The organism is Azospirillum humicireducens (assembly GCF_001639105.2).
In the GTDB taxonomy this organism is placed as follows: Bacteria; Pseudomonadota; Alphaproteobacteria; order Azospirillales; family Azospirillaceae; genus Azospirillum; species Azospirillum humicireducens.
This window is the reverse complement of sequence record NZ_CP028907.1, coordinates 233,354-291,024: the sequence shown is the minus strand read 5'-3', so window position 1 is coordinate 291,024 and position 57,671 is coordinate 233,354. Positions and strand designations below refer to the sequence as shown.

Here is a 57,671-nt window from a genome sequence, read left to right as displayed (position 1 = left end):
CTGCTGCCGGGCTCCGGGATCAGCGGGGTCGGACCGCTGCCGGCGGTGATCGCGCTGACCCTCTATTCCCTGCTGCCCATCGTCCGCAACACCGCGGTCGGGCTGGACGGCGTGCCCGCCCCGGTGCGGGAGGCCGCAAGGGGCATGGGGCTGACGCCGCGCCAGATCTTCCTGCGCGTCGACCTGCCGCTGGCCCTGCCGGTCTTCCTGTCGGGCCTGCGCATCACCGTGGTGCAGGCGGTCGGGCTGGCCGCGGTGGCGGCGCTGATCGGCGCCGGGGGCTTGGGTGCCATCATGTTCCAGGGGCTTTTCGCCAACGCGCTGGACCTTGTGCTGCTGGGGGCCGTTCCCGTCATCCTGCTGGCGGTGGCGGCCGACGCCCTGCTGTCGATCGGCATCGCCGCCGCCACCAGCCACAACGGTCTTCCGCCGGGAAGGAGTGCGCCATGATCGATTTCGAGCGCGTGAGCAAGCGCTTCGGCTCCTGGACGGCGGTGGATACCGTGTCCTTCACCGTGGCGGAGGGCGAGTTCCGCGTGCTGATCGGCCCGTCCGGCTCCGGCAAATCGACGGTGCTGCGCATGATCAACCGCCTGATCCCGGCGGACGAGGGCGCCATCCGCATCGACGGCGAGGACATCGCCTCCCTGAAGCCGGAGGAACTGCGCCGGCGCATGGGCTATGTCATCCAGTCGGTCGGCCTGTTCCCGCACTGGACGGTGGAGCGCAACATCGCCACCGTGCCGGCCTTGCTGGGCTGGCCGAAGGCGCGCATCCGCGACCGGGTGACGGAACTGCTGGAACTGCTGAACCTCGACCCGCGCCGCTACCGCTCCGCCTATCCGCACCAGCTGTCCGGCGGGCAGCAGCAGCGCGTCGGCGTCGCCCGCGCGCTGGCGGCGGAACCGCGCATCCTGCTGATGGACGAGCCGTTCAGCGCGCTGGACCCGATCACCCGCGCCAGCCTGCAAACGGAACTGTCGGCCATCCACCGCCGCACCGGCACCACCGTGGTCTTCGTCACCCACGACATGGACGAGGCGTTGCGGCTGGGCGACAGCATCGCGGTGATGGACCATGGCCGGCTGATCCAGTGCGCCCCCCCGCTGGAGATCCTGACCCGCCCGGCCAGCCCGCTGGTGCGCGACCTCGTGGGGCGGGAGGAATGGGGGTTGAAGCGGCTGGCGGTGGAGACGGCCGGCGACCGCGCCCGGCCGCAGGAACGCGTGGGCGGCGAACCGCTGCCGTCCGAAACCCCGCTTCACCGCGCCCTGTCGGAAATGGTTTCCCGCGGCGCCGAGCGGCTGCCGGTGGTGGATGGCGACGGCAGGCCGGCCGGGGTGCTGCACCTGTCCGACCTCGTCCGTCCTGCGCCGGACCGGGCGGCATGACCGTCGCCGGCATGGCCCCGCGGGAGTTCCTGACCGACCGGCTGATGCTGGGGCTGGTGGCGCTGATTGCGCTGGTGCTTGGCATGCCGTCGCTGAAGCCGCTGTTCGCCACGCTCTATCCCGCCCTCGACCGCCCGCTCTACGAAGCGGAGAGTTTCGTCCGCCTGACGCTCGACCATATGGCGCTGGTCGGCCTCTCCAGCCTTGCCGCCATCCTGCTGGGCGGCGGGGCCGGCATCGCCGTCACGCGCCCCTGGGGGCGGGAATTCCGCGGCCTGCTGGAAACAATCGCCACCATGGGCCAGACCTTCCCGCCGGTGGCGGTGCTGGCGCTGGCCGTTCCGGTGATGGGCTTCGGCCCTGAGCCGGCGCTGATCGCGCTGACTCTCTACGCCCTGCTGCCGGTGGTGGAGAACACGGTGGCCGGGCTGGACGGCGTATCGCCCGCGGTGCTGGATTCCGCCCGCGGCCTCGGCATGGGACCGGCGGAGGTGCTGTTCAAGGTGGAGCTGCCGCTGGCCGCCCCGGTGATCCTGGCCGGCGTGCGCACCGCCGTCATCATCAATGTCGGCACCGCCGCCATCGCCTCCACCGTCGGGGCCAAGACCCTCGGCCTTCCCATCATCGTCGGGCTGAACGGTTCCAATCAGGCCTATGTCATCCAGGGCGCTTTGATCGTTGCCGCACTTGCCGTGGTGATCGACGCCGGGTTCGACCGGCTGGCCGGATGGCTGACACGCTGGTCGCGGCGCTGAAGAAATCGATATGATTCAGATAATTATATCGGCCGCGACACTTAATAAACATTTAGCATTCCGATAAGAAACAGTTAGTACCGGAAGTTCGATTAGCATGCCTATGGTCGCTTCCGAACACGGACCGTTCGGAATGCAACATCGCCGCTGGCCCCGCCGCTTCGCTGAAGAGGGGCATTAAGGCGCCGCAAAATAGAATTCCCGCATCCGAACGGTCTCCGAATTCAGGGAGACCACCATGAGCATTCATCCACTGGACCCCGTCCAGGCCCTGGAACGCATGATGCTGATCCGGGCCTATGAAGAGACGCTGATCGACCTGCATGGCCGCGGACGCGCCGCCGGAACCTGCACCTCCGTGGGGCAGGAGGCAGCAGCCGTCGGCGTCGTGTCGGCATTGACCGCCGACGACCTGATCCTCACCAACCACCGCAGCGCCGGCCATCTGCTGGCCCGCGGCGCCGATCCCGGCCGCATGCTGGCGGAGGTGATGGGCAAGCGCGACGGCTATTGCGGCGGCAAGAGCGGGTCGCTGCACATCTCCGCCAAGGATCTCGGCGTCGTGCTGACCTCCACCATCGTCGGCGGCGAGCTGGCGCTAGCGACCGGGGTCGGGCTGTCGCGCAGGATGCTGGGCAAGCCGGGCATCGTCGCCTGCTTCTTCGGCGACGGCGCCGCCACCGAAGGGCGTTTCCAGGAATCGCTGAACCTCGCCGCGGTGTGGACGCTGCCGATCCTCTATGTCTGCGAGAACAACCAGTGGCAGGCCTTCGTCCACCGCAAGGAAACCATGCTGGCGGACGGGATCGCCGGCCATGCCGCGGCGCTGGGGGTGGAGAGTGCAGTCGTCGACGGCAACGACCCGCTTGCCATGTTCGACGCCGCCAGCGCCGCCATCGACAGCATCCGCCGCACCGGCAAGCCTTTCCTGCTTGAGGCGATGACCTACCGCCTGCGCGGCCATTTCGAGCCCGACGACCAGGCCTATGTCGACCGCACCGAACTGTCCCACTGGCGCGACCGCGACCCCATCCTGTGCCTGCGCACAAGGCTGGAGCGTGAAGGCCGCCTCGACGCAGAAGGCATTGCCGCCATCGAATCCCGCGTCCGCGCGACGATGGAGGCCGCGACCGCCTTCGCCGATGCCAGCCCCTATCCGGGCCTCGATGCCCTGACCACCGACGTCTACGCCTGAGCGGAAGGATCGCCATCATGACCACCATGACCGTCAACGACGCGATCTCCGCCGCGCTGGCCGAGGAAATGCAGCGGGACCCCACCGTGATGATCTTCGGCGAAGGTGTCGCCACCAAGCGCCGCGACCTGCTGGAGCGCTTCGGTGCCACCCGCGTCCGCAACACCCCGCTGGCGGAGGGCATCATCGCCGGCACCGCCGCCGGGGCCGCCGCCACCGGCCTGCGCCCGGTGGTGGATCTGCTGTTCGCCCCCTTCCTCTGCTATGCCATGGACGAGATCGTCAACAGCGCCGGCAAGCTGCGCTACATCTCCGGCGGCCAGTTCAGCTTCCCGATGGTGGTGCTGGCGATGACAGGCGCCGGCTGGGGCGTCGGCGCCCAGCACAACCACAATGTGGAGAGCTGGTTCGTCCACAGTCCCGGCCTGAAGATCGTCATGCCCTCCACCCCCGCCGACTTCAAGGGGCTGATGAAATCGGCGATCCGCGACGACAACCCGGTGCTGGTCTTCGCCGACATCGCGCTCGGCTACAGCGCCGGCGAAGTGCCGGAGGAGGCCGACGCCATCCCGCTGGGCAAGGCGGCGGTGCGGCGCGAGGGCCGCGACGTGACCCTGGTGTCCTATGCCAAGACGGTCGGCACCTGCATGGCCGCCGCCGACACGCTGGCAGGGGCCGGCATCGACGCCGAGGTGATCGACCTGCGCAGCCTGAAGCCGCTGGACGAGGATGCCATCCTGCGATCCGTCGCCAAGACCGGGCGTCTGGTGGTCGTGCACGAGGCGAGCCGCCTGTGCGGCGTCGGCGCGGAGATCGCCGCCCTCGTGGCGGAGAAAGCCTTCGCCAGCCTGCGCGCGCCGGTTCTGCGCCTGACCGGCCCCGACGCCCCGGCCCCGGCGAGCTTCCCGCTGGAGCAGGCCTTCGTCCCGCAGGCCGACGCCATCGTCGCGGCCGTCCGCTCGCAGATGGGCGGCTGACGCAGCGCCCGATACCCCGCCATGTCCATTTCCCCGGAGCACACCCCGATGATCCGCCACACCCTGTCCGCCCTGCTTTTTTCCGCAACCCTCGCCGGTCCCGCCCTGGCCGACGACGCGGCCGCCCGCGGCAAATATCTCGTCACCGTGATCAGCTGCGGCGATTGCCACACGCCGGGCCATCTGCTGGGCAAACCCGACCTCGCCCGCGCGCTCAGCGGCTCGGATGTCGGGTTCGAGATCCCCGGCCTCGGCGTCTTCCACGGCTCCAACCTGACGCCGGACAAGGAGACCGGGATCGGCAACTGGACGGAGGAGCAGATCGTCACCGCCATCCGCACCGGCAAGCGGCCGGACGGGCGCATGCTGGCGCCGGTCATGCCCTGGATGTCCTTCGCCGCGCTCAGCGACGAGGACGCCCGCGCCATCGCCGTCTATCTGAAAAGCCTGCCGCCGGTCGCCAACAAGGTCGCCGGCCCTTTCGGTGCGACCGACAAACCGACAGGCTTCGTCATGCGGATCTCGGCCCCGCAGTGAGAGTATATTTCGTATAGTAAAACTATATTCCGAAAACTTGATTCCGGCGGATCGTCTGCTAGACTGGCCGTCTGCGGGCCGATGTGCCCCGATTCAAGGCTTTTCGGAGAGCGCCGATGCCGTCGCCTGCCCAGACTGAAGCGGTTCCGTCCAATCCTGTCCAGTACGCGCGCCAGGGGCGCGTCGGCGTCATCACCGTCGATTATCCGCCGGTGAACGCCGTCGGCCATGGCGTGCGCAGCGGGCTGGTGGCGGGGCTGGAGGCGGGGCTTGCCGATGCCGAGGCAGCGGCGCTGCTGCTGGTCTGTGCCGGCCGCACCTTCATGGCCGGGGCGGACATCCGGGAGTTCGGCAAGCCGTCGGCCCCGCCGACCCTGCCGGAGGTGGTGGCGCGCCTCGACGCCTCGGCCAAGCCGGTGATCGCCGCCATCCACGGCACGGCGCTCGGCGGCGGGCTGGAGGTCGCGCTGGCCTGCCATCTCCGCATCGCGCTGAAATCGGCCAAGCTCGGCCTGCCGGAGGTGAAGCTGGGCCTGCTGCCCGGCGCCGGCGGCACCCAGCGGCTGCCGCGGCTGGTCGGCGCCGCCAAGGCGCTCGACATGATCCTGTCCGGCGACCCGGTGAGCGCGGAGGAGGCCCTGGCGATCGGCCTCGTCGATGCGGTGGAGGACGATGTTTCGCCGCTCGCCGCCGGCCTGCGCGCCGCCGACCGGCTGCTGGCGGAGGGGGGGATTCCCCAGCCGGTCAGCGCCCGCACCGACCGCATCGCCGGGACCGACCCCGCCCTGTTCACGGCGAAGCGGGCGGAATTGGCGAAGCGTCAGCCGCACCTGTTCTCCCCCAACCGGATCGTCGATGCGGTGGAGGCCGCCGTCACCCTTCCCTTCGCCGAGGGCACGTCGCGCGAGCGGGAGCTGTTCCTGGCCTGCATGGACTCGCCCCAGCGCGCCGGACTGATCCACTCCTTCTTCGCGGAGCGCGAGGTGGCGAAGGTCCCCGGCCTGCCCGCCGGCACGCCGACGCGCGCGATCCGCAAGGTCGGCGTGATCGGCGCCGGCACCATGGGCGGCGGCATCGCCATGTGCTTCGCCAATGCCGGCATCCCCGTGGTTCTGGTCGACAGCGCGCAGGAGGCGCTGGACCGCGGCACCGCCGCCATCCGCCGCAACTATGAGGCCACCGCCCGCAAGGGCCGGCTGACCGCCGCGCAGGTGGAGGAGCGGATGGGGCTGATCCATCCCAGCCTGTCCTATGGCGACCTCGGCGACGCCGATCTTGTGGTTGAAGCGGCCTTCGAGAGCATGGAGGTCAAGCGGACCATCTTCCGGACGCTGGATGAGACCTGCAAACCGGGTGCGATCCTCGCCACCAACACCTCGACGCTGGATGTCGATGCCATCGCCGCAGCGACCGGCCGGCCGCAGGATGTGCTGGGCATGCATTTCTTCAGCCCGGCCAACGTCATGCGCCTGCTGGAGGTGGTGCGCGGCGCCCGGACCTCCGATAACGTCCTGGCAACCGTGATGGGGCTGGCGCGGCGGATCGGCAAGGTGGGCGTGGCGGTCGGCGTCTGCTACGGCTTCGTCGGCAACCGCATCCTGCACCAGCGCGGGCGCGAGTCCATGGCACTGGTCGAGGAGGGCGCCAGCCCCGAGCAGGTCGACCGCGTGCTGACGGACTTCGGCTTCCCGCTCGGCCATTTCTCGATGACCGACCTTGCCGGCATCGATGTCGGCTGGCGCATCCGCGAGGAGCGCCGCAAGGCCGGCGATCCGGAGGCGCAGGCGCCCAACTGGCTGGACGTGCTGGCGGAACGCGGGCGCTACGGCCAGAAGACCTCGGCCGGCGTCTACCGCTACGAGCCCGGCAGCCGCACCCCGATCCCCGACCCGGAGGTCGCGGCGGTGATCGAGGAGGACCGCCGACGGCGCGGCATCGCCCCGCGCATCGTCAGCGACGAGGAGGTTCGCGAACGCTGCCTCTACGTCATGGTCAATGAGGCCGCCAAGATCCTGGAGGAAGGCATCGCCGCAAGGCCGGTCGACATCGACGCCATCTGGCTGCACGGCTACGGCTTTCCGTCCTGGCGCGGCGGCCTGCTGTTCTGGGCTGACCGCGAGGGGCTGGGCAAAATCGCAGCATCCGTGCAGCGTTACCATCGCGACATCGGCGGACCGCAATGGCGACCATCCGCTTTGCTTCTGCAACGGGCGGCCGACGGACAGCCGATCGGATGCTGAATCCGGAATGTGGATTACAGTCCCGAAACTAGTTTGCGTTACCGATTGTCAGGATTCTTCCATATACTCTTCCCCTAGGACCGCTCCACCGGCCCCCTCCCGTCCCCCAGGCGGCGGAACCGGCGGAGCGGTTCTGAAAGCGGCCCGGACCTGACCGAAGGGGAAGAGCATGAAGGACATGACCGTCGCAGCCACCGACTGGGGTCTCCACGCCGTCGCCTGCACCGGCCTTCCTCTTGTCTCCCCGTCCGCCTGGCTCGGGACGCTGCGCAACGCGCTGTCCAGCGGCGGCACGGGCTCCCGCCTGTTCCTGGATTTGCGGGAGGTCGGCAATTCCCCCCTGCCGCCGTCCCATCTGGGAGCTTTGGCGTCGGTCCTGGCCCAGGCCGGGTTCAGCGCGGTTCTGGTGCCGGACCTCGGGCTTGGCCACGCGCTGTGCGATGCGGTCCGCCGCAACGGCGGCATGGGCGCCGGCGAGACGGCCACCGGCCTGCGAATCCTCCCGACGGAGGGCCGCGACAGGGTCGCCATCGCCGCCGCCTATCAGTGGCTGCTGAACGGGCGGGAGCCTGCGGATGCCCTGCGGGTGTCCGACGGCCGCCCGTCGGTTCTGGCCTTCCCCGTCACCGCCGCGCACCGGCCCCCGACCTCCCCCGGACCGGCCGACCTGCGCCGCGCCGGCTGACGGGTTTCCCCGCAACGGCTGCCTTGCAACCGTTCATCCCTGCGGTCATCGTCGTCTCACCTGCCTTTTTCGCCCCGGCCGGATCCGTCCCGCCGGGGCTTTTTATGCGCACCGCATCCTGTCCGAAAAAAGAAATCCCCTCTCCACGCGGGGGCGGAGAGGGGCAAGGCTTCGGGAGGACGCCCGAGAGGAAAGGATCAGGAGAGAGCGGGATCAGGCGTGTGCGCCGGCACCCTGCACCGCCGGCTTCGGCGCAGCGGCTGCGGCCACCGGCTTCTTCAGCACGCGCAGCGCCACCGCCGTCACGACCGTGCCGACCACCAGGGCGACGACATAGCCCAGCAGATGGGTGACGGCGTTCGGGATCGGCAGCACGAAGATGCCGCCATGGGGAACCTTCAGCTCGGCCCCGATCGCCATGGAGATTGCGCCGGTCAGCGAGGCGCCGATCATCAGCGCCGGAATGACGCGCAGCGGGTCGCGGGCGGCGAAGGGGATGGCGCCCTCGGTGATGAAGGCGATGCCCAGAACGGCGGCGGCGTTGCCGGCCTCGCGCTCTTCCGGCGTGAAGCGGTCGGCGAACAGCTTGGTGGCCAGCGCCAGACCCAGCGGCGGGACCATGCCGGCGGCCATGGCGGCGGCCATCGGGGTGTAGACCTGGGAGGCGATCAGGCCGGTGGAGAAGGCGTAGGCCGCCTTGTTGACCGGACCGCCCATGTCGAAGGCCATCATCGCACCGATCAGCAGGCCCAGCAGGATGGCGCTGCTCCCCTGCATTCCCTTCAGCCAGGCGCTCATCCAGGCCAGGGCTTCGGCGACGGGGGTGCCGACGACATAGATCATCAGCAGACCGGTCAGCAGCGAGCCCAGCAGCGGCAGGATCAGAACCGGCTTCAGCCCTTCCAGATTGCGGTGCAGCTTGATGTGCCGGTTGAGGAAGGCGGTGCCGTAACCGGCGATGAAGCCGGCGACGATGCCGCCCAGGAAGCCGGCGCCGATGCTGCCGGCGAGCATGCCGCCCACCATGCCGGGGGCGATGCCGGGGCGGTCGGCGATGGAATAGGCGATGTAGCCGCCCAGCGCCGGCACCATCAGGGCGAAGGCACCCTTGGCGCCGATCTGGAACAGGGCATAGCCCAGGGTTCCGGCGTTGGATTCCTCATAGACGTAGATGCCGCCCAGCGCGAAGGCCAGCGCGATCAGCAGGCCGCCCGTCACCACGAAGGGCAGCATGAAGGACACGCCGGTCATCAGATGCTTGTAGGGGCCGGTGCGCTGGGCCGACCGCTCCGCCTTGCCGGCGGCGACCGCATCGGCCAGCGGAACGGCGCCGCCGGAAGCTCCGCCGGCAGCGCCATGCTGCTTCGCTTCCGCCAGCGCGCGGGTGACCAGCGCCTTGCCGTCGTTGATGGCGGGCTTGGTGCCGCTCAGGAACACGCGCTTGCCGGCGAAGCGGGACAGGTCGATCTGGGTGTCGGCGGCGATCAGGACGATGTCGGCCTCGCGGATCTCCTCGTCGGTCAGCGTGTCGCGCGCACCGACGGAGCCCTGCGTCTCCACCCGGACCTTGTGGCCCAGCGCGGTGGCCGCCTGCTGGATGCCTTCGGCCGCCATGAAGGTGTGGGCGATGCCGGTCGGGCAGGAGGTGATGGCGACGATCCGGCGCGGGGCCGGGGCGGCGGCGGGAGCGGCGCCCAACGCCCGTTCCAGAACCGCTGCCGGGCCGGCCAGCACCTCGTCGAGCGAGGCGGTGCTGCGCTTCAGCGCGGCGAAGCGCCCTTCGTCGAGGTCGCCGCTGCCGACCAGAAGGACGCCCTCGGCCTTGGACAGCGCCGCGGCGTCGAGCGGGGACTGGATGCCGAGGCTGGTGCGGATCTCCACCTGGATGCCATGGCCCAGCGAGGCCGCAGCCTTGCGCAGAGCTTCAGCCGCCAGAACGGCCTGGGTGGATAGATCGCCCGCCGCGATCACGGCCAACAGGTTTGCCATTGTTTCCTCCTGGCGGGTTCGGTCCCGCCCCTGCCACTGTGTTGAGTCCACTGTGTTGAAATTCGTCCAATGCCATCGGCAAAGCAAAGTCGGCACGGACGGATCGACCGCGCCCCGATCAGTCGGCCCCGATCAATCGAGCGCGGTCAGCGCCACCTGTGCGGCCAGCGACCGCACCGTCGCCCGATCGGGCAGGTTCGGGCCGAAGCAGCCGAGCTTTGCCGCGGCGAAGGCCACCGACAGGCGCGCCACATCCTCCAGCCCGCCATTGATCTGGAAGGCGGCGATCAGCCCGGCCACCATCGCGTCGCCCGCCCCGACGGTGCTCAGCGCCGTCACCGGCGGCAGCCGTCCGTGCAGCGCACGCTCGCCGCTGACGAACAGCGCGCCGTCCGCCCCCAACGAAACCACCACCACCGCCACGCCGCGCCGCTGCAGGCCGCGCGCCGCGTCCAGAAGATCCGCGTCGGTCGGCAACGGCCGGCCGGCCCAATCCTCCAGCTCGTGGCGGTTCGGCTTGATGCAGTGGGGCAGCGCGCCGGTGGAGGCCAGCGCCGCCGCCAGCGGGGCTCCGCTGCTGTCCAGCACCACCCGCGCGCCGGCCGCCGAGAAATCGGCGGTCAGCCCGGCATAGGCGTCGGCCGGCAGTCCGTCGGGCAGGCTGCCGGCCAGCAGGACCGGCGTTCCCGGCTCCAGCAGCCCCAGCACGGTCTCGCGCACCCGGTCAAGAGCGCCGGCATCGGCGCTCAGACCCGGCAGGTTGATGTCGGTGGTGTCGTTGGCGGCGAGATCGGCGATCTTGATGTTGACCCGCGTCTCCCCCGGCAGCCGCAGGAAGGCGTCGGCGATGCCCTTGGCCTGGAACAGCGCCTCGAACGGCGCCGCGTTGCCGCTGCCGAGCAGGCCGGTGGCGGCCACCGGCGTTCCCCAATCGGCAAGGCAGCTGGCGACGTTGACGCCCTTGCCGCCGGCATTGTGGCGCACCGCCTTGGCGCGGTGGACGCTGCCGGGCTTCAGCGCCTCCACCGTGATGGTCTGGTCGATGGCCGGGTTCAGCGTGACGGTGACGACCGGTTTCGTCATGACGCACCCCCGTCCAGCGCCCGCACCTCGTCGGAGGATTCGCAGTCCAGCGCGCGCCGGGCGAGATCCCGCAGCCCGGCGAGGTCGCTGTCGCGCAGCCGATCCTTGACGCCGGGGATGTCGCGCGGGGTCATCGACAGCTCGCGCACGCCCAAGCCCGCCAGCAGGGCGGCGCCGAACGGGTCGCCGGCGATGCCGCCGCAGACGCCGACCCAGCGGCCATGCTTCTCGGCACCGTCCACCGTCATGCGGATCAGGCGCAGCACCGACGGGTGCAGGCTGTCGGCCTCGGCCGCCAGTTCGGGATGCTGGCGGTCGATGGCCAGCGCGTATTGCGTCAGGTCGTTGGTGCCGATGGAGAAGAAATCGACATGGCGGGCCAGGACGTCGGCCTGGATGGCGGCGGCCGGCACCTCCACCATGATGCCCAGCGGCACCTCCGGCGCATCCAGCTCCGCCCGGATACGGTCGCAGACGTCGCGCAGCGTCTCGATCTCGCGCAGGGTGGTGATCATCGGGAACATGATCAGCAGCGCACCCGGCTTCGCCCCCTTGGCGGCACGGTAGAGGGCGCGCAGCTGCGGCTCCAGCAGTTCCGGATGGCGCAGCAGCAGCCGGGCGCCGCGCACGCCGAGGAAGGGGTTCTCCTCATGCGGCAGATGCAGGTGCGGCACCTGCTTGTCGCCGCCGATGTCGAGCGCGCGGACGATCAGCGGACGGCCGTCCAGCGCCTCCAGCATCGCGCGGTAGGTCTCGTACTGCTCCTCCTCGCCGGGGGCGTCGCCGCGCTCCAGGAACAGGAACTCGGTGCGCATCAGGCCGACGCCTTCGGCACCCTGGGACAGGGCCATGGCCACCTGATCGGGCCGGTTGACGTTGGCGCCGATCTCCACCGTGTGGCCGTCGCGGGTGCGGGCCGGCAGTCCGCGCCGCTCCTCCTGCTGGGCCTTCTTGACGCGCTGCTCCTCGATCCAGCCATGGGCGGCGGCGAGGTCGGCGTCCGACGGGTCCAGGTACAGGCGGCCGGACTGGCCGTCGAGGATGGCGGTGGTGCCGTTGGCAAGCCCGGTCAGCGCGCCACCGCCCGCCACCATCGCCGGCAGCCCCAGCGTGCGCGCCAGGATCGCGGTGTGGGAGGTCGGGCCGCCCTGCGCCGTCGCCAGCCCGATGACGCGCCCCATGTCGAGCGCCGCCGTGTCGGACGGCGACAGGTCGTCGGCGACCAGGATGCAGGGGCTGTCCGGCAGGTCGCGGATCGAGCCGCCGCGCAGGTCGGGGTCGATGCGGGTCAGCACCCGGCGCCCGACGTCGCGCAGATCGGCGGCGCGGGCGGCCAGCACCGGGTTGGGGTTGGCGGCCAGCGTCGCAGCGCTGCGTTCCACCGCCTCGTTCCACGACCAGCCGGGGCCATGTCCCTCCACCATCAGCTGGCAGGCCAGCGTGATCAGGTCGGTGTCGTTCAACAACTCGGCCTGAGCCGCGAAGATGCCGGCCTCCGCCGGACCCAGGCGGCGGGCGGTGTCGTCGGCCAGCGCCTTCAGCTGCTGGCGGGTCAGGTTCAGCGCCTCGTGCAGGCGGTTGCCGCCCTCCAGCAGCGGGGCCGGGCGGTCGGGAACGGTCAGGTCTGCCTTCGGCATCACATGGACCGGACCGATGGCGAGGCCGGGGCTGGCGCCGATGCCGGCGACCACGGGCATATCGCGGCCGCCATTCGTGCCACCGGCCGCGGCCGGAGGCGTCCAGCCCTGCACCACCGCCTTGGCCTTGCGCGCCGCGGCGGCGGCATCCGCCTTCTCCCGTGCGCTCAAGCCGGTGATCGTCGCGCGCAGGCGGTTCAGCACGGCGCGCGCATCCGCACCGTCGGCGGACACGGTGATGCGGTCGCCGGGCCGCAGGCCGAGCTGCAGCAGGGCCACCAGCGTCTTGCCGTCGGCCACCTCCCCGCCATGGCGGATGCGGACGCGGCCGGCGGCGGCGCGGGCGGCCTCCACCCAGGCGGCGGCGGGGCGGGCATGCAGGCCGGTCGGGTAATCGACCACCCATTCGAAACTCTCGGCGAGATCGCCCGCCTCGGAGACCGGCGCCACCGGCATCGCGGATTCGTCCGACAATGCTGCGACCAGATCGGCCGGATCGCTGGTGGTGAACAGCGCGCCCAGCCGCTGCTCGTCCTGCATCAGACGGGTCAGACGGCGCAGGATGGCGATGTGGGCATCGGACTGCGCGGCGATCGCCACGACCAGCCTTGCGGTCTGCCCCTCGTTCCAGACCACGCCGCCCGGCACCTGCAGGATGGCGATGCCGTTGCGGCGGACCAGATTGCGGTCGTCCACCATGCCGTGCGGGATGGCGACGCCATGGCCGAGGAAGGTGTTCGCCACCGATTCCCGCCGGATCATGCTGTCGGCATAGGCGGGATCGATGCAGCCCGCGGCGATCAGAAGCTGAGCCGCCTCGCGGATCGCCGCGTCCTTCCCGGCCGGGGCGGCGCCCAGGCGGATCAGATCCGGGGGAAGGCTAAGGGGGTGCGTGTCGGTGGCCATGGCGACCGTCTCCTCCGCATGTTCTTGTGTGAACTCTTGAGACTGAGTGAAAACGATTACAGTTCCGCTGTCAACGCTTGTTGCATTGCAGCATATGGACTTTTATGGATGAACGGCTTGTCATTCGCAGGAAAATGGCGGATGTTCAGACGAAGTCACTGGAAACGTTTTCAGAAGGCTTTTCAAAATCCGCGGCGCCCTGGTCATCCCCGGCCGGCACCGCTAAGGTTGCCCCCCGCAATCGGGGCACCCTCCACATGATCGGTCTGGACATGAGCGTCTCGGGAAAAGCCGCCGGCATCAAGGATGTGGCCCTGGCCGCCGGCGTATCGGTCGCCACCGTGTCGCGTGTGCTCGGCAACGGCCCTGTCAGCGAAGCGCTGCGCAAGCGGGTCGAGGACGCGGTGCGCGCCACCGGCTATCGCCCCAACCTGTCGGCGCGGCGCCTGCGCTCCCAGCATTCGCAGACCATCGGTCTGGTGGTGTCGGACATCCGCAATCCCTTCTTCACCGCCGTCAGCCGCGCGGTGGAGGATGCGGCCTACCGCGCCGGCATGCGCGTCATCCTGTGCAACAGCGACGAGAATCCGGAACGGGAGGAACTGTATCTCCGCCTGATGCAGGAGGAGCGGATCACCGGCCTGATCTTCGCTCCCACCCGCAGCACGCTGGACCGGCTGGATGGGCTGGAGCTGGATTTCCCCATCGTGCTGATCGACCGCAACGCACCGACCGGGCGACATGATGCGGTCGTGCTCGACAACCCGCGCGCCGCGGCGATGCTGGTCGAGCATCTTCATGCCCAGGGCTACCGCCGCATCGCCGGCCTGTTCGGCAACACCAGCACCACCGGCCAGGAACGTCACGACGGCTACCGCGCCGCCATGACTGCCCGCGGCCTGACGCCCGCCGCCCGTTTCCTCGCCCCCTATGCCGACGCGGCGGAGGAGGCGGTGGTGGAGTGGATGGCCGAACCCGAGCGGCCGGAGGCCTTCATCGTCAGCAACAGCCTGTTCCTGATGGGCGTGGTGAAGGCGGGCCGCCGGCTTGGCCTGTCGATCCCGGACGGGCTGGCGGTCGCCGGATTCGACAATGAACCCTGGACCGAGCTGGTCGGCCCCGGCCTGACCGTGATCGAACAGCCGGTGCAGGACATCGGCCGGTCCGCCATGGCCCTGCTGTTCGAACGGCTGGAGGAACCCGACCGCCCCAGCCGCCGACTCGTCCTCGGCGGCACCTGCATCCTGCGCGGCTCCACCGCCGCCCGGACGACCATCCGTTCGACCGACGCGGACTGACCGTCCGCCCGGCGCTCCCTGCCGGCGCTTGGGACATGGATCGAAGGTTCCATTTCACCGCCTCCCACCTCTGGGGGCGGAGCGCAGGGGCGCGCTTGCTTCACCGGCCGTGTGCTGCCGGTCCATGTCCGGGGTAATACCACCGCTGTGAAATTGGCATCCCCGCCAATCGATATCCGAAAGATTCGTCGGGACTCCATTTATTCGCCAACGAACGCTCAACAAAAAATACCCTTGCGGTGTGTGGGAAGAACAGTTCCAAAAGCGGCGTTGACCATCACCGCGGTCTCCTACTACCGTTCGATGTGCAAATGCGAAAGAACAAGCCCGCTCAAGACTGAATAACGCTGTCCGAGAGAGTTTGTTTCTTCACGGGAAAGCAATCGAGATCAGTCGGAATTTTGTTGGCTGCGCCAGCAATTTTCACGCGGACGCCGGCGTAATCGGTTCCGCGACTGAACATCCGGGCCACTGAAAGGGATCGACCGTCCACCGCACATGCCCATCGCCGCAGCCTCGGGGGAGGGGCCGGCGCCGAATCCCGGACAAGAGCCGCGACGCCGCCGGGATGACGCGGGACCGACGCTTCAGGGGACACCAACGGGGGTGAGAGCGTAATGCAACATGGTTCCTCCGGTCAGGCTGCGGCGGCAGCGCCGGCCCGGCGCAGCTTCGCGCGGGACGGTGTCGCCACCATTCTCGTCACTGCCGCCACCATGGGGCTGGGCCTGCTGACCGGCATCCTGGTCGCCCGTACCCTGGGGCCGGACGGCCGGGGGGCGCTGACCGCGGTGCTCACCACGGCGCAGCTGCTGGGCTGGCTGTTCGGCATGGGCTGCGGCAAGGCCGTCACTTATGCGCTGTCCCGCGACCCGAGGGCCGGCGGGCGGCTGCTGACCACCTGGACGCTGATGCTGCTGCCGGTCGCGGCGGCGGCGGTGCTGGCGGGCCACCTGCTTCTGCCGACCCTGCTGGCGGCCCAGCCGACGGAGACGCTGGAGCTGGCCCGCCTCTATCTGCCGATGATCGCGCTGGCGCTCCTGTCGGAGCTGATGCTGGGGCTGGTCCTCGGCGACCAGGATTTCCGCAGCTTCAACGCGCTGAACTTCCTCCAGCCGGCCGGGGTCGCCGTCTCCTATGCCCTGCTGTGGGCCGTCGGGCTGTTCACGGTCGAGACCGCGGTGATCGCCCAGGCGGCGATGAGCACGCTGGTGCTGGTCGCGGCCCTGCTGATTCTGCTGCGGCGCCACGGCATCGGCCGGCCCGACCTCGCGCTCGGCCGCAGCACCGCCTGGTATGCGCTGCGCACCCACGGCGACGTGGTGGGAGGCGTCATCACCCAGCGGTTGGACCTGCTGATCATCCCGGCCTTCCTGCCGGCGGCGCAGGTCGGGCTCTATGCGCTGGCGACCAGCCTGTCCTGGCTGATCGTCAACCTGTCGAGCGCGCTCGCCACCGTGGTGATGCCGGCGGCCACCCGGCGCGGGCGGTCGGGACGCGATCTGGTGATGAACAGCCTGCAGGCGACCTTCGCCGTCGGCGGGGTGCTGGGGGGCGGGCTGTTCCTGTTCGCCGACATCGCCATCGGGCTGGTCTACGGCCCCTCCTTCGCCGACAGCGCGCTGCCGCTGCGGCTGCTGCTGCCGGGAGCGGTGCTCTATGCCGCGGCGTCGATCCTGCTGAACGGCCTCTATGCCGAGAACCGGCCCTTCACCGCCACCCTCGCCAATCTGCTGGGCATGGCGGTCACGCTGGGCGGCCTGCTGCTGTTCCTGCGCAGCGGCGGGATCCTGGCGGCGTCGGTGGTGTCCACCGTCGCCTATGCGCTGGTGTTCGTCGCCGCCGCGGCGCTCTACCGGCGGGCAACCGGGCTGCCCTGGCGGGCCTTCCTGCCGGACCCGGCGCTGCTCGCCAGCCTGCCGCGCCACCTGCTCAACAAGCCGCCGCCGGCCGCCGCCACCGCGGCCGGACGCACCGGCGAATAGCCTGACATCGGAAATCGAGGAAACCCACAATGCGACTGTCGCTCTTGACGCCCGAATATCCGCCCGGCGAAAAGCTCGGCGGAATCGCCACCCACACCCACACGATGGCGCGCGCACTGACCAGACTGGGCCATGCGGTGCAGGTGGTGACGCCATGGAAGGCCGGCGGGCCGGCCGCGGGCATCGCGATCGAGGACGGGGTGACGGTGCAGCGCGTCGATCCCGGCCCGCGGATCCAGCCGATGCTGGACCGCTTCCGCACCAACCGCCGCTTGGCCGACGCCGTGCGCTCCTTCAATCCCGACGTGGTCCATGCGGCGGAGTTCGATGCCGACGCCTGGTGGCTCACCCGCTTCAGCACCATCCCGGTGGTGACGCGGCTCGCCACCCCGACCGGCATGGTGGTGGACACCAACACCGGCAGCTGGGGTCCGCACACCCACCTGCTGAACGCGCTGGAACGCGACCAGACCAGGCGCAGCGCCGCGATCTACGCCTCCACCCGCGCCATCGCCCGCCGGGTCGCCGACTACTGGCACATCGCGCCGGAGCTGATCCAGGTCATCCCCAACAGCATCGACCTCGCCGCGGTGAAGGCCGCCGGGGCTGGTCAACCGCCCATTCCCCTGCCTGGGCGTTTCATCGCCTTCTTCGGCCGCCTGGAAGGCCGCAAGGGCATCGCCGCCCTCGGCCGTGCCATCCCCGCCGTGCTGGCCGCCAACCCCGACCTGCATCTGGTGATGGTCGGCGGCGAGGACCCGGCGAGCGCCGCCGTCATCGACCAGTTCCGCCGCGACGTGGCCCCGGTCGCCGACCGCGTGCACTTCACCGGCGCCCTGCCGCGCGAAGACGCGCTGGCGGTGGTGGCGCGGGCGGAACTGGCCGTCGTGCCGTCGCTGTGGGAGAGCTTCGGCTTCGTCGTGGTGGAGGCGATGGCGCTGGGCGTGCCGGTGGTCGCCAGCGACTGCGGCGGCTTCCCCGAGATCGTCGAGAACGGCCGCTCCGGCTGGCTGGTCCCGCCGGGCGAGGCGGCGCCGCTGCGCGACGTGCTGATCGCCCGGCTGGCCGACCCCGCCGGCCTGAAGGCGGCGGCCGATGCCGGGCTGGAGCGCGCCAAGACCTTCGACGTCGAGACGGTGGCCGCACAGGTCGCCAGCCTGCTGGAGCATGCCAAGGCGGAGCGCACGCAGGCCGCCAGCTCCGGCATCTACAACAACGGCTACCGCCGCCATTTCCGCCCCGACCACCCGACCACCCCCTTCTACCGCATCTATGACGAGAAGCGGCGCGCGGTGGCGGCGGAGCTGGAGCGGGCGCCGCGGATGCGCATCCTCGACGTCGGCGGTGGCTATGGCCGCATCACCGGCCCCTTCGCCGAGCGCCACGACGTGACCCTGGTCGACATCTCGCACGAGATGCTGGCCGAGGCGAAGGAGCGCTTCCCCGCCCTGGCGGTGCAGCAGGCCGACGCCCGCAAGCTGCCCTTCCCCGACGACAGCTTCGACCTCGTCATCGCCATGGATCTGCTCTGCCACCTGCCCGACCTGGAGGCCGGCGTGCGCGAGCTGCAGCGGGTGGTCAAGCCCGGTGGGAGGATCGCCTGCGACACCACGAATGCGAACCCGCTGTGGGTGATCGCCTATCCCGGCTACTACCGCTGGCGGCCGGACCGGCTGCTGGCGACAATGCGCTGCCACGGCGTCCTGCCGGAATGGAAGGCGCTGGTCCGCCACCACTGGGCGCCGGAGATGCGCAAGGCCATCGCCGCGACCGGCCTGACCCTGCAGAAGACCGACCATTTCGGACCGCCGGGGGTGGCGAAATGGCACCTGTGGTGGTGCAAGCGCGGCATTCAGGCGGGCAGCACCCTGAGCAATGGGCCGGAGGGGCGCGCATCGTGACGAAACCGCCCCTGCTCCTCTTCCTCGCCCATGGCGGCGACCCGCACCGCGTCGCCATGGCGCCGGTGCTGGCCGCCGCGGCGGACCGCGCCGGCTGGGCCTTCGACCTCTACTATGACGGTCGCCGCAGCGGCCGCCATTTCGGAGGCTGGGAGGACGGCAACCGCACCGAGGCGACCGGCACCGGCAGCCTGATGGCCGGCGGCAGGCATCTGGATCATGCGCTGTGGCTGACCACCCGCTACCGCGTCGTGGCGTTGGGCGACCCCGCCTCGCCGCTGTGGCCGGTGGTGGAGGCTGGCGGCGAGTGCGCCCTGCGCAGCAGCGACCCCGCCGCCCTCTATGAGGCCGCCTTCCGCCTGCTGGGGCAGCCGCTGCCGGCCGAGGTCGCGGTGCTGGACATGGCGCCGCAGACCCCGCTCGGCATCGTCGCCGCCCCCTTCCTCTACCCGCGCCTGCTGGCCGAACCACGCCTGGGCATCGACGCCAGCGCCGACGCGGGCCTGCGCGGGCGGCTGGAAGCCTTGGGCGCCCGTCGTTTCGTCGGCCTCTATGTCGATCCGGTGCGCGCCCGCCATTTCCCCGGCGGCCTCGACGCCGTGGAGGGCAAGGTCGCCGGCGAAAGCTATGCCAGCTTCAGCGCCGGCCTTGCCCATCGCCATGCGGAGTGGGGCCGCGGCACCCTGCTGGGCGACCCCGACCTGATCGCGGCGCAGCTGCCGATGGCGGCGGCCAAGCGGCTGCTGCCGCTCTACGGCCGGCCGCAGACCGACGTGATCGACCGTGCCGCCGACCTGATCCGCGCCGGTGCCGACCCGGTCTACGGCCGGCAGTTCGACGACCACGACTTCTTCGCGCTGGGCCGGCTCGGCCGCGGGCTGCAGATCGTCGATCCCGACCCGCCCTTCGCCAGCGCCGCCGCGGTGCCGCTGCGCATCCCGGAACCGCCGCAGCCCTTCACCGAGTACGAGCCCGACGACGCCACGCTGCGCCGCTGGGCGGATGAGGGGCGGGTGCTGACCACGCTGGTGCTGTGGTCGGGCATGATCCGCGAGTTGCACTGCATCCCGCGAATCCTCGATCTGGTGGCGGCAACCGGCCTGCGCTGCGGTCTGGTGGTCACGGTCGACAGCCTGACCCAGGCCAGCCCCGCCGACCTCGCCCTGCTGGCGGTGCCGGAGGAGCGCGGCGGCGTGCTGGGCCGGGTGGAGCTTCTGCTGGGCAGCACCGGCCGCGGCGTCTGCGCCGAGGGCGAGATGCAGGCGGAGGAACTGGCCCGCCTGCTGGCCGACGCGCGGGCGGAGGTGGCGACCATGCTGCCGCCCGGCCTGATGCCGCGGGGCTGGTGGCCGCTGGTCGACTCACCCCTGGTGCCCGGCCGCACGCCGCGCCTGCATTGGGAGGAGGGCCGCCCGGTCCTGCGCATCTCCCCCCGCCCCCGCCCGTCGGAAACGCCGGCCGCCAGCGCCGAAGCTGCCGAGAGCGGAGCCGCGGCGTCGCGCATCGCGCCGCCCACTCCCCGGACCGCCGCCCCGGCGATGGATGCCCGGCGCATGATCGGCAACGCGCTGCGCCGCTACCGGCTCGACCGCTTCTACGAGGCGTGGCGGCCCTACGACGACGCCCGCCCCGGCCCGGTCCGGCCCGACATTGCCGCCGCCGTGCGTTCCGCAGGCTTCGACTACATGTGGACCAAGGCCGGTTTCGGCAGCGCCGCGCCGGCCCTGGTGGACGGCGATTTCGTCGCCCTACCCTTCACCGCCGGCGACTGGGACGGCTGGTCGCCCTTCTACACCATCCGCAACACCGCACAGGTCCGCTCGGCCGAACTCCGGCTGACCCGCGGCGGCAAGCCGGGATGGCTGGCGTCCAACATCGACACCATCCTGTGGCTGCTGCCCGGCGAGGTTCTGGAGAAGGGCCGCGCGCTGTTCCAGGTCGCCCAACTCGTCGCCGGGGGCGGCGGAACCGGCAAGCTGGTCAACGTCACCCCCAACACCGTCGCCCGCTACGCCCGCATCCTGGCGGAAGCAAGGACGGGACAGCGCCCATGGTCGGAGCAGCCGTCCGGCACGGCCGGAGCCGCGTACGAGATCGCCGCATCCAACGCCGCATCCGCCGAAGCAGCCCCGACCAAAGCCGCAAAAGACCCGGCCGAGGTCGGCTGAGCCGCCGCCCGTTCCACCCATCGGACTTTCCCGCGCACAGTCAGTCGAGAGAGAGGAGTTCAGCCCATGGAAGCACCGGAACACCGCCTGCCATCCGGCGCGGCCGGTTTCGCCTCCGGTCTGGTCGCACCGCCGGTCGGTTCGGGCGCCGACAAGGTCGACGTCAAGCGGCTGGCTCAGACGCTTTGGCGCCAGAAATGGCTGATCCTGGGCATCACCGCGGTCCTGTGGCTGCCGGCGGTGCTGCTGGTCAATTCCATGACGCCGCTCTATAGCGCCTCATCCGTGGTGGTGATCGACCCGCATCCGAACCGGGTCATCAACATCCCCTCGGTGTCGGAGCCGATGGGCATCTATCAGGACACCGTCAACACCGAGGTCGAGATCCTGCGATCCCGCGATCTCGCCCGCCGGGTGGTGGAGGCGCTGAAGCTGGGACAGGAGCCGGAATATGCGACGACCGCCGCCAAGCCCGGCCCGCTGACCCCGCTGCTGGAGGACGGCCGCGCCCTGCTGGCCGACGTGGCCGGCGCCCTGCCGGAACCGCTGTCCGCCATGCTGACGCCGCCGCCGCGCCCCGCCGCCCCCACCGGCGACGCCGCCGAGCTGGAAAGTGCCCGCCTGATCGACGCCTTCCAGAAAAATCTGCGGGTCAGCCCCGGCGTGCAGTCGCGCGCGATCCGCATCACGGTGGAGGCCAAGGATCCGCAGCTGGCCGCCCGCGCGGCCAACGCCGTCGCCGACGCCTACATCGCCCTCCAGGTGGAGGCGAAGCGCAACGCCACCCAGCGCGCCAGCGAATGGCTGCAGAGCCGGCTGGACGAACTGCGCCAGGACATGACGACCACCGGCCGCGCCGCGATCGAAGCGATGCGCTCTGAAACCGGCATGGTGAAGGGCCGCGACGCCCCACTGGTGAACGAGGAGATGTCGGCCCTCAACGCCCAGCTGGCGGAGGCCCGCACCGCCCACGCCAACGCCCAGGCCCGTCTGCGCCAGCTGCAGGCGGTTCGTCCCGGCAATCCGGAATCGCTGGCCGGCGCCGACATCGGCGGCGATCCGCTGATCACCGGCCTGCGCCAGCGCCAGGCGGCGCTCAGCGCCCAGCTGGCCGAACTGCGCGCCCAATATGGCGACCGCCACCCGGCGCTGACCCGTCCGGCCGCCGAACTGCGCGACCTCAATGCGTCGCTCGCCACCGAGGTCGACCGCGTCGTCCGCGGCCTGCGCGGCGAGGTGGAACAGCAGGTCGCCAAGATCCAGGACCTGAGCCGCCGGATGGAAGGGCTGCGCACCGAATCCTTCGACACCCTTCAGGCCGATGTCCGCCTGCGCGAACTGCAGCGGCAGGCCGACGCCTCCGACGACAATTACCGCCGCGCCGTCACCCGCCTGAAGGAAACCCAGGTGCTCCAGGCGCTGGAGATGACGCCGGACGTGCGGATCGTGTCCTCCGCCTCGGTGCCGACGGGTCCGGTCGGGCCGGGCAAGACGGTGCTGGCCGGGTTGGCCGCGGTCGTCTGCGGCGCCATCGCCACCGGAATCGCTCTCGTGCGCAGCATGGGCCAGCGCGGCGTCTACAGCTCCCATCAGGTGGAGGCCCTGCTGGGCCTGCCGGCGGTCGGCATCGTGCCGCTGCTGGGCCGGACCAAGCGGGGACGCAGTGGCGAGGCCGCCCGCGATCCCTATGCGGAGACCGGCGGCAGCGACTTCGCCGAAGCGGTCTGGCGGCTCTGCGCCCGGCTGCGGCTGGTCCGCACCGGTGCCGAGACGGCAACCGCCAAGGGCGGCGAGGTCATCATGCTGACCTCGTCGGTCGCCGGCGAGGGCAAGACGACGCTGGCGGTGGCGCTGTCCGCCTTCCTGGCCGATGCCGGCCGCCGCGTGGTGGTGGTCGATTGCGACACCCGCCGGCCCGCCGTCCACCGCCTGCTGGGCAACGGCCGGCCGCCCAGGGGCCTGACCGACCTCCTGGGCGGCGACGCCACGCTGGATCAGGTGCTGCATCTGGACGAGCGCCGCCGGGTGGCGGTGATCGCCGCCGGCCGGCTCGTGGACCGGCCGCAGACCCTCCTCGGCTCCCAGGCGATGCTGTCGCTGCTGGTCGAACTGTCCGAACGCTACGACGTGATCGTGCTCGACACGCCGCCGGTGCTGTCGGTGTCCGACGCGCTGATCCTGGCGCCGCTGGCCGACCGCATCCTCTATGTCGTGCGCTGGGCGCGCACCGCCTCCAGCCTCGCCGGGGCCGGTATCAGGCAGGTGCGGCAGGTCGGCGGACGGGTCGGCGGGGCGGTGCTGTCGATGGTCAACGCCCGCGAACACGCGAACCTCGAATATGGCGCCCGCCCGCCCGGCGGCCGCTCCTACCGCCTGCGCCGCATCGCCTGACCGGCCGTTTCGCAGCCTTTCGCGAAGGCCAGCCCCTTGCCGGAGAACCCACCATGAAAGTCGCGATCGTCCATTACTGGCTCGTCGGGATGCGCGGGGGTGAGAAGGTTATCGAAGCCCTGTGCGAGCTGTATCCGGAGGCCGACGTCTTCACCCACGTCTATCGGCCGGAGCGCATCTCCCCGGTCATCCGCAGCCACCGGGTCACCACCACCTTCATCGACCGGCTGCCGATGGCGCACCGGATGTACCAGAAATACCTGCCGCTGATGCCGCTGGCTCTGGAACAGCTCGACCTCAGCGCCTACGATCTGGTGATCAGCAGCGAATCAGGCCCGGCCAAGGGCGTGCTGACCCGGCCCGACGCGCTGCATGTCTGCTACTGCCACACGCCGATGCGCTATGTGTGGAGCGGCTATCACGACTACCTGTCGTCTGCCGGCCCGGTCATCCGGCCGCTGATGCCCTACGCCATCCACCGGCTGCGGCAGTGGGATCTGGCGACCGCCGCACGGGTCGACCGCTTCATTGCGAACTCCGAGACGGTGGCCCAGCGCATCTGGCGGGTCTACCGCCGCGACTCCACCGTCATCAACCCGCCGGTGGAAACCCGCCGCTTCGCCACTGCCGAGGCGCCCGGCGACCATTACCTGTTCGTCAGCCAACTGGTGTCCTACAAGCGCGCCGACGTGGCGATCGAGGCCTTCAACCGCATGGGCCGCAAGCTGGTCGTCGTCGGCGAGGGCGAGGAGTTCCGCCGGCTGAAGCAGATGGCCGGGCCGACGGTGGAACTGCTCGGCCACTGTTCCGCCGCCGAGCTGGACCGGCAGTATGCCGCCTGCCGCGCCCTGGTCTTCACCGCCAACGAGGATTTCGGCATCGTGCCGGTGGAGGCGATGGCCGCCGGCCGGCCGGTGATCGCGCTGAACCGCGGCGGCGCCACCGAAACAGTGAAGGACGGCCTGTCCGGCCTGTTCTTCGACCAGCAGACGCCCGAAGCGCTGATCGAGGCGGTGGAGCGGTTCGAGGCGCAGGAACGCCGCTTCGACCCCGCAGCCATCCAGTCCTATGCCGCCCGCTTCGACGGTGCCGTGTTCAGGACGCGGCTGCGCGAGACCATCGACAGCTGGATGAACGGCGAGGAGCCGTCCCTGGCCCCGGCACGGGCCGCTGTCCACAGCGCCCGCGGGCGGGAGCTGGCCCCGGCATGAATGCGACCATGAACACCAAAAGCCTGCCCCGCGCCATCCCGCTGGTCCCCGTGGATCCCGATACGGCCGAGCGCCTCGGCGTCACCGTGATCGTTCCGACCTATCGCCGGCCGGACCAGCTGGCCGGCTGCCTCGACGGGCTGGTGCGCCAGACCATGGCGCCCGCCCAGGTGATCGTCACCGTACGCGACACCGACCCCGCGTCCGCCGAGGTCGCCCGCCGCTACGAAGGCGCGCTGCCGATGCAGGTCGTCGGGATCGAGGTGCCGGGACAGGTCGCCGCCATCAACCGCGGCATGGACCATGCCCGCGCCGACATCGTCGCCATCACCGACGACGACGCCGTTCCCCATCCCGACTGGGTGGAGCGGATCGAGGCCTGGTATCGCACCGATCCCAGGATCGGCGGCGTCGGCGGACGCGACCATGTCTATCACGACGGTGTGCCGGAAACCGGCGAGAGGCAGGTCGTCGGCCGTCTGCAATGGTTCGGCCGCGTCATCGGCAACCACCATCTCGGCGTCGGCCCGGCGCAGGACGTCGATGTCCTGAAGGGCGCCAACTGGAGCTTCCGCCGTGCCGCCATCGCCGACGAACGGCTGAACACCCGTCTGCGCGGCAGCGGCGCCCAGGTCCGCAACGAGGTGGATTTCTGCCTGCGGCTGTCCCGCCGCGGCTGGCGGCTGGTCTACGACCCGCTGGTGGCGGTCGACCATTTCCCCGCCGTCCGCTTCGACATCGACCAGCGCGGATCCGACCATTTCCACCCGCTGGCGCAGGAGAACGCGACCTACAACGACACCATCGCCCTGATGGCCCATTTCAGTCCGGCGAAGCGCATGGTCTTCGCCGCCTGGGCCTTCCTGGTCGGAACCTGCGAGTTTCCCGGAGCGGTGCAATGGGCGCGGCTCGCCCTGCGCGGCGACCGGCATGCCGGGGCGAAGCTCCGCGCCACCCTGCGCGGCCGGCTGGCCGGAATGCGCGACTGGCGGGAGTCGCCGGCATGACCTTTGCCACTGCCGGCGCCGCTGCTGGGATCGACCGGACCCGGCCGGGCCACCACCAGGGTGGGGACGGCCTGCCGTCCGTCGCCAGGATGGCCCCCGCCCTCTTCTGGTTCGTGGTGGCGATGCCGGTGCTGATGGGCAAGGCGGGCCTGCTGGAGATCGTCTTTCCGGTCGGCGCGCTCGCCACCGGCGCCCTATTGGTGACGCGCGACCCGGCCCGCTTCGCCGCCTTCAGCTGGTGGCTGTGGTTCCTGACGCCGGAGGTGCGCCGGCTGGTCGATTACCAGGCGGGATGGAGCGTGATCAGCCCGGTGATGGTGACGCCCTTCGCCGTCGGCGCCATGACCTTTCTGGTGATCGCGCAGTATCTGCCGATGCTGCGCTACCGCGCCTATTTCGGCTTCGTGCCGGTGATGGTCGGGCTGTTCTACGCCTACGTCAACGGCGTCACCCAGGCCGGCATGGCGGCGGCGACCTTCGCCCTGCTGAACTGGCTGGTGCCGGTGACGCTCGGCCTCTATGTCGCCCTGCACTGGCCGATCTACCCGCAAATCCGCGACGCGGTGCTGCGCGCCTTCGTGCTGGGGATGGCGCTGGTCGGCGGCTATGGGCTGATCCAGTATTTCGTGATGCCGCCCTGGGATGCGCGCTGGCTCATCAATGTCGGCATGACCAACCAGGGCCTGCCGCTGCCGATGCAGGTGCGGGTGTTCAGCACGCTGAACAGCTCCGGCCCGCTGGCTTTCCTGCTGGTGACCGGGCTGGCCGTGCTGCCGGCGGCGCGCGGCATCCTGGTGCCGGTCGCCGGCGCCCTGGCGCTGGGATCGCTTCTGCTCAGCCTCGTCCGCGCCGCCTGGCTGGCCGGGCTGTTCGTCTTCGTCTGGCTGCTGCTGACCATGCCCGGCCGGCACCGGCTGCGGCTGGTCGCGGTCGGCTGCGGTCTGGTGCTGTGCTCCCTGCCGCTGCTCAGCGTGCCGTTGGTCAATCAGGCCATCGTCAAGCGGTTCGACACGCTGAACTCGATGGAGAACGACCGCAGTTATCAGGAGCGGCAGGAGTTCTACGGCCGCTTCCTGATCCAGGCGCTGACGGAGGTGCGCGGCGCCGGCCTCGGCACCGTCGACACCGCGACCAAGCTGACCAACGAGGACGGCCATCTCGGTGCCATGGCCTATTTCGACAGCGGCATCCTGCGCGTCCCCTATGAGCTGGGCTGGCCCGGCACGCTGGGCTATGTCGCGGGCATCGTCACGCTGATGGTCGGGCTGCTGCGCCGCGGCGGCGCTCCGCCCGATCCCTTCGCCCGCTGTGCCGAGGCCGCCGCCCTGACGATCCTCGTCTGCATGGTGTTCGAACACACGCTGGTGAAGGTCACGGGCGTCGGCTTCTGGTTCTTCCTGGGCATGGGCATGGCCGCGAAGAATTACGGGCTCGCCAGCCTCCAGCCCGCCCCGCAACCGGCGGCGCTCCCCACCGAGCCCCGCCCGGAGGACATGCGCCCCAAGGACATGCGCCCCCAGGACAAGCCCCAGGAGGACAATCGATGGACGGAAGCCTGACCTTCCCGGCGGAGATGCGGGAGGCCAGCGTGCTCCAGCTCGGGCTCGGCTGGTTCCCCGAGACCCCTGGCGGGGCGGAGAACATGCTCTACCATCTCGCCCGCCATCTGCCGCAGCAGGGCATCGCCTTCTCCGGGCTGGTGCTCGGCACCACCTCCGCCACGCTGGACAACGGCGCCCGCATCGACAGCTTCGCCCCGCCGACCGCCTCACTGCCGCGCCGCGTGGCGGCAGCGCGCACCGCCATCGCCGCGGCGCTGCGCCGGCAGGCCCCCGACCTCGTCGCCTCACACTTCGCGCTGAACACGGTTGGGGCGCTGCCCGCCCTGCGCAACCGGCCGCTGGTCGTCCATTTCCACGGCCCCTGGGCATTGGAAAGCGCCGCGGAGGGGGCCGGCGCCCTGTCGGTGCGGCTGAAGTTCCTGGTGGAGCGGCTGGTCTACCACCGCGCCACCCGCTTCGTCGTGCTGTCCCGCGCCTTCGGCACCATCCTGGCCGAGCGCTACGGCGTGCCGCCCGACCGCATCCACCGGGTGCCGGGCGGGGTGGAGGCCGACCGCTACGATCTTCCCGACAGCCGGCAGCAGGCGCGGGCAAGGCTGGGCTGGCCGCAGGGGCGTCCCATGATCCTGACGGTCCGCCGTCTGGTGAAGCGCATGGGGCTGACCGCCTTGGTGGACTCCATGGTGGAGCTGCGCCGCCGGGTGCCGGACGCCCTGCTGGTCGTCGCCGGCCGCGGCCCGGAAGCGGCGGCGCTGCAGAACCGCATCGGCGCGCTGGGGCTGGAGGACCATGTGCGGCTGCTCGGTTTCGTCCCCGACGCGCAGCTGGCGCTGGCCTACCGCGCCGCCGACCTGTGCGTGATGCCGTCGCAGGCTCTGGAGGGTTTCGGCATCACCGCACTGGAATCGCTGGCCTCCGGCACGCCGGTGCTGGTCACCCCGGTCGGCGGCCTGCCGGAGGTGGTGGAGGGGATGGACGGCGACCTCGTGCTGGCGGGAACCGACGCGCGAGCCATCGGCATCGGCCTGGAGGAGGCGCTGACCGGCCAGCGCCGGCTTCCCGATGCCGACGCCTGCCGGACGCTGGTGCGCAACCGCTTCGACTGGCCGGTGATCGCCGCCCGCACCGCCGCCGTCTATCGCGACACCCTGCAATGAGCCCGCCGCCATGAGCAGCATCGTCATCCTCTGCGACCACGCCCATCCCAGCGGCGGGCTGGCCAAGGTGGCCATCGCCGGGGCGGTCGGGCTGGCGCGGCGCGGCCACCGGGTGCATTTCTTCACCGCCGTGCCGCCCATCGACCCCGCCCTGCTGATCGACGGCATCACCGTCCATTGCCTGGACCAGCCCGACCTGAAGGGCAACGCCGACCGGATGCAGGCGGCGCTCCGCGGCATCTGGAACCGGGAGTCGGCCCGCGCGCTGGACGAGCTGCTGGCCCGCTGCCCGGCCAACGACACGGTGATCCACATCCATGGCTGGGCCAAGGCGCTGTCGCCCAGCGTCTTTCCGGTCTGCCGCCGCTCCGGCCTGCCGGTCCTGCTGACCCTGCACGACTATTTCCCGCTCTGTCCGAACGGCGCCTTCTTCGTCTTTCCCGAGGGCGTCAACTGCCCGCACCGGGCGCTGTCCGCCGGCTGCCTCGCCACCGACTGCGACGCCCGCGCCCGGCATCACAAATGGTGGCGGGCGGCTAGGCATGCGGCGGGCGCCCTGGCCGGCGGCTTCACCGGCGGCATGGCGCTGGTGACGCTCAGCGACCGCCAGCGCGCGGTGATCGCACCGCATCTGCCTCCCGGCACCGTCACCCTGTCGATCCCCAACCCGGTGGAGGTGCCGGACGAACTCCGCGACCGCGGCCCCGCTCCCGTCGCGGACAACCGCCATGTGCTGTTCGTCGGCCGCCTGTCGCGCGAGAAGGGCGCCGCCCTGCTGGCAGAGGCGGCGGCGCAAGCCCGAGTTCCGGTCCGTTTCGTCGGCGACGGTGACGAGGCCGAGGCGGTCCGCCGCCTGAACCCGGAGGCCGAACAGGCCGGCTGGCTGCCGCCCGACGCCGTGCTGGAGGAGATCCGGCGGGCGCGGGCGCTGGTGGTGCCGTCGCTGTGGTACGAGACCTTCGGGCTGGCCGCCTACGAGGCGCTCGCCAACGGCGTTCCCGTGATCGTCAGCGACAATTGCGCGGCGGCGGAGGCGGTGCGGCCGGGCGGGAACGGCGTCCTGTTCCGCAGCGGCGACGCGACCGACCTCGCCCGTTGCCTGCGCCTGCTCTCCCATGATTGCGAGGTGCAGCGGATGGGCCGCGCCGCCCATGCCGATTATTGGCGGGCGCCCTTCACGCTGGACCGCCATCTCGACCGGCTGGAGGAGGTCTACCGCACAGCGCTGGGCGGCGGGCTGGCGGCACTGGCGCGGCTGGACGCCACCCCGCCGCCGGGAGCGGCGCGGGCCTGCGCGCCATGACGCCGCCTCTCCCATGCGTTCGCCCAATCGGCAGGCGCCTGCTGCTGGCCGCGGCGCTCGCCCTTCCCGCCGCCGCGCAGGCCGCACAGGACAAGCCGTTGCGCCCCCGTCCCGAACCGTCGCCATCGACCGGCCCCGCCCTGTCCATCCGCGACCGTGGCGCCATCGGCGACGGCCGCAGCCATCCGCTGTCCGAACGCTACAAGAGCCTGGAGGCGGCGCGGCGCGTCCATCCGCATGTCCGCTCGCTCGGCCAGGAATGCGACTGGGCGGCCCTGCAGGGCGCCGTGCTGGAGCTGTCGCGGTCGGGCCATGGCGGGACGGTGATGGTGCCGCCCGGCCATTACCGGCTGGACGGCGAGATCGTCCTGCCCAACCTCGACCGCCATGACGAGGCCTTCAACGAGGTGGAGATCGTCGGCGCCGGCATGCGCGCCTCGCTGCTGTCCTGGCCGGAGGATCTCGGCGCCGGCCGCTTCGGCATCCGGGCGGGAAGCCGGCTGGCGGCGCGCGACGGCACTGTGACCGATGACGACGGCTACCAGCGCAGCCGCATCGCCCATCTCAGCCTGCAGGGGCCGAAGCCCGGCAACCGGCCGGGCGACCCGCCGCCGGGCATGGGCGGGGTGGCCCTGACCTCCCGCTTCGTGCTGGAACGGGTGGGGGTGTTCGGCTTCCGCGCCGGGGTCGATGTCTGGCGCGACCATTCCTCGCTGATCTCCTGCCAGCTGACAAAGAACCACATCGGCGCCTATTGGTCGGCCGGGACCGAGAGCTTCGGCGACCATCTGTTCCTCGACACCGACCTCGCCGGCAACACGCTGGCCTCCATCGCCGTGGCGCCGGAGAACGGCATCGACCATTCCAGCTTCATCTCCTGCCATTTCGGCTTCTCGCCCTACGGCATCCTGGCGGAGGACGGCACGCCCAAGCGCACCTTCCTGTCCAACAACAAGTTCCTGGACTGCGCCTTCGAGGCCTGCGGCAACGGCTGGATCCATGGGCCCCTGGCGGAGATGTACGGCAACAGCCTGATCGGCTGCAGCGGTTCGCTCCTGCCCCGATACCGGCTGACGAAACAGCCGACGGCCGGCCTGATCGTGGTGCGGGCGCTGGAGCGCAACCGGTTCACCGGCGGCACCGCCAGCTTCGGCGACGGCACCAACGACCGCGCCGCCGACATCCAGACCGCCGCCATCGTCGCCGCCAGCGCCGTCGGCAACCGGTTCGACGACGCCGACCGCCTGATCCGCCTCGGCCGCGACGGGCTCGCCCCCGCCTTGTCGGTCTCCGGAACCTGCCGCGCCAACCGCTTCGAGGCGCAGGACTGTTCCGGCGAGTTCCGCAAGGTCGGCACCGGCGGCGTCGATGCCGGCAATCTGGTGCAACGCGATTACGACCGCGTCCGCCGTCTGGAGGCGGACCGCCCGGCCGACGGCGTCGCCCTCACCTCCGCCCCGGCCGGCGGCGTCGTCCCCGTCGCCACCACCGGCACCGCCCCGGTCGGCAAGACCCGCGGCGCCATCCGCATGGGCGCCGTCCTGCGCCCCGCCAGCGCCCTGCCGCACCGGTTGGACCCGGCCCCCGGCCCCGCCGCCGCCGTGGGCATCGCCGTGGCGGACGCTCCGGCCGGCAGCGACAGCGTGACGGTCGATCTGCGGCTGGAGGTCAGGTGAAGCGATCTCCCCTCAGGACGTCGATCTGACCAGCGTCCCGCTCACCCCGACACCACTGGCGAGCGGCCCCATCGCTTCCAGAAGGTCCACATACCGCCCCGCCGTCACAGGCCAGTCGTGGCGTTCGGCGATGCGGCGTCCGGCCTGCCCCATGCGGCGGCGCTCCTCCGGGTCGGCGGCCAGACGGCGCATCGCCTCCACCAGCGCCTCCTGCGCATCCGGATCGTCCAGCACGACGGCCGCACCGTCCTCCAGCAGCCAGCTGGCGCCGGCGAGCCGCGTGGTGATGACCGGCAGCCCGCTCGCCGCCGCCTCCAGCAGGACCAGCCCGAAGGGCTCGTAGCGGGTCGGAAAGACGAACAGGTCCGCCGCCCGCATCAGCGCCGCCACGTCGCGCCGGTGGCCGAGGAAGCGCACGCGGTCCTCCACACCCAGTGACCGCGCCAGCGCCGGGAAGGGACCGCCGCGCTCGTCCCCCACCACCGCCAGCGACAGGTCCGGCACCTCGGCAAGGGCGCGCAGCACGCCGTCCAGATTCTTGCGGTCGCTGCGGGCGTCGCCGACGAACAGCGCCACCGGACGGCCGGGCGGTAGTCCGAACAGTGCCGGATCGGGCGTACCGGGCCGGAATTCCGCCACGTCGACGCCGTTGTCGATCACCGCCAGCCGGGCCGGGTCGATGCCGTCCCGCCGCAATTCCTCCGCCACCGTGCGCGACACCGCCACCAGCCGGCCGGCGCGGCGGAAACTCCAGCGCTCGAACCCGACATTCAGCAGGGTGTAGAGCGCCCGATAGAGCGACAGCGGCGAGACGCCCTTGCGCACGGGATGGGTGGGCGAGCGCATCCAGGCCGAATGGACGAAATGCACGGCGTTGACGTCCGACCGCGCCCAGCTGACGAAGCCGTTCACCACCACCCGGTCGATCCCCGCCCGCCTTGCCCGCGCCAGTGCGCGGCTCGCCCGCCAGGCGAACAGCTGGTCCTTCATCAGCTGCGTCGGCACTCCGCCACCATCGACCGGCACCCAGCGCAGGCTGGGATGGCGCGCCAGTTCGTCAGCCACCTCCGCCGCGATGGCCACCACCTCGTGCCCGCGGCGCAGCAGCTCCTCCACCACGACGGCATTCACCCGGCCCTGCCCATCATGGCGGACGATCTTCTGCGTGACCACGGCAATGCGCATCGCGCGTCCCCTGCTCGGCTGTATCGACGGTATCGGCGGCGGTTCACGCCGGAGTGGACCACGGAGACGCCGCGCACACCAAACAAACGAAAGAGACCGATTCCGCTCAACAGGCTTAAGTCTGCCGTTGACAGCCAAAATCCTTTAACGGCCAAAGAACTCGACAAAACCAAATCGATATTTACGGAAGAGTCAAAGATGAGTCAAACAAATGTCCCATCTTTGACTCTCCAAATTGTTGTGACGACCTGTCAAGACTCCCGAACGAACAGGGTAATCCGATCGATACAGTTACCCCGACCTTGCACTTTCTGAATCTTTGGTTAATGGGAGTCGTGCCGATGGCGATCACCGGGTCCAATCTCATCGATGTCACCTTCGCGATCGACGCGTGGGGTCAGGAAGCCGGCGGCGTCTGGCCGCATCTGGCGCTGAAGCTGGACGGCGCGACCATCGGACAGGCGATGGTGAACAGCAGCAGTGCCGGGCGCTACAGCATCAGCGCCAAGGTCGCCGCCGGCACCGCGCACAATTTGCAGCTCGTCTACGACAATGACGGGATGGCGGGCGGCGCCGACCGCAACCTGTTCGTCCGCGCCGTCTCCGTGAACGGCACCCCGATCGCCGTGACCGACCCGTCGGTGACCTACGACAAGGGCGCGGTCGACGGTCGCGACGTGGTGAAGGGCCAGGAAGCGATGTATTGGGGTGGCGCGCTGAACGTCCCGCTGCCGGCGACCCTGTTCCCGGCCCCGGACACGGCCACCGCCGAACCTGCCGCCACCAAGGCCTTCAGCGTCGTCGTCAACGCCTGGGGCAAGAGCGCCGGCGGCGTGCCGCCGCACTTCAAGCTGCTGGCCGACGGCAAGGTGGTGGGCGAGGCGAAGGTGTCCGCCACCAGCCAGACCGCCTACACGTTCACGGTCGACCTCGACCCGGCGCTGGCTCACAAGATCCAGGTCCAGTACGACAACGACGCCGTCGTCAACGGCCAGGACCGCAGCCTCTATGTCGGCTCCGTCGTGGTGAACGGCCACAGCGTCTCCTCCACCGCAGCCGGGGTCACCTACGACCGCGGCGCGCTGGACGGCAAGGACGTCATCGCCGGCCAGCAGGGGCTGTGGTGGAACGGCACGCTGAGCGTCCCCGTCACCAAGGCGATGCTGGGCGGCACCACGACCGCGCCCGTCACGCCGCCCCCCACCACGACGCTGCCGAAGAACGAGCATACCGCCAGTGCCGGGGTCAGCAGCGACCGCCCGCCGCTGAAGTCGGACGTGTCCGCCATCTCCTGGGGCGCGGACCGCGGTCTGGCGCCGCAGCACCTGTTCTGGGAGTCGGTGCCCGACTATGCCAGCGCCAGCCACCTGAAGGAGACGCGCGCCGTCGCCGCCGACCATCTGGCCGACGGGGTGATGCCGCTGATCGGCCTGCAGCTGTGGGAGGACACCTTCGAGTATTCGCAGACCGGCGGCGAGTTCGCCACTCTCGGCGGACACAAGGCGTGGGTCTCCTGGGTCAAGGCGCACCAGCAGTATCTGGGGCGCGACGCCGACGGCAACATCCTCAACTCCGACAGCGGCAATCCCTATGGCTGGGGCTATGTCAGCCCGCTGATGCCGCTGGACGCCAAGGACGCGCCGGCCAGCTGGACCGGCGGCACCGCCCATTACGGCGACTGGATGGCCGACAAGCTGGGCCGCCTGTCCGCCCTGACCGGCACCCGCGGCTATGAGCTTGCCGACTTCTTCGACGGCAGCCCGCATTCCGGCGTGATGGACTTCTTCAACACGCGGATGATCGCGGAATTCAGCGCCAGGACCGGCATCAAGCTGTCCGGTACCACCCTGGCGCAGCAGGCCGACGACATCGTCGCCAACCATCCGACCAAGTGGCTGGACTATTTCGTCGACGGCTGGGCCGACAGCTGGAAGGCACTGGACGACTCCATCGTCAAGCACACCGGCAAGGCGGCCTGGCTGACGACGCAGGTGTCCTTCACCCCGGCGGCGATGCGCGAATTCGCCGGCGTCGACGCGCGGGTGATCGCCGAGAAGATGAACGAGGACGATATCCTCTTCAACGTGCAGACCCTCGAACGCTTCACGATGCAGCACAAGCAGGCGCCGGCCTCCTACGAGCAGGCGATGCTGGGCATCCACGCCGCCCGCGCGCCGGACGCCCATTTCGGCCACATGATGTCCTCGTCGGAGGATGATTACTGGGGCGCCGTGAACAGCCTCTACACCGGCGTCACCGGCACGGTGCGCGAGGAGCTGGGCTGGGGCCGGCTGGAACAGACCTGGCTGCAGAGCGGCTGGACGATGATCGCCGACGACCAGGGCGGCGTGCGCCGCGCCGCGGAGCAGTGGTCGCGCAGCTATCACGACTGGGGCGAGGTGAAGCAACCCTGGCTGGACATGCTGCGCGACATCGTGCCGACCCGCCCCTTCGGCCCGGCGCTCTATTACAGCGTCAATGCCGAAAAGGCGATGAACGCGCTTGAGCCGGCCGGCAACTCCATCGGCAACGCCTATCTGGGCGAGCTGCTGACGCCGATCACCAAGCTGCACGATGCCGGCGTGACCTTCGGCTATTACGTCAGCGACGCGGCCCTGCCGGCGATGACCAAGGCCGGCGCGCCCAGCGCCTGGATCATCCCGCAGGCGACCTACAACGGCAAAAGCCTGTTCAGCGACGCCGAGATCGCCGCCCTGAAGGCCAAGGCCCCGGTGCTGATCGGCGACGAGGCGCTGGCCTACAAGCACCCGCTGACCTTCACCGACAAGGATCCGGACGCCCAGATCACCGGCTACGGCTTCTACGACCAGAAGGACCGGCTGATCGTGGTCGCGTCCGACCGGGTGGATTTCAACGACACCGCGGCGCGCAAGTCGGTGGCGACCCATGTGGAGCTGCAATTGGCCAACGGCCATTACACGGTCCAGGACCTGATCCACAACACCACCCAGGGCTTCGACGTGGTGAACGGCGTCGGCAGCTTCGACACCGCCATCGACCGCTGGGACACCGGCGTCTACGCCATCACCCAGGACATGGCGGCTTAAGGGAGCGGACGGCGGCATAAGAAGGAACCGGACGGTTCGGGATGGGGGCGGCGGCCCGCTTCGGCGGGGCTCCGCCCCCGCTTTCTTTTGGTGCCCGAATTTTCCGGCTGGCGCCCCCTGTGTAAGAGTCTATATTGTTTTCAAGGGCGGGCGGTAATGGAACAGAGCGCAAAGTCGCTGCATCTAGCTATAGTTGTTTTTTAAGAATTTTCCTCTTGCAGGGCCGACGCATTCTTTCAGCGGGTTCATCGACACCCCCTCTCCACAAGTCGTGATCCACTGACGCTCCACGCGGATTGACCGGGCTATCACTTCCCATATCCAGTGCAAGAACGACCAATTACTGTTCCCCTTTCAGGGCGGGGCTTCTCCTGCCGGCTTCGAACTCTCCCCCTCTGAACCTAGAAGCCTTCCAAAAGTGATGAAGACAACGCCGTGAGTGCCGGATCATAGTTTGATCTAAATTCGATTGGACGAACACGCACCCATCGATACAACGTGCGTCGTCCATCGATTTCGCCCATCGCGCCGGTTCAGCGCGGCGGCAGTCGACGGAGCAACGCGAAGGCTCGAACGGGGAGCCGAAGGCAAATTGCCGGACGGAAGAATCCGGCAGCCTGAATCGCCGCGCCCCCATGCCGACAGTCCGTACAGCGTCCGGGGGAGGAGGCCTTGCGGCCCGGCCGCGCGATGGTGTCGCCCGCCATATCGTCCATTCCTGGGGGAGACGGACATGCCAGATCGCATTCGTGTGATAGTCCACAATCAAAGCCGATTGCTGCGTGAATCCATCCTGAACATCCTGGATGATTGCTTCGAGGTCATCGATCCGCAAAGCCGTCTTGCCACGGGGCTTTCCCCGAAGACGGCATGGAACGGGCGGGCGAATGGGGCGGCCGACCGGTATGCCGGCGGCTTCTCCGCCGGCGGGGCGGTGGTCACGCTGGAACCGCCGGCCGCCCATGGCGTCGCCGAAGGAGCCGGCGAACGGACCGCGGACATTGTCCTGTTCGATCTCGCCTCGCTGAAGACCGATGCCTGGAACTTCCGCAACTGGTACGGCGAGGACGCCAGGCTGGCGATGATCGCGGACGAATTCTCCGCCCACCATATGAGGATGGCGTTGCGCTTCGGCGTGCGCGGCTATCTGCTGAACCGGATGGCGCCGACCGCCTTCGTCCTGGCCCTGCGGCTGATCCATGCCGGCGAACCGGTGGTGCCGGAGGAATGCTTCGACTATTTCTCGCCCACGGCCCTGCGCCGCGGCGGCGAGGACGGGGCGGTGGCCCAGCATGAATCCGAGCTTCTGGGCTATCCCGGCCTCTATCCGCGCCATGCACGCATCCTGAAGCTGATCATGGACGGATGCAGCAACAAGGAGATCGCGCGCGAGATGCTGATGACCGAGGATCTGGTCAAGCTGCATGTGCGCCACATCATGCAGACCATCAACGTCCGCAACCGCACCCAGGCCGCCCTGTGGGCCGCCCAGAGCGGCATCATCCAGGAAATGGAGTACTTCCTGGAACGGACCGGGCCGTAGGACCCGGCTGCCTCGGGGCGCGGCGCTGCCGATCTTGCCGTCCAGCGCCCCCCTCCGGCACCATGCCGCCGCTGCATCCTGCGGCGGCCGCGGCCGATCCGCCGGCGGCAAGTGACAGCGAATTCATACCTCCGGTGCGGCAAAGGGTGGTAATCGGCACTCCATGTGCTGACCGCTTGCGAGTGCCCCGCCGATGCCCGCGCGTGCATATTCTCCGCCTGCTCCCACCGGACGTCTGTCCGCCGCCCGTGATTTCCTGTCCGATGTCTGGCGCCTGACCAGACCATATTGGTCCTCGGACGAAAAATGGGCGGCACGCGGCCTGCTGGCTGCGATCGTCATCCTCAATCTGGCGGCGGTGTTCATGGAGGTCTGGTTCACCCAGATCAACGCCGACATTTTCAATGCACTGCAGGAGAAGGATCAGGGCGCCTTCGTCCACTCCCTTCTGGTCTTCGGCGGGCTGGCGCTGATCTTCATCGCGGTCGCGGTCTACCGCCTGTACCTGAACCAGATGCTTCAGATCCGCTGGCGCCGCTGGCTGACCGACCGTTATCTCGGCGACTGGCTGGAGAACCAGACCTATTACCGCCTGCAATTCGCCCACACCGGCACCGACAATCCCGACCAGCGCATCGCCGAGGATCTGCGCGGCTTCGTGCAGCTGACGCTGAGCCTGTCGCTGGGCTTCCTGACCAATCTGGTCTCGCTGGTCTCCTTCCTCGCCATCCTGTGGAGCCTGTCGGGCTCGGTCGCCATTCCGTGGCTGGGCATCGATTTGCCCGGCTACATGGTGTGGGTGGCGCTCGTCTATGCCGTCGCAGGCACCTGGATCACCCACCGGATCGGCAAGCCGCTGGCGCGGCTCAGCTTCGAACAGCAGCGTTACGAGGCCGACTTCCGCTTCGCCATGGTCCGCCTGCGCGAGAATGCCGAAAGCGTCGCCCTGCAGCAGGGCGAGGCGCAGGAAGCCCGCGGCTTCAACGAGCGCTTCGCCCGCGTCGTCGCCAACTGGTGGGCGCTGATGCGCACGCAGAAGCGGCTGGTCTGGTTCACCTCGGCCTATGGCCAGGTTGCCGTCATCTTCCCGCTGCTGGTCGCCGCCCCGCGCTATTTCAGCGGCGCCCTGCCGCTGGGCTCGCTGATGCAGACCTCCCAGGCCTTCGGGCAGGTGCAGGGGTCGCTGTCCTGGTTCATCGACGCCTATGTCAACCTCGCCGACTGGCACGCCACCACCAGCCGCCTGACCGGCTTCCACCATGCGGTGGAGGCCGTCCGGGCAGCCAGCCGCGACCATGCAGGGGTGGAGCGTACGGCAGCAAGCGGCCCGGCCCTGACGCTTGACGGGCTGGCCCTGACGCTGCCGACCGGAGGCACGCCGCTGCTGCGCGCCGACCTGACGGTCCGGCCGGGCGAGACGCTGCTGATCACCGGTCCTTCCGGCTCGGGCAAGAGCACGATCCTGCGCGCCATCGCCGGCATCTGGCCCTTCGGCCAGGGCCGCATCGCGCTGCCGGCCGGCGGCACCGACGCCGCCACCGGCAGCATGATCCTGCCGCAGCGGCCCTATCTCCCCATCGGAACCCTGCGCGCCGCCGTCACCTATCCGGCCGCCCCGGATGCCTTCGGGACCGAAACGGTGCGCGAGGCCCTGGACGCCGTCGGCATGGCCGGCTTCGCCGACCGGCTGGCGGAGGAGGACCACTGGTCGCAACGCCTGTCCGGCGGCGAGCAGCAACGCATCGCCGTCGCCCGCGCCCTGCTGCACAAGCCCGGCTGGCTCTATCTGGACGAGGCGACCTCGGCCTGCGACCCGGAGACGGAGGAGCGGCTCTACCGCCTGCTGCGCGAGCGCCTGCCCGGCACCGCCATGGTCAGCATCGGCCACCGCCCCAACCTCGCCGCCTTCCATGACCGCAGGCTGACGGTGCGCCGCGACGGCGAGGGCACCGGGGACCTGGTGGCTGTCTGAGCTACGCGGGAGCCTGTTCTCCCCGCGCCTCCGCCAGAAGCCACTGCCGGAAGGCGGCGAAGGGCGGGTGGTTGGCCTTGCCGCGGGGATGGACGAGGTAATAGGCCCGCGCGCTGCGGTGCGGCCGGTCGATGGCCGGGACCAGGGTGCCGTCCTCCAACTCGGCGCGGACCAGCAGGGTCGGCAGCAATGCAACGCCCAGCCCGGCCTCCGCCGCCTGTGCGGTCGTGGCGAACTGTTCGAACACCATGCCGGCGCCGGGACGGGGCGCGAGGCCCTGGGCCGACAGCCAGTCGTTCCAGGCGTCGGCGCGGGTGCTGGTGTGCAGCAGCGGCAGCGCCGGCAGGTCGGCGGGCTCCGCCACCGGATGCGCCGCGAGGAAGGCGGGGGAGCAGACCGGCAGCACCTCCTCGTCCAGCAGATGGTCGCAGACGGCGTCGGGCCAGTCGCCCAATCCGTAATGGATGGCGGCGTCCAGGTCGTGGAGGCGGAAATCGAAGGGCGCCAGCTTGGTGGTGAAGTGGATCGTCACCTGCGGGTGCGCCGCCTGGAAGGCCGGCAGCCGCGGCACCAGCCAGCGCGTGCCGAAGGTCGGCAGGATGGCGAGGTTCAGGACGCCGCCCTTGGGTGCCGCGATGGTCCGCACGGTTGCCGCCGCGATCTGGCGCAGCGCGTCGCGGATCGGGTCGGCATAGAGCGCCCCGGTCGGGGTCAGGCTCACCCGCTGGCCCTTGCGGGTGAACAGCGCGGTGCCGATCTGGTCCTCCAGCGCCTTGACCTGCCGGCTGACCGCGCCTTGCGTCAGCGACAGCTCCGCCGCCGCGGCGGTGAAGCTGCCGGTGCGGGCAGCTGCCTCGAAGGCGGTCAGCATGCTCATGGAGGGGAGGAGGCGGCGCTGCAGATCCATGACCGCTTCATTACCAAAGCTCATGACCTGTGGAAAGAAAGTCGTTTGCGCCCTGGCGCGCGGCACGGCACGGTCGGTATCCTGGAGATCCGGAATATTCCCACAAGGCAGGGCGGGGCGGCATCGCGATGAAGACCGGTGGTCAGTTGATCGTCGAAGCGCTGGAGGCGCAGGGCGTGCGGCGGGTGTTCGGCGTGCCGGGCGAGAGCTATCTCGCCGTGTTGGACGCCCTGCACGACAGCCCCATCGAAATGGTCGTCGCCCGCCACGAGGGCGGTGCGGCGATGATGGCGGAGGCGCAGGCCAAGCTGACCGGCCGTCCCGGCGTCTGCCTCGTCACCCGCGGCCCCGGCGCCACCAACGCCGCCTCCGGCATCCATGTCGCCCAGCAGGACGAAACGCCGCTGGTCGTGCTGGTCGGCCAGATCGAGCGCGGCATGCGCGGCCGCGACGCCTTCCAGGAGGTCGATTACGGCAAGCTGTTCGGCGGCATGTGCAAGTGGGTCGCCGAGATCGACAGCGCCGACCGCGTGCCGGAGATGATCTCCCGCGCCTTCCACACCGCGATGGCCGGCCGGCCCGGCCCGGTGGTGCTGGCCCTGCCGGAAGACACGCTGACCGAAACCGCGGACGTGGCCGCGGCTCCGCTGGCCCTGGCGGTGGAGAGCGCCCCGACGCCGGCGCAGATGGCGGCCTTCGGCGATCTGCTGGGCAAGGCGGACCGGCCGCTGCTGGTCGTCGGCGGTTCCCGCTGGAGGGAGGAATCGGTCGCCGCCCTCCGGGACTTCGCCGAGCGGCTGTCGTTGCCGGTCGCTGTCACCTTCCGCCGCCAGATGCTGTTCGACCACGGACACCCGCTCTATGCCGGCGACATCGGACTGGGCATCAATCCGAAGCTGGCGGCGCTGGTCAAGGACAGCGACCTGCTGATCCTGCTGGGCGACCGCTTCTCCGAAGTGCCGTCGCAGGGCTACGGGCTGCTCGGCAGTCCCGATCCCGGCAAGGCGGTGGTCCACATCCACCCCGGAGCGGAGGAGATCGGCCGCGTCTATCGCCCGACGCTCGGCATGGTCGCCACCCCGGCCGCTTTCCTTGAGGCGACGGCCGCACTCTCCGCAACGGCGAAGCCCGGCTGGGCCGCCCGCGCCGACGCTGCGCACGCCGCCTACGAGGCCTGGAGCACACCGCCCGACGCCGGTCCGGGCGACGTGCAGATGGGCCGCATCATGGCCTGGCTGGACGAGCGGCTGGAGCCTGACGCCGTCTTCACCAACGGCGCCGGCAACTACGCCACCTGGATCCACCGCTTCCACCGCTTCCGCCGCTTCGGCACCCAGGTGGCGCCGGCCTGCGGTTCCATGGGCTATGGCCTGCCCGCCGCCATCGCCGCCAAGCTGCAGCACCGCACCCGCGACGTGCTGTGCTTCGCCGGCGACGGCTGCTTCCAGATGACCGGGCTGGAGTTCGGCACCGCCGTGCAGGAGGGCGCCGCCGTCATCGTGCTGCTGGTCGACAACGGCATGTACGGCACCATCCGCATGCACCAGGAGCGCGAATATCCCGGCCGCGTGTCCGGCACGCAGCTGAAGAACCCCGATTTCGCCGCCTTCGCCCGCGCCTATGGCGGCCATGGCGAGACGGTGGAGACCACCGACCAGTTCGCCCCGGCCTTCGAGCGCGCCCGCGCGTCCGGCCTGCCGGCGATCATCCACATCAAGCTCGACCCCGAAGCCCTGACCCCCAGCCGGACGCTGTCCGAAATCCGTGNTCTCCCGGGACGGGAGAGGGACCATCCAACGCCTCGCTTTTTGACCCAAGGAGCCACCCCGGTGCAGCACAGCGACATCCTCTCCCGTTTCGGCCTGACCTCCAGCGGAGCCGGGCTCACCGCCCGGTCCCCGGTGGACGGCGCCACGCTCGCCACGGTGGCGGAGACCACGCCCTCGCAGGTGTCTGACATCGTCGCCAACGCCGCCCGCGCCTTCGAGGCATGGCGCTCCGTGCCGGCCCCGCGCCGCGGCGAGCTGGTCCGCCTGCTGGGCGAGGAGCTGCGCGCCGCCAAGGAGGATCTCGGCCGTCTGGTTTCGCTGGAAGCCGGCAAGATCTACCAGGAAGGCCTGGGCGAAGTGCAGGAGATGATCGACATCTGCGACTTCGCCGTCGGCCTGTCGCGCCAGCTCTACGGCCTGACCATCGCGTCGGAGCGTCCGGGCCATTCCATGCGCGAGACCTGGCACCCGGCCGGTCCCTGCCTCGTCATCTCCGCCTTCAACTTCCCGGTGGCGGTGTGGTCGTGGAACGCGGCGCTGGCGCTGGTCTGCGGCGACCCGGTCGTCTGGAAGCCGTCGGAGAAGACCCCGCTGACCGCCGCCGCCTGCCAGGTGATCTTCGACCGCGCCGTCGCCCGCTTCGGCGATGCGCCGGCCAACCTGTCCCAGCTCGTCCAGGGCGGCCGTGAGATCGGAGAGGCGCTGGTCGCCCATCCCGGCTTCCCCATCGTCTCGGCCACCGGCTCGACCCGCATGGGCCGCGAGGTCGCCAAGGTGGTGGCGGAGCGCTTCGGCCGCTCGATCCTGGAGCTGGGCGGCAACAACGCCATGATCGTGGCGCCGTCGGCCGATCTCGACATGGCGCTCCGCGCCATCCTGTTCTCCGCCGTCGGGACCTGCGGCCAGCGCTGCACCACGCTGCGCCGGCTGATCGTCCACCGCTCGGTCAAGGACCAGCTGCTGCCGCGCCTGAAGGCGGCCTATGCCTCGGTGCCGATCGGCAGCCCGCTGGAGTCCGGCGTGCTGATGGGCCCGCTGGTCGATGCCGATGCCTTCAAGGCGATGCAGCGCGCGCTGGAGACCGCGAAGGCCGAGGGCGGCACGGTCACGGGCGGCGAGCGCACGCTGACCGACCGCTTCCCCGATGCCTACTACGTCACCCCGGCCATCGTCGAGATGCCGGCCCAGACCGACGTGGTGCGTCACGAGACCTTCGCGCCGATCCTCTACGTCCTGACCTACGACACGCTGGAGGAGGCCATCGCGCTGCAGAACGCGGTGCCGCAGGGGCTGTCCTCCTGCATCTTCTCCACCGACGTCCGCGAGACGGAGCGCTTCCTGTCGGCCGCCGGGTCCGACTGCGGCATCGCCAACGTCAACATCGGCCCCAGCGGTGCGGAGATCGGCGGCGCCTTCGGCGGCGAGAAGGAGACCGGCGGCGGCCGCGAATCCGGCTCCGACTCCTGGAAGGCCTATATGCGCCGCCAGACCGCGACGGTGAACTACTCCTCGGCGCTGCCGCTGGCCCAGGGGATCAAGTTCGAGCTGGGCTGAGGCCACAACACCACAGCCCGCGGCGTCATCGCCCCTTGCGACCGGCACAGCCTGGCGCGACGCTTCCGCCATGAACGGTCGGGAGCATGGGGCGATGGCGGACGCGGCAGCTCATACGCGTCCGGCACGCCTGCAGGCCCTGCGGGCGGCGCCGCGATTGCTGGCGGCGCAATGAGGTGACGGTGCGGCTCGACCGCGGGCTGTTGCGCCATGTCGCCCGCGACCGCGGCCGCGATCCACGTTCCTTCGCCATCGATCTGCATACCGCGACCGTGCCGGACGAAGGCATGGACGGGCAGGTCCGCAAAATCCCGTAGAAATGGCGCGGCCCTTTCGCCGCCGAGCGTCCCTGCCGGGAACTCTCCCTCGCTCCATCGCGGAGGAACCGGAACAGTCCGCTCCATCCGAAACGGCAGAGCCTGCACCGCCCCGCGCACCTTGGCTTGTTGGGGCGCGGCCAATCGCCGCAGGATAAGTCCGCCTTTCTCCTATGCACACCAAAAGCCCTTCTCCCCTCGCAGGAGAAGGGCTTTTCAGCGATCCAGCTCCAACATTGGCACCCGCTCCCTCTGTGGCCTCCTCCCGGCCCACCCGCCTGCTGTCCTACATCGGCCTCGGCCATGGGATGACGGCGCTGCGGAACCCGACCGGGCGATTCCATGGGGGCAGGGTTTGATTTGACGCAATGCCGCAACGCAACGAAGGGGGCTATGCTGGGGTCAGGTGGTCGATCTGGTTGACGCATTGCCCTCCCCCCCCATGGCGCCGCCCCACGGGAGAAATCCACGGGAGCATCCGGGCGCCCCTTCCCCCGCCCGCCGGGGGAAGGCCGGGTGGGGCCTTGAAGCCGCAGCACAGCCGCAGCGCTGCCCTCATCGCCGCCATTCCGCACGGTTCCCGTTCCGCCCAATCGGCCGGAGTGACCATGTCCGTCCAAACCCCCGCGCGACCATCTGCCGATCCGATTGCCGCTCCGATATCCGCCCCGGCTGCAGGCCGGGTTGTCGCCGTCCGCGGCTCCGTCATCGACATCCGCTTTCCCGAAACGGCGCTGCCGCCGCTGTTCGGCGCGGTGGAGATCCTGTGGGACGGTCCCGAGCGGCTGGTGGCGGAAGTGCAGAGCCATCTCGACGCCGCCACAGTCCGCGCAATCGCGCTGCAGGGCACCTCCGGCCTGCGGCGCGGCACGCCGGCCCGCTCCACCGGCGGCCCGCTGACCGCGCCGGTGGGTGAGGCGGTGCTGGGCCGGCTGCTCGACGTCATGGGGCTGGCGCGCGACGACGGGCCGGAACTGCCGCCCGACACGCCGCGCGCGCCCATCCACCGTCCGCCTCCGCCGTTGGCCCGGCGCAGTCCGCGCCGCGACCCGATGGAGACCGGCATCAAGGTGATCGACCTGCTGGCACCGCTGGCCCGCGGCGGCAAGGCGGCGATGTTCGGCGGCGCCGGGGTCGGCAAGACCGTGCTGGTGATGGAGCTGATCCGCAAGATGGTGGAGCGCCACACCGGCATCTCGGTCTTCGCCGGCATCGGCGAACGCTCCCGCGAGGGACAGGAATTGTGGGAGGAGATGAAGCGCTCCGGCGTGCTCGACCGCACCGCGCTTGTCTTCGGCCAGATGAACGAGCCGCCGGGCGCGCGCTGGCGCGTCGGCCTGACCGCGCTGACCATCGCCGAGCATTTCCGCGACGAGAAGATGCTCGACGTGCTTTTGCTGATGGACAATGTCTTCCGCTTCGTCCAGGCCGGTGCGGAGGTGTCGGGCCTGCTCGGCCGCCTGCCGTCGCGCGTCGGCTACCAGCCCACGCTGGCCAGCGAGATCGCCGAGCTGGAGGAGCGGGTGGCCTCCACCCCCGGCGCGGTGGTGACGGCGATCCAGGCGGTCTATGTCCCCGCCGACGATTTCACCGATCCCGCGGTGGCGGAGCTGTTCAGCCATCTCGACAGCTCCATCGTGCTGTCGCGCGCCATGGCGGCGGAAGGGCTCTATCCGGCGGTGGACCCGCTCAGTTCCACCTCCAGCCTCCTCGACCCGCTGGTGGTGGGGGAGGCGCATTACCGGCTGGCGGAGGATGTGCGCAGGACCATCGCCCATTACCGCGACCTGCAGGACGTCATCGCATTGCTGGGCATGGAGGAGCTGAGCGCCGCCGACCGTCTGGCCGTGCGCCGCGCCCGCCGCCTGCAGCGCTTCCTGACCCAGCCCTTCCTGGTGACGGAGGCTTTCACCGGCCATGGCGGCGTCAGCGTGCCGCTGGACGAGACGCTGAAGGGCTGCCGCGCGATCCTGGACGGCGAGGGCGACGACTGGGCCGAAAGCGCCTTCTTCATGACCGGCACCCTGGACCAGGTGCGCGAGCGCGACCGCGCCGGGAGGGGAACATGAGCGAGAATCCGGGGACATCCCCCTCTCCCCCTGGGGAGAGGGAATCCCGGCGGGGGCGAACCAGCGACCTCTCCCTCATCGTCACCACCCCCACCTCCGTCGCCGCCCGGCTCACCGGCCTCCGCCATCTGCGGGCGGAGGATGCCAGCGGCGCCTTCGGCGTCTGGCCCGGCCATGCCGACCTGCTGACCGCCCTGGCGATCTCCGTCGTCAGCTGGCGCACCGCCGACGGGCGCGAGGGTCATTGCGCCGTGCGCGGCGGCGTGCTGACCATCCACGACGGCGCCCGGATCGCCGTGGCGACACGGGAGGCGGTGGTCGGCGACGACCTGCACGCCCTGGAGCGCGACGTGCTTGCCCGCTTCCGCCGCAACCGCGAGGAGGAGGGGGAGGCGCACAGCGGCGCCCGCCGCATGCATCTGGCGGCGATCCGCCACATCCTGGCCTATCTGCGCCCCGGTCGCCGCCCCTCCGGCCCCTTTACCCCCACTCCCGACAGCGGGGAGGAGGCGCCATGAGCGACGACAAGGATCCGCTTCCCGGCAGCGTCCGCCGCCATCGCGAAAGGCGGGAGCGCTGGGACCGCGAGGGCGAACGGCCGATGGGCCGCAACCTCGCCCTGATCGGCGCGCTGGGCTGGCTGGTGATCGTGCCGACGCTGGCCGGCCTGTTCGCCGGGCGCTGGCTCGACGAACGGGCGGGCGGCGGGATTTTCTGGACGGCGGCGCTGCTGTTCGCGGGCGTGGCGCTCGGCGGATGGCTCGCCTGGAGCCGTATCGAGCAGGAGCGTTGACGCGATGACAGCCCCCTATCTCCTTCCCATCCTGGCCGGGACCCTGGCGGGGCTGGTGTTGGGAACCCTGTTCTTCCGTGGTCTGGCGGCGACCGCGCGCCTCTATGTGTCCGGTGGGGTCAGGCGGGCGGTCCCGCTCTACCTGCTGCGGTTGGCATGCGCCACCGCCGGCTTCACCCTCGCCGCCCTGTGGGGCGGGGCGGAGGCGCTGCTGGCCATGCTGGCCGGATTCCAGCTGGCCCGCAGCCTCGTGGTCCGGCGCGAAAAGCGGGCGGAGGCGGGAAGGCCATGACGGACTCGCCCCTGACGACGCCGATTGTCTTCCTGCTGGGACCGGTCCCGGTCACGCTGCCGGTCGTCGTCACCTGGGGACTGATGGCGGCCATGACGCTGGGCTCCGCCCTGGCGACGCGGCGCCTGCGGGTGGAGCGGCCGGGCCGCGTCCAGACCGTGCTGGAGCTGGTGGTGGAGACCCTGCGCCGCCAGATCGCCGAGACGATGCAGGCCGACGCCACGCCCTTCCTGCCGCTGCTGGGCACGCTGTTCCTCTATCTGGCGGTCGCCAACCTGTCCGGATTGGTGCCGGGGCTGAAGGCGCCGACCGCCTTCCTGGAGACGGCGGCAGCGCTGGCGCTGGTCGTGCTGCTGGCCTCGCAGGCGCTCGGCATCCGCCGCCGCGGCCTGTGGCCCTACCTGAAGGGCTTCGCCCACCCCACCCCGCTGCTGCTGCCGCTGAACATCCTGTCGGAACTGACGCGCGCCTTCTCGCTGTCGGTCCGCCTGTTCGGCAACGTGATGAGCGGGGAGTTCGTCATCGCCATCGTGCTGTCGCTGGCCGGCCTGTTCGTGCCGGTGCCGCTGATGGCGCTGGAGCTGCTGCTGGGCCTCGTCCAGGCGTACATCTTCACCGTGCTGGCCGCAGTCTTCATCGGCGGCGCGGTCGGAACCATAGAAAAGGGATAGGAATCATGGATGTCCATTCGATCAGCATCCTCGGCGCCGCCCTGGCCGTCTCGGTCGGGGCCATCGGGCCGGCCCTGGCGGAGGGACGCGCCGTCGCCGCCGCGATGGAGGCCATCGCCCGCCAGCCGGAAGCCGCCAACACCCTGTCGCGCACCCTGTTCGTCGGTCTGGCGATGATCGAGACGATGGCGATCTACTGCCTCGTCGTGGCGCTGCTTCTGCTGTTCGCCAACCCCTTCGCCTGACCGCGGCATTTCCGGAGCCCGTCATGCACATCGACGGTTGGACGATTCTGCTCCAGGCGGTCAATTTCCTGATCCTGGTCTGGCTGCTGCGCCGCTTCCTCTACCGCCCGGTCCTGGCGGTGATCGCCGAGCGGCAGGCCGCCACCGAGCGCGTCCGCAGCGAGGCCGAGGCCGCGCGCCAAGCCGCCGAAGCCGCAAGCCGGAGCCTGGAGGACCAGCGCGCAGCCCTGCCGGCCGAACGCGACCGCCTGATCGCCGCCGCCCGCGCCGAGGCCGAGGCCGAACGCGCCGCACTGCTCGACCGGGCGCGGATCGAGGCCGACCATGCGCTGGAGGAGGCCCGCAACCGGCTGGCCGACGAGCGGGCACAGGCGCTGGGCGCCTTGCAACGCCACGCCGCCGATCTCGGCACGCAGCTGGCGACCCGGCTTGTGCGCGACGCCCCATGCGGCACCCTGACCCGACCGCTGCTGGAGGAAGCCTGCGCGGCGGTGGAGGCGCTGCCCGCCGACCGGCGCCATGCCCTCGGGGACGGGACAGAGCCGGTGCCGGTGCGTCTCGCCGCGGCCGGCCCGCTGCCGGACGAGGATGTCGCCCATGCCCGCGACCGGTTGGCGGCGGCATTGGACCGGCCTGTGGCGCTGGAACTGACCGAGGATCCGTCGCTGATCGCCGGTGTGGAGCTGCATTTCGCCCACAGCGTCGTCCGCCGCAGCTGGAAACAGACGCTTGCCGAGGCGAAGGAGGAGATGACCCGTCATGACTCCGCAAGAACCGATGCCGGCGCCCTCGCTTGAGGATGCGCTCGACGCCTGGATGCCGGGCGCGCTGCGCCGGCTGGACGGGCTGGACACCGCCGCGCGGCTGGAATCGGTCGGGCGGGTGGAGTCGGTCGGCGACGGCATCGCCCATGTTTCCGGCCTGCCCGATGTGCGGGTGGACGAGCTGCTGCTGTTCTCCGGCGGCGTCGCCGGGCTCGCCATGGATCTGGATGACCGGATCGGCTGCATCCTGCTGGGCGACGCCACGCCGGTCTCTGCCGGCGGCACCGTCCACGGCACCGGAACGGTCCTGCGCGTGCCGGTCGGCGACCGGCTGATGGGGCGGGTGGTCGATCCGCTCGGCAACCCGCTGGACGACGGTCCGCCCATCGAGGCCGACGGGTGGGAGCCGGTGGAACGCCCCGCCCCGACCATCGCCGAGCGCGCGGCGGTGTCCGAACCGCTGCTGACCGGCACCGCGGCGATCGACGCCATGTTTCCGCTCGGCCGCGGCCAGCGCGAGCTGCTGATCGGCGACCGCGCCACCGGCAAGACCGCCATCGCGGTGGACGCCATCCTCAACCAGACCGGCGGAGACGTGTTCTGCGTCTATGTCGCCGTCGGCCAGAAGGCGTCGGGCGTGCGCGCGGCCATCGAGGCGGTGCGCCAGGGCGGCGCTGCGGCGCGCACCCTGTTCGTCATCGCCGCCGCCGATTCCGCCCCCGGCCTGCAATGGCTGGCGCCCTATGCCGGCTTCACCATGGCCGAGCATTTCCGCGACAGCGGACGCCACGCCCTGGTGATCGTCGACGACCTGACCAAGCATGCGGCGGTCCACCGTCAGTTGTCGCTCCTGCTGCGCCGTCCGCCGGGGCGGGAGGCCTATCCGGGCGACGTCTTCTACCTGCACAGCCGTCTGCTGGAACGGGCGGCCAAGCTCAGCCCGGCCAGGGGCGGCGGGTCGCTGACCGCGCTGCCCATCGCCGAGACCCAGGGCGGCAACCTGTCGGCCTACATCCCGACCAACCTGATCTCCATCACCGACGGCCAGGTCTGCCTCGACGCCAAGCTGTTCTACGAGGGTCAGAAGCCGGCGGTCGACATCGGCCGCAGCGTGTCGCGCGTCGGCGGCAAGGCGCAGCCGCCGGTCCTGCGCACCCTGGCCGAACCGCTGCGGCTCGACTACGCCCAGTTCCTCGAACTGGAGGTCTTCACCCGCTTCGGCGGTCTGGTGGACGAGCGGACACGCAAGGCGGTGGAGCATGGCCAGCGCATGCGCGCCCTGCTGGCCCAGCGCCATCTGTCGCCCCGCCCACTGGCGGTCCAGGCGGCGCAGCTGCTGGCGCTGGCCGACGGCACGCTGGACGGGATGCGGCTGGAGGCGATGGCGCATTTCCAGGCGGCACTGGCGGGCTTGGTCGCCGCCCACCCGCCGCATATCGGCGATACGCTCGACGACGCAACCAAGGCGGTCCTGCGCGACCTGATTGCGCAAGCTGTCTCGGGCTTGACCGGAGAGGCGCCATGACCGAACGGCTGGCGGAGGTCGAGGCACGCCGCGCCAGCGTGCAGGATCTGGAGGCCGTGACCGACGTCATGCGCTCTCTCGCCGCCATGCGGCTGCAACAGGCGCTCGGCACTCTGGCCGGCACCCGCGCCTATGCCGAGGCGATCGCCGGGGCGCTGACCCAGGCCACGGCCTTGCAGGACGACGCGCCGCCGCACTGGCCCGTCAACGGACACGGCCAGTGCGCCTGGGTGCTGTTCGCACCGGAGCACGGCTTCGTCGGCGCCTTCGCCGAAAAGCTGGTCGATGCGGGGCTGGCGGCACCGCCGGGCTGCGCCTTGTGGGTGGCGGGGTCGCGCGGCGCCGCCCTGCTGGAGGAACGCGGCCGTCCGCCGGCCTGGGCCACGGCGATGGCGACCAACACCGACGCCGTCACCGCCACCGCCCGGCGCATCGCCGAGGAACTCTACCAAGCGGCGGCGGACGGACGGCTGGGCCGGGTGGAGCTGCTCTACGGCCGGACCGATGCGGGTGCGCCGCCGGAGCTGGTGCGCCGTCCCCTGCTGCCGCTCGGGCTGCCGCGCGACGGCGCCCGGACGGTGCCGCCGCTGATCAACATGCCGCCCCGCGACCTGATCGCCCGGCTGGTTGACGAGTATGTCTTCGCCCTGCTGGCCGATGCCGCGATGGAGAGCTTCGCCGCCGAGAACGCCGCGCGCCTGTCCACCATGATGACGGCCCGCCACAACATCGAAACCACGCTGGACGAACTGACCGCCACAGCGCGCCACCTGCGCCAGGAACAGGTCACGAATGAGCTGATCGAACTGGTGTCGGGGGCCGAGGCGATGGGGTGAGGAAAATGCCCTCTCCCGCCAAGATCCCTTCTCCCCCCTGGGGAGAAGGTTAGGATGAGGGNGTGAGCGGGGGGGAGAGGGAGACACGGGAGGGAACCGCAAACGCCACCAGCAGTTCCGCCGCCACCAGGGCCGCGATCACCTCCGGCCGCTTGTCGCCGGTCAGCGCGGCGCCGATGGGACAGGTCAGCCCCTCCAGCGCTTGCACATCCCGCCCCCGCGCCCGGAACCAGCGCTCGAACTTCGCCCGTTTCGTCGCCGAGCCGATCATGCCGACATAGGCGGCGTCGCCCCGCCGCAGCGCCGCCTCGGCGATCTCGAAATCCAGGGCATGGCTGTGGGTCAGCACCAGATAGCCCGCCCCGGCCGGAGCCCCCGCCAGCGGGTCGAGCGGGCTGTCGGTCAGGATGCGCTCCACGCCCGCCGGTATCGTTTCGGGAAACTCCTGCGCCCGGCCGTCGATCCACAGCAGACGCAGCGGCAGCGGGGCGAAGGCCGTCGCCATGGCCCGTCCGACATGGCCGGCACCGAACAGCAGCAGGGTCGGCCGCGCCTCCCGCGCCCGGCGCTCCCGGTCCTGCAAGGCGGCGACGGTGCCGCCATCGGCCCGCTCCAGCCGCAGCACGACATGCCCGCCGCAGCATTGCCCGGTCGCCGGCCCCAGGGGGAGGTCGAGCGTTTCGGCGGCGGTGCCGTCCTCCAGCATCCGCCGCGCGGTGGCGATGGCGGTCCATTCCAGCCGCCCGCCGCCGACCGTTCCGGCGCAGGCCTCCCGCCCCACCAGCATGCCGGCCCCCTCCTCCCGCGGGGTGGAGCCGCGCGCCTCGGCGACGGTCACGAGGATGGCCGGCGCGCCTTGGGTCAGCCAGTTGGAGAGGGTGGTGGAGAGGATCGTCATGGTTGCCGGGGAACCGCCACCCGCTCCCGCAGCGCCGCAATACACCTCAGCACCCGCTCCGGCGTGGCCGGCGCATCCAGTCTCGGACAGACCCGGTGCCCGGCGACGCTCGCCACCGCGTCGGACAGGGCGTGGAACACCGACATGCCCAGCATGAAGGGCGGCTCGCCCACCGCCTTGGAGCGGAAGATGCTGTCCTCGCGGTTCGGCGCATTCTCCAGCAGCGCGACGTTGAAGATGCGTGGACGGTCGGAGCAGGCCGGGATCTTGTAGGTGCTGGGCGCATGGGTGCGCAGGCGGCCCTGCCCGTCCCACCACAGCTCCTCCATGGTCAGCCAGCCCATGCCCTGGACGAAGCCGCCTTCGATCTGCCCCTTGTCGATGGCCGGGTTCAGCGAGCGGCCGCAATCGTGCAGGATGTCAACCCGGTCGACGACATATTCGCCGGTCAGCGTGTCCACCGTCACCTCGGCGCAGGCCGCGCCATAGGCGAAATAGTAAAACGGCGTGCCGCGCCCAGCCGCGCGGTCCCAATGGATCTTCGGCGTCTTGTAGAATCCGGTGGCCGACAGCTGGACCCGCGCCATATAGGCGGCGCGCACCAGCTCGGCGAAGCTCATGTCATGGTCGCCGACCCGCACACGGTTGCGCTCGAACCGCACCGCGTCGGGTGCCACCCCCCACTTTTCCGCCGCGAAGGCGACCAGCCGCTCCCTGATGGTCCGCGCCGCCGCCTGTGCCGCCTTGCCGTTCAGGTCGGAGCCCGACGACGCAGCGGTGGCCGAGGTGTTGGGAACCTTGCCGGTGCTGGTGGCGGTCGGGCGGATGGTGGAGATGTCGACCTGGAACTCCTCGGCCACCACCTGGGCGACCTTGGTGTAGAGCCCCTGCCCCATCTCGATGCCGCCATGGTTCAGCTGGATGCTGCCGTCGGTGTAGACATGGACCAGCGCGCCGGCCTGATTGTAATGGCTGGCGGTGAAGGAGATGCCGAACTTCACCGGGGTCAGCGCCAGCCCCTTGCGCAGGATGCGGCTGTTGGCGTTGAAAGCGCGGATCTCCTCCCGCCGCGTCCAGTAACCGCTGCTCTCCTCAAGCTGCGCCACCAGCTCAGGCAGGATGTTGTCGGTGACGGTCTGGTGGTAGGGCGTCAGGTTGCGCTCCCCTCCCTCGGCATCCGTCCCGTAGAAGTTCCGCTTGCGGATTTCCAGCGGGTCCTTGCCCAGCGCGAAGGCGATCTCGTCGATCGCCCGTTCCGCCGCGACCATGCCCTGCGGGCCGCCGAAGCCCCGGAACGCCGTATTGGATACCGTGTTGGTCTTCAGCGGCAGCGATTCCAGCCGCGCCGCCGGATAGAAATAGCCGTTGTCGGCATGGAACAGCGCACGGTCGGTCACCGGCCCCGACAGGTCGGCGGCATAGCCCGCTCGTGCCGCGAACAGCATGTCGACGCCCTGGATCAGCCCGCTGTCGTCGAAGCCGACGCGATAGTCGATCTCGAAATCATGGCGCTTGCCGGTGATCTGGAAATCGTCGTCGCGGTCGGGACGCAGCTTGGCGGCGCGGCCGGTGCGCTTGGCGACCAGCGCGGTGCAGGCGGCGAACAGGTTCGATTGAGTCTCCTTCCCGCCGAAGCCGCCGCCCATCCGCCGCACCTCCACCGTCACCGCGGCGCTGGGCAGGTCCAGCACATGGGCGACGATGTGCTGCACCTCGGTCGGGTGCTGGGTGGAGACATGGATCAGCACCTCGCCATCCTCGCCCGGCACCGCCATGGCGATCTGGCTTTCCAGGTAGAAATGCTCCTGCCCGCCGATGGCGAGCCGCCCCTCCACCCGGTGAGGCGCCGCGGCCAGCGCCGCATCGGCGTCGCCGACCCGGAGCGTCATTGGCGCTGTCACCAGCGTCCGCTCGCCGTCGCGGGCGGCGGCGATGGTCAGGACGGCCGGCAGATCCTCATACTCGATCACCGCCAGTTTGGCGGCGCGGCGGGCCTGGTCGCGGGTTTCGGCGGCGACGGCGAAGATCGGCTGGCCGACATGCTCGACCAGGGTCGAGGCGAACAGCGGCTCGTCATGCTTGCCCAGGCAGCCGATGTCGTTCACCCCCGGCACGTCCTCGGCGGTGAAGACCGCCACCACGCCCGGAGCCTGCCTGACCGGCGACAGGTCGATGGAGCGGATGCGCGCATGCGCCCGGCTGCTCAGCCCCAGATAGACATGCAGCAGCCCGGCCGGCTCGGCGATATCGTCGACATAGACCGCCTCGCCGCTGACATGCTTATGCGCGCTTTCATGCCGACGGGAGTCGTGGACGGCGCCCTCGATCCGGGCCGCAGGCACGATTGGGGTCGTCACGTCAGGCATGGGCAAGCCTCCGGTCGCCGACGAGACGGGTGTCCGCCGCCGGGTCGCTGGTCTCGACATACAGCTTCATCAGCAAATTCGCGGCCACCATGGAGCGATAGCCCGCGCTGGCCCGCCAATCGCTCAGCGGCGTGTAGTCGCCGGCCAGCGCATCCATCGCCTGGACCACCGTTTCCTCCGTCCAATGACGGCCCAGCAGCACCGCTTCGGCCCCGGCGGCGCGTTTGGGCGTGCCGGCCATGCCGCCGAAGGCGATGCGGATGTCGGCCACCCGCCCCTCGCCATCCAGCGTCAGGCGGAAGGCACCGCAGACGGCGGAGATGTCCTGGTCGAAACGCTTGGCGATCTTGTAGGCACGGAAACGCACGCCCGCCGCCGGTTTGGGCAGGATCACCGCCTCGACGAACTCACCCTCGCGGCGGTCCTGCTTGCCGTATTCGATGAAGAAATCCTCCAGCGGCAACTCGCGTGTCTCGTCGCCGCGCCGCAGCCGCAGGGTGGCGCCGCAGGCGATCAGTGCCGGCGGGCTGTCGCCGATGGGGGAGCCATTGGCGATGTTGCCGCCGATGGTGCCCATGTTGCGCACCTGCTCCGCTCCGATGCGGCGGATCAGCTCGCCGAAATCGGGATAGAGCGCGGCGATCCGCTCCGCCGCATCGCTGTAGGTCACGCCGGCCCCGATCGCCAGCGCATCGCCGCGATCCTCGATCCGCCGCAGGTCGCGGACCCGGCCGGTGTAGATGACGGTCGCCAGCACGCGCTGGAACTTGGTCACCCACAGCCCGACATCGGTCGCGCCGGCCACGATGGTGGCGCCCGGATTGTCGAGCAGGAGCTGCGCCAGTTGCGGCACGGTGGCAGGCGCCAGGAACCGCCGCCCACCGGCGCCGACGCTGAGAATCTCCCCGTCGCGCAGGGCCGTCAGCTTCTCCGCCCACGCCTCACGGTCGGCGAAACGGTCAGCATCCCGGTCGCCGATGTCGTACATGGCATGCGCGGCGCGGACGATGGGCTCATAGCCGGTGCAGCGGCACAGGTTGCCGGCCAGCGCGTCGTCGATCCGCTGCCCGTCCGGCCGCTCCTCGTTCAGGTAGAGCGCCAGCAGCGACATGACGAAGCCCGGCGTGCAGAATCCGCATTGCGAGCCGTGGCAATCGACCATCGCCTGCTGCACCGGGTGCAGCGCGCCGTCCGGTCCCTTCAGATGCTCCACCGTCAGCAGCCGGCAGCCGTCCAGCGTGGCGAGGAAGCGGATGCAGGCGTTCACCGCCTCGTAACGCAGCCTGTCGCCGTCCAGCCGCCCGACCACCACGGTGCAGGCGCCGCAATCGCCCTCCGCACAGCCTTCCTTGGTGCCGACCCGCCGTTCCGACAGCCGTAGCCAATCCAGCACCGTCAAGGTCGGATCGACCGTCTCGATCTCCCGAAGCTCGTCGCCGAGATAGAAGCGGAGGCGCTGGCGCATGGCTGCTCCCGATGAACTGGTGACGATGTGACGCAGTATTTCACCGACGTTAACTCTGTCACCAGATCGGCAGCGCGGGAAAGAGTTTCAAATGAATTGCAAAGGAGGGGGCATTCAAAGCCAACCCTCACGCACTCCCCTCCGGCGTCATCACCGCCAACCCCCCGTCCGCCCGCACCGACGCCAGGGTCAGCGCATGCCAGTAGAGGTCCAGCAGCGCCGCCGGCATGCCGCCCTGCTCATGACCCTCCATCGGCAGGACGGCGGCGGCGTGGGCCAGTGCCGCGGTGGCGGCGTTCGGGCTGCGCGATACCGCATCGCCCAGCAGCCCCAGCGTCTGGCCGAGCGCCGCCGCGTCGAACCGCAGAAGTGCCGGCGGCACGGTGATCTGCGCCTCTCCCCCGCGCAACCGGCCAACGGCGATGTAGACATGCAGCAGGTCGGGCCGCTCCTCCGGCCGCAGCAGGGCGGCGACGATGCGGTTGCCGGTCAGCGGGCCGCTGCCGTCGAACTCGTACATGGTGGCGCGCTCGCCCTGCCGGGTGGCGGCGAGGCCGGCGAGGCGCGCGGTCAGCGGCTCCCCGGCGCGGCGGGCGGCCTCGTCGAACAGGGCGGGATGGCTGCCGCCTTCGCTCAGCACCACCAGCGGCGCGTCGGTCGCCGCGGCGGCGGCCAGCAACCGGGCCAGAACGGCGAAGGGATCGGTCCCCACCTCACCCGCTTCCGCCTCCAGCAGGCCGGCACCCCGGCGCAGCATGGCCTCGGCGAAGCTGATGTCGATATCCATGGCCCCAACCCTTTCGCTTTTCTCGAAACCCGGCCCGTTTTAGGACGGGGCGCCTCCTCCGCTCAATGGTAACCGAAGCTGCCCGTCACCTTTCCGCGGAACACCCAATAGGAATAGGCGGTGTAGCCCAGGATCGCCGGGATCAGGTGCGGCCACAGGCTGATGGCGAGGCCGAGGTAGGACAGGGCGAACAGCGCCATCGACAGCACGGAGGGCGCCACCTCCCGGCTGTTGTCGATGGCCCGCCACAGGGCGATGGCCAGCACCGCGGTGACGATGGGCATGCCGCCGACCAGCACGCGGTGGAACCAGTCGCTGCCATACAGCAGACCGCGGAAACGCAGCACCAGAGATCGTGGACGCGAACTGAATCCGCGACAGGATCAATGGATCGAGCTCCATGGCCGCCGCCTCATATTGTTTGGGCGCGAGGAAACGCTTGCGCCGGGCGATTGCCCGGCGCCGATGTGGCAGGAGGCCATGCAGAGTGTGCGGCTGCCGCGGAAAGGGGACTGGCCTTTCAGGCTTAAACCCGACAGCACAAGGGTTTGGAGGGACATACGGAGTGTTTGGGGCCGGTCAGTGGGGCGGATAGACCGCGGTGATGCCGGAAATGATCGTCTGCGCGGCCAGCGCCGCCAACACGATGCCCAGCACCCGGCTGACCGTGTGGATCACCGTGCGGCCCAGCAGCCGCCCGACCCGGTCGGCGCCCAGCAGGATCAGCGTCACCCCGCCGATCACCGTCGCCGCCGCGCCCAGCACGCTGATCTGTCCCGCCACCGTGCCGCCGGTGCGGTCCATCAGCAGCAGGATGGAGGTGATGGCGCCCGGCCCGGCGATCAGCGGCACCGCCAGCGGGAAAACGGCGATGTCGTGCGCGTCCTCGTCGGTCATCGCCTCGCCGGTGTCGCGCTCCTTCCGTTCGGAGCGTTTGGCGAACAGCATCTCGAAGGCGATCCAGAACAGCAGCGCCCCGCCGGCGATGCGGAAGGCCGGCATTTCGATGGACAGGGTCTGCAGCACGACCTTGCCGAAATAGGCGAAGAAGACCAGAACCACGAAGGCGATGGCGGTGCCGCGCAGCGCGATGATCCGCTTGTGGCGGTCGTCGAAGCCGCGGGTCAGCGCGATGAACAGCGGCACCAGCCCCGGCGGATCGACGACGACGAAAAAGACGACGAGATTGCTGATGTAGTCCGACAAAGCCGGCTCCAGCCTGATGGGATCGTGGATTGGGTGGCGACGATCATAGGCTTGGCGGTGCGGAGTGTCACGCCTCCGCCAGGGCATGGGCGAACGCCTCCAGCCCCTGGACGCCGGCCGGGGTCAGAGCGTAGGTGCCGCGCCCGACACGCTCGAACCAGCCATAGACGTTGCGCTGCAGCATCGGCCCGACATCCTTCGGCGCCCCGGCCTTGCGCAGCGCCGCGACGGTCAGCGGTCCGCCGCCCAGCAGGCGGGCGATGCGCAGCGCGTCCTGGCGGTAGGCGGTGACGATGGCGACGCGGGTGGAACCGCCGCGGTTGGGATCTCCCACCCGGCGGGCATGCTCGCCAAGCAGCCGGTGGGTGCGCTTCCTGTCCTTGCG

At 70.4% G+C, this 57,671-nt stretch carries 45 protein-coding genes and 1 pseudogene (2 of these 46 running past the window's edge); 34 read left to right on the top strand and 12 right to left on the bottom strand.

Features of this window, described 5'->3' with window-relative positions:
- From A6A40_RS28490 to A6A40_RS28455, 8 genes are all read left to right on the top strand, one after another.
- On the top strand, positions 1-450 hold the end of the coding sequence (locus A6A40_RS28490; RefSeq protein WP_167562560.1) for an ABC transporter permease. Its footprint begins 693 nt before the window's first position; only the last 450 of its 1,143 coding nucleotides appear in the window; its start codon lies beyond the left edge, outside the window; it ends in the stop codon at positions 448-450.
- Positions 447-1,391 carry an ABC transporter ATP-binding protein gene (locus A6A40_RS28485; RefSeq protein WP_108549201.1) on the top strand — a complete coding sequence of 315 codons (945 nt, stop codon included), beginning with the start codon at positions 447-449 and terminating at the stop codon, positions 1,389-1,391. The genes A6A40_RS28490 and A6A40_RS28485 overlap by 4 nt, the downstream gene beginning before the upstream one ends.
- Entirely contained in the window at positions 1,388-2,146 is a 759-nt protein-coding gene (locus A6A40_RS28480; protein WP_418208641.1) for an ABC transporter permease, read from the top strand. The genes A6A40_RS28485 and A6A40_RS28480 overlap by 4 nt, the downstream gene beginning before the upstream one ends.
- A 238-nt stretch (positions 2,147-2,384) precedes the next feature.
- A complete protein-coding gene (locus A6A40_RS28475; RefSeq protein ID WP_108549200.1) occupies positions 2,385-3,341 on the top strand; it encodes a thiamine pyrophosphate-dependent dehydrogenase E1 component subunit alpha in 957 nt (318 codons plus the stop codon).
- A 17-nt stretch (positions 3,342-3,358) separates the two neighbouring features.
- Complete coding sequence (locus tag A6A40_RS28470) at positions 3,359-4,318, top strand: alpha-ketoacid dehydrogenase subunit beta (protein ID WP_108549199.1); 960 nt, start codon at positions 3,359-3,361, stop codon at positions 4,316-4,318.
- Between the two features lie 48 nt (positions 4,319-4,366).
- Positions 4,367-4,855, top strand: a complete 489-nt coding sequence (locus A6A40_RS28465) for a c-type cytochrome (RefSeq protein WP_236784162.1) — start codon at positions 4,367-4,369, stop codon at positions 4,853-4,855.
- A 116-nt stretch (positions 4,856-4,971) separates the two neighbouring features.
- Complete coding sequence (locus tag A6A40_RS28460) at positions 4,972-7,095, top strand: 3-hydroxyacyl-CoA dehydrogenase NAD-binding domain-containing protein (RefSeq protein WP_108549197.1); 2,124 nt, start codon at positions 4,972-4,974, stop codon at positions 7,093-7,095.
- Positions 7,096-7,264: 169 nt separating this feature from the next.
- Positions 7,265-7,780: a hypothetical protein gene (locus A6A40_RS28455; RefSeq protein WP_108549196.1), complete on the top strand. Its 516-nt coding sequence runs from the start codon at positions 7,265-7,267 to the stop codon at positions 7,778-7,780.
- A gap of 213 nt (positions 7,781-7,993) precedes the next feature.
- On the opposite strand, the gene A6A40_RS28450 is transcribed toward A6A40_RS28455, so the two are convergent.
- From A6A40_RS28450 to ptsP, 3 genes are all read right to left on the bottom strand, one after another.
- Positions 7,994-9,769, bottom strand: a complete 1,776-nt coding sequence (locus tag A6A40_RS28450) for a fructose-specific PTS transporter subunit EIIC (protein ID WP_108549195.1) — start codon at positions 9,767-9,769, stop codon at positions 7,994-7,996.
- A 132-nt stretch (positions 9,770-9,901) separates the two neighbouring features.
- On the bottom strand, positions 9,902-10,852 hold the full coding sequence (pfkB, locus tag A6A40_RS28445) for a 1-phosphofructokinase (protein ID WP_108549194.1): 951 nt from the start codon (positions 10,850-10,852) through the stop codon (positions 9,902-9,904).
- Entirely contained in the window at positions 10,849-13,395 is a 2,547-nt protein-coding gene (ptsP, locus tag A6A40_RS28440; protein ID WP_108549193.1) for a phosphoenolpyruvate--protein phosphotransferase, read from the bottom strand. The genes pfkB and ptsP overlap by 4 nt, the downstream gene beginning before the upstream one ends.
- A gap of 272 nt (positions 13,396-13,667) precedes the next feature.
- Between ptsP and A6A40_RS28435 the strand changes: the two genes are divergently transcribed.
- From A6A40_RS28435 to A6A40_RS28385, 11 genes are all read left to right on the top strand, one after another.
- A complete protein-coding gene (locus A6A40_RS28435) occupies positions 13,668-14,693 on the top strand; it encodes a LacI family DNA-binding transcriptional regulator (protein ID WP_108549511.1) in 1,026 nt (341 codons plus the stop codon).
- A gap of 617 nt (positions 14,694-15,310) precedes the next feature.
- Positions 15,311-16,678, top strand: a complete 1,368-nt coding sequence (locus A6A40_RS28430; protein WP_108549192.1) for an oligosaccharide flippase family protein — start codon at positions 15,311-15,313, stop codon at positions 16,676-16,678.
- A 29-nt stretch (positions 16,679-16,707) separates the two neighbouring features.
- Positions 16,708-18,579 carry a glycosyltransferase gene (locus A6A40_RS28425; protein WP_108549191.1) on the top strand — a complete coding sequence of 624 codons (1,872 nt, stop codon included), beginning with the start codon at positions 16,708-16,710 and terminating at the stop codon, positions 18,577-18,579.
- The gene (locus A6A40_RS28420) at positions 18,576-20,747 is read left to right on the top strand and encodes a hypothetical protein (protein WP_108549190.1); all 2,172 of its coding nucleotides are present in this window, start codon (positions 18,576-18,578) and stop codon (positions 20,745-20,747) included. The genes A6A40_RS28425 and A6A40_RS28420 overlap by 4 nt, the downstream gene beginning before the upstream one ends.
- A 66-nt stretch (positions 20,748-20,813) precedes the next feature.
- Positions 20,814-23,138 (top strand): GumC family protein, encoded by a 2,325-nt coding sequence (locus tag A6A40_RS28415; RefSeq protein WP_108549189.1) that lies wholly within the window; start codon positions 20,814-20,816, stop codon positions 23,136-23,138.
- Positions 23,139-23,191: 53 nt separating this feature from the next.
- On the top strand, positions 23,192-24,349 hold the full coding sequence (locus A6A40_RS28410) for a glycosyltransferase (protein ID WP_108549188.1): 1,158 nt from the start codon (positions 23,192-23,194) through the stop codon (positions 24,347-24,349).
- 8 nt (positions 24,350-24,357) lie between these two features.
- Positions 24,358-25,356, top strand: coding sequence for a glycosyltransferase family 2 protein (locus tag A6A40_RS28405; RefSeq protein WP_236784119.1), 999 nt, complete (start codon positions 24,358-24,360; stop codon positions 25,354-25,356).
- Positions 25,353-26,915, top strand: a complete 1,563-nt coding sequence (locus A6A40_RS28400) for an O-antigen ligase family protein (RefSeq protein WP_108549186.1) — start codon at positions 25,353-25,355, stop codon at positions 26,913-26,915. Before A6A40_RS28405 ends, A6A40_RS28400 begins: the two co-directional genes overlap by 4 nt.
- A 14-nt stretch (positions 26,916-26,929) precedes the next feature.
- The gene (locus tag A6A40_RS28395; protein ID WP_108549510.1) at positions 26,930-28,075 is read left to right on the top strand and encodes a glycosyltransferase family 4 protein; all 1,146 of its coding nucleotides are present in this window, start codon (positions 26,930-26,932) and stop codon (positions 28,073-28,075) included.
- Positions 28,076-28,085: 10 nt separating this feature from the next.
- Entirely contained in the window at positions 28,086-29,378 is a 1,293-nt protein-coding gene (locus A6A40_RS28390) for a glycosyltransferase family 4 protein (RefSeq protein WP_108549185.1), read from the top strand.
- Positions 29,375-31,054 carry a DUF2190 family protein gene (locus tag A6A40_RS28385; RefSeq protein ID WP_108549184.1) on the top strand — a complete coding sequence of 560 codons (1,680 nt, stop codon included), beginning with the start codon at positions 29,375-29,377 and terminating at the stop codon, positions 31,052-31,054. The genes A6A40_RS28390 and A6A40_RS28385 overlap by 4 nt, the downstream gene beginning before the upstream one ends.
- Positions 31,055-31,066: 12 nt before the next feature.
- Here A6A40_RS28385 and A6A40_RS28380 read toward each other — a convergent pair whose 3' ends face one another.
- Complete coding sequence (locus A6A40_RS28380; RefSeq protein ID WP_108549183.1) at positions 31,067-32,239, bottom strand: glycosyltransferase family 4 protein; 1,173 nt, start codon at positions 32,237-32,239, stop codon at positions 31,067-31,069.
- Between the two features lie 341 nt (positions 32,240-32,580).
- Between A6A40_RS28380 and A6A40_RS28375 the strand changes: the two genes are divergently transcribed.
- The 3 genes from A6A40_RS28375 (at position 32,581) to A6A40_RS28365 (ending at position 38,822) form a co-directional block, all read left to right on the top strand.
- Positions 32,581-35,307, top strand: a complete 2,727-nt coding sequence (locus tag A6A40_RS28375; RefSeq protein WP_236784118.1) for a carbohydrate-binding domain-containing protein — start codon at positions 32,581-32,583, stop codon at positions 35,305-35,307.
- A gap of 775 nt (positions 35,308-36,082) precedes the next feature.
- Positions 36,083-36,850 (top strand): LuxR C-terminal-related transcriptional regulator, encoded by a 768-nt coding sequence (locus A6A40_RS28370; protein WP_236784117.1) that lies wholly within the window; start codon positions 36,083-36,085, stop codon positions 36,848-36,850.
- A gap of 193 nt (positions 36,851-37,043) precedes the next feature.
- Complete coding sequence (locus tag A6A40_RS28365; protein WP_108549180.1) at positions 37,044-38,822, top strand: ABC transporter ATP-binding protein/permease; 1,779 nt, start codon at positions 37,044-37,046, stop codon at positions 38,820-38,822.
- 1 nt (position 38,823) lies between these two features.
- Here the strand turns inward: A6A40_RS28365 and gcvA are convergent, their stop codons facing one another.
- A complete protein-coding gene (gcvA, locus tag A6A40_RS28360) occupies positions 38,824-39,729 on the bottom strand; it encodes a transcriptional regulator GcvA (RefSeq protein WP_108549179.1) in 906 nt (301 codons plus the stop codon).
- Between the two features lie 128 nt (positions 39,730-39,857).
- Between gcvA and A6A40_RS28355 the strand changes: the two are divergent.
- The 12 genes and pseudogenes from A6A40_RS28355 to A6A40_RS28300 form a co-directional block, all read left to right on the top strand.
- Positions 39,858-41,496, top strand: a pseudogene (locus tag A6A40_RS28355) (thiamine pyrophosphate-binding protein); the annotation flags it as partial.
- Positions 41,497-41,558: 62 nt separating this feature from the next.
- Positions 41,559-43,052: an L-piperidine-6-carboxylate dehydrogenase gene (gene amaB / locus A6A40_RS28350; protein WP_108549509.1), complete on the top strand. Its 1,494-nt coding sequence runs from the start codon at positions 41,559-41,561 to the stop codon at positions 43,050-43,052.
- Positions 43,053-43,234: 182 nt separating this feature from the next.
- The gene (locus A6A40_RS32165; RefSeq protein ID WP_257792313.1) at positions 43,235-43,369 is read left to right on the top strand and encodes a hypothetical protein; all 135 of its coding nucleotides are present in this window, start codon (positions 43,235-43,237) and stop codon (positions 43,367-43,369) included.
- A 608-nt stretch (positions 43,370-43,977) separates the two neighbouring features.
- Positions 43,978-45,438: a F0F1 ATP synthase subunit beta gene (gene atpD, locus A6A40_RS28340; RefSeq protein ID WP_108549508.1), complete on the top strand. Its 1,461-nt coding sequence runs from the start codon at positions 43,978-43,980 to the stop codon at positions 45,436-45,438.
- Positions 45,435-45,956 (top strand): F0F1 ATP synthase subunit epsilon, encoded by a 522-nt coding sequence (locus A6A40_RS28335; RefSeq protein WP_236784116.1) that lies wholly within the window; start codon positions 45,435-45,437, stop codon positions 45,954-45,956. The genes atpD and A6A40_RS28335 overlap by 4 nt, the downstream gene beginning before the upstream one ends.
- A complete protein-coding gene (locus A6A40_RS28330; RefSeq protein ID WP_108549177.1) occupies positions 45,953-46,231 on the top strand; it encodes an AtpZ/AtpI family protein in 279 nt (92 codons plus the stop codon). The genes A6A40_RS28335 and A6A40_RS28330 overlap by 4 nt, the downstream gene beginning before the upstream one ends.
- A 4-nt stretch (positions 46,232-46,235) precedes the next feature.
- Complete coding sequence (locus A6A40_RS28325; RefSeq protein ID WP_108549176.1) at positions 46,236-46,523, top strand: ATP synthase subunit I; 288 nt, start codon at positions 46,236-46,238, stop codon at positions 46,521-46,523.
- On the top strand, positions 46,520-47,194 hold the full coding sequence (locus tag A6A40_RS28320) for a F0F1 ATP synthase subunit A (RefSeq protein WP_108549175.1): 675 nt from the start codon (positions 46,520-46,522) through the stop codon (positions 47,192-47,194). Before A6A40_RS28325 ends, A6A40_RS28320 begins: the two co-directional genes overlap by 4 nt.
- Before the next feature lie 5 nt (positions 47,195-47,199).
- Complete coding sequence (locus A6A40_RS28315) at positions 47,200-47,439, top strand: F0F1 ATP synthase subunit C (protein WP_014249776.1); 240 nt, start codon at positions 47,200-47,202, stop codon at positions 47,437-47,439.
- 23 nt (positions 47,440-47,462) lie between these two features.
- A complete protein-coding gene (locus A6A40_RS28310) occupies positions 47,463-48,236 on the top strand; it encodes a F0F1 ATP synthase subunit B family protein (protein ID WP_108549174.1) in 774 nt (257 codons plus the stop codon).
- A complete protein-coding gene (locus tag A6A40_RS28305; RefSeq protein ID WP_108549173.1) occupies positions 48,199-49,728 on the top strand; it encodes a F0F1 ATP synthase subunit alpha in 1,530 nt (509 codons plus the stop codon). The genes A6A40_RS28310 and A6A40_RS28305 overlap by 38 nt, the downstream gene beginning before the upstream one ends.
- Positions 49,725-50,564: a F0F1 ATP synthase subunit gamma gene (locus A6A40_RS28300; protein WP_108549172.1), complete on the top strand. Its 840-nt coding sequence runs from the start codon at positions 49,725-49,727 to the stop codon at positions 50,562-50,564. The genes A6A40_RS28305 and A6A40_RS28300 overlap by 4 nt, the downstream gene beginning before the upstream one ends.
- A gap of 62 nt (positions 50,565-50,626) precedes the next feature.
- Here A6A40_RS28300 and xdhC read toward each other — a convergent pair.
- From xdhC to A6A40_RS28265, 7 genes are all read right to left on the bottom strand, one after another.
- On the bottom strand, positions 50,627-51,462 hold an 836-nt coding region (gene xdhC, locus A6A40_RS28295; protein WP_146191676.1), incomplete at its 3' end, for a xanthine dehydrogenase accessory protein XdhC.
- Positions 51,459-53,828, bottom strand: coding sequence for a xanthine dehydrogenase molybdopterin binding subunit (gene xdhB, locus A6A40_RS28290; protein ID WP_108549170.1), 2,370 nt, complete (start codon positions 53,826-53,828; stop codon positions 51,459-51,461). The genes xdhC and xdhB, both read right to left, overlap by 4 nt.
- On the bottom strand, positions 53,821-55,293 hold the full coding sequence (gene xdhA, locus A6A40_RS28285; RefSeq protein ID WP_108549169.1) for a xanthine dehydrogenase small subunit: 1,473 nt from the start codon (positions 55,291-55,293) through the stop codon (positions 53,821-53,823). The genes xdhB and xdhA overlap by 8 nt, the downstream gene beginning before the upstream one ends.
- Positions 55,294-55,420: 127 nt before the next feature.
- Complete coding sequence (locus A6A40_RS28280) at positions 55,421-56,080, bottom strand: hypothetical protein (protein ID WP_108549168.1); 660 nt, start codon at positions 56,078-56,080, stop codon at positions 55,421-55,423.
- A 62-nt stretch (positions 56,081-56,142) separates the two neighbouring features.
- On the bottom strand, positions 56,143-56,427 hold the full coding sequence (locus tag A6A40_RS28275; protein WP_269467692.1) for a hypothetical protein: 285 nt from the start codon (positions 56,425-56,427) through the stop codon (positions 56,143-56,145).
- 232 nt (positions 56,428-56,659) lie between these two features.
- On the bottom strand, positions 56,660-57,286 hold the full coding sequence (locus tag A6A40_RS28270) for a MarC family protein (RefSeq protein WP_167562546.1): 627 nt from the start codon (positions 57,284-57,286) through the stop codon (positions 56,660-56,662).
- A gap of 67 nt (positions 57,287-57,353) precedes the next feature.
- A protein-coding gene (locus A6A40_RS28265; RefSeq protein WP_108549167.1) for a DUF2161 domain-containing phosphodiesterase crosses the window boundary here: on the bottom strand, positions 57,354-57,671 show its final stretch. The gene runs 375 nt beyond the window's last position; the window shows 318 of its 693 coding nt (coding positions 376-693); the start codon falls outside the window, past its right edge; its stop codon occupies positions 57,354-57,356.

Bases quoted from the DNA above. Each gene is read 5' to 3' on its own strand.
- A6A40_RS28485 (WP_108549201.1), top strand. From the start codon at position 447: ATGATCGATTTCGAGCGCGTGAGCAAGCGCTTCGGCTCCTGGACGGCG.
- A6A40_RS28480 (WP_418208641.1), top strand. From the start codon at position 1,388: ATGACCGTCGCCGGCATGGCCCCGCGGGAGTTCCTGACCGACCGGCTG.
- A6A40_RS28475 (WP_108549200.1), top strand. From the start codon at position 2,385: ATGAGCATTCATCCACTGGACCCCGTCCAGGCCCTGGAACGCATGATG.
- A6A40_RS28470 (WP_108549199.1), top strand. From the start codon at position 3,359: ATGACCACCATGACCGTCAACGACGCGATCTCCGCCGCGCTGGCCGAG.
- A6A40_RS28465 (WP_236784162.1), top strand. From the start codon at position 4,367: ATGATCCGCCACACCCTGTCCGCCCTGCTTTTTTCCGCAACCCTCGCC.
- A6A40_RS28460 (WP_108549197.1), top strand. From the start codon at position 4,972: ATGCCGTCGCCTGCCCAGACTGAAGCGGTTCCGTCCAATCCTGTCCAG.
- A6A40_RS28455 (WP_108549196.1), top strand. From the start codon at position 7,265: ATGAAGGACATGACCGTCGCAGCCACCGACTGGGGTCTCCACGCCGTC.
- A6A40_RS28450 (WP_108549195.1), bottom strand. From the start codon at position 9,769: ATGGCAAACCTGTTGGCCGTGATCGCGGCGGGCGATCTATCCACCCAG.
- pfkB (WP_108549194.1), bottom strand. From the start codon at position 10,852: ATGACGAAACCGGTCGTCACCGTCACGCTGAACCCGGCCATCGACCAG.
- ptsP (WP_108549193.1), bottom strand. From the start codon at position 13,395: ATGGCCACCGACACGCACCCCCTTAGCCTTCCCCCGGATCTGATCCGC.
- A6A40_RS28435 (WP_108549511.1), top strand. From the start codon at position 13,668: ATGAGCGTCTCGGGAAAAGCCGCCGGCATCAAGGATGTGGCCCTGGCC.
- A6A40_RS28430 (WP_108549192.1), top strand. From the start codon at position 15,311: ATGCAACATGGTTCCTCCGGTCAGGCTGCGGCGGCAGCGCCGGCCCGG.
- A6A40_RS28425 (WP_108549191.1), top strand. From the start codon at position 16,708: ATGCGACTGTCGCTCTTGACGCCCGAATATCCGCCCGGCGAAAAGCTC.
- A6A40_RS28415 (WP_108549189.1), top strand. From the start codon at position 20,814: ATGGAAGCACCGGAACACCGCCTGCCATCCGGCGCGGCCGGTTTCGCC.
- A6A40_RS28410 (WP_108549188.1), top strand. From the start codon at position 23,192: ATGAAAGTCGCGATCGTCCATTACTGGCTCGTCGGGATGCGCGGGGGT.
- A6A40_RS28405 (WP_236784119.1), top strand. From the start codon at position 24,358: ATGAACACCAAAAGCCTGCCCCGCGCCATCCCGCTGGTCCCCGTGGAT.
- A6A40_RS28400 (WP_108549186.1), top strand. From the start codon at position 25,353: ATGACCTTTGCCACTGCCGGCGCCGCTGCTGGGATCGACCGGACCCGG.
- A6A40_RS28395 (WP_108549510.1), top strand. From the start codon at position 26,930: ATGCGGGAGGCCAGCGTGCTCCAGCTCGGGCTCGGCTGGTTCCCCGAG.
- A6A40_RS28390 (WP_108549185.1), top strand. From the start codon at position 28,086: ATGAGCAGCATCGTCATCCTCTGCGACCACGCCCATCCCAGCGGCGGG.
- A6A40_RS28385 (WP_108549184.1), top strand. From the start codon at position 29,375: ATGACGCCGCCTCTCCCATGCGTTCGCCCAATCGGCAGGCGCCTGCTG.
- A6A40_RS28380 (WP_108549183.1), bottom strand. From the start codon at position 32,239: ATGCGCATTGCCGTGGTCACGCAGAAGATCGTCCGCCATGATGGGCAG.
- A6A40_RS28375 (WP_236784118.1), top strand. From the start codon at position 32,581: ATGGCGATCACCGGGTCCAATCTCATCGATGTCACCTTCGCGATCGAC.
- A6A40_RS28365 (WP_108549180.1), top strand. From the start codon at position 37,044: ATGCCCGCGCGTGCATATTCTCCGCCTGCTCCCACCGGACGTCTGTCC.
- gcvA (WP_108549179.1), bottom strand. From the start codon at position 39,729: ATGGATCTGCAGCGCCGCCTCCTCCCCTCCATGAGCATGCTGACCGCC.
- atpD (WP_108549508.1), top strand. From the start codon at position 43,978: ATGTCCGTCCAAACCCCCGCGCGACCATCTGCCGATCCGATTGCCGCT.
- A6A40_RS28335 (WP_236784116.1), top strand. From the start codon at position 45,435: ATGAGCGAGAATCCGGGGACATCCCCCTCTCCCCCTGGGGAGAGGGAA.
- A6A40_RS28330 (WP_108549177.1), top strand. From the start codon at position 45,953: ATGAGCGACGACAAGGATCCGCTTCCCGGCAGCGTCCGCCGCCATCGC.
- A6A40_RS28325 (WP_108549176.1), top strand. From the start codon at position 46,236: ATGACAGCCCCCTATCTCCTTCCCATCCTGGCCGGGACCCTGGCGGGG.
- A6A40_RS28320 (WP_108549175.1), top strand. From the start codon at position 46,520: ATGACGGACTCGCCCCTGACGACGCCGATTGTCTTCCTGCTGGGACCG.
- A6A40_RS28315 (WP_014249776.1), top strand. From the start codon at position 47,200: ATGGATGTCCATTCGATCAGCATCCTCGGCGCCGCCCTGGCCGTCTCG.
- A6A40_RS28310 (WP_108549174.1), top strand. From the start codon at position 47,463: ATGCACATCGACGGTTGGACGATTCTGCTCCAGGCGGTCAATTTCCTG.
- A6A40_RS28305 (WP_108549173.1), top strand. From the start codon at position 48,199: ATGACTCCGCAAGAACCGATGCCGGCGCCCTCGCTTGAGGATGCGCTC.
- A6A40_RS28300 (WP_108549172.1), top strand. From the start codon at position 49,725: ATGACCGAACGGCTGGCGGAGGTCGAGGCACGCCGCGCCAGCGTGCAG.
- xdhB (WP_108549170.1), bottom strand. From the start codon at position 53,828: ATGCCTGACGTGACGACCCCAATCGTGCCTGCGGCCCGGATCGAGGGC.
- xdhA (WP_108549169.1), bottom strand. From the start codon at position 55,293: ATGCGCCAGCGCCTCCGCTTCTATCTCGGCGACGAGCTTCGGGAGATC.
- A6A40_RS28280 (WP_108549168.1), bottom strand. From the start codon at position 56,080: ATGGATATCGACATCAGCTTCGCCGAGGCCATGCTGCGCCGGGGTGCC.